The 44,921-nt window shown below is 66.6% G+C and carries 48 protein-coding genes and 1 pseudogene; 13 read left to right on the top strand and 36 right to left on the bottom strand.

Annotated elements, in window-relative coordinates; translation table 11 throughout:
- The 5 genes from ACYP5B_RS22225 to ACYP5B_RS22245 all read right to left on the bottom strand — a co-directional run.
- Positions 1-375, bottom strand: a 375-nt coding sequence (locus ACYP5B_RS22225; protein ID WP_459571118.1) for a biotin carboxylase N-terminal domain-containing protein, incomplete at its 3' end; no start/stop codon positions are given.
- Positions 376-457: 82 nt separating this feature from the next.
- Complete coding sequence (locus ACYP5B_RS22230; RefSeq protein ID WP_318234089.1) at positions 458-1,246, bottom strand: enoyl-CoA hydratase/isomerase family protein; 789 nt, start codon at positions 1,244-1,246, stop codon at positions 458-460.
- Positions 1,247-1,319: 73 nt separating this feature from the next.
- Positions 1,320-2,927, bottom strand: coding sequence for a carboxyl transferase domain-containing protein (locus ACYP5B_RS22235; RefSeq protein WP_318234090.1), 1,608 nt, complete (start codon positions 2,925-2,927; stop codon positions 1,320-1,322).
- Positions 2,928-2,994: 67 nt separating this feature from the next.
- Entirely contained in the window at positions 2,995-4,176 is a 1,182-nt protein-coding gene (locus ACYP5B_RS22240) for an isovaleryl-CoA dehydrogenase (RefSeq protein WP_459571119.1), read from the bottom strand.
- A 74-nt stretch (positions 4,177-4,250) separates the two neighbouring features.
- Positions 4,251-5,975 (bottom strand): AMP-binding protein, encoded by a 1,725-nt coding sequence (locus ACYP5B_RS22245; protein WP_459571120.1) that lies wholly within the window; start codon positions 5,973-5,975, stop codon positions 4,251-4,253.
- A 311-nt stretch (positions 5,976-6,286) separates the two neighbouring features.
- On the opposite strand from ACYP5B_RS22245, the gene ACYP5B_RS22250 reads away from it, so the two are divergent.
- From ACYP5B_RS22250 to ACYP5B_RS22260, 3 genes are all read left to right on the top strand, one after another.
- Positions 6,287-6,988: a TetR/AcrR family transcriptional regulator gene (locus ACYP5B_RS22250; protein WP_459571121.1), complete on the top strand. Its 702-nt coding sequence runs from the start codon at positions 6,287-6,289 to the stop codon at positions 6,986-6,988.
- 459 nt (positions 6,989-7,447) lie between these two features.
- Entirely contained in the window at positions 7,448-7,600 is a 153-nt protein-coding gene (locus ACYP5B_RS22255) for a hypothetical protein (RefSeq protein ID WP_318234094.1), read from the top strand.
- Positions 7,601-7,775: 175 nt separating this feature from the next.
- Positions 7,776-8,297: a hypothetical protein gene (locus ACYP5B_RS22260; RefSeq protein ID WP_459571122.1), complete on the top strand. Its 522-nt coding sequence runs from the start codon at positions 7,776-7,778 to the stop codon at positions 8,295-8,297.
- Positions 8,298-8,382: 85 nt separating this feature from the next.
- Here ACYP5B_RS22260 and ACYP5B_RS22265 read toward each other — a convergent pair whose 3' ends face one another.
- From ACYP5B_RS22265 to ACYP5B_RS22300, 8 genes are all read right to left on the bottom strand, one after another.
- Entirely contained in the window at positions 8,383-9,453 is a 1,071-nt protein-coding gene (locus ACYP5B_RS22265; RefSeq protein WP_459571146.1) for a phytoene/squalene synthase family protein, read from the bottom strand.
- 490 nt (positions 9,454-9,943) lie between these two features.
- Positions 9,944-10,603, bottom strand: coding sequence for a glutathione S-transferase family protein (locus ACYP5B_RS22270; RefSeq protein WP_459571123.1), 660 nt, complete (start codon positions 10,601-10,603; stop codon positions 9,944-9,946).
- 1 nt (position 10,604) lies between these two features.
- Entirely contained in the window at positions 10,605-11,591 is a 987-nt protein-coding gene (locus ACYP5B_RS22275; protein WP_459571124.1) for a Bug family tripartite tricarboxylate transporter substrate binding protein, read from the bottom strand.
- A 50-nt stretch (positions 11,592-11,641) separates the two neighbouring features.
- Positions 11,642-12,598, bottom strand: a complete 957-nt coding sequence (locus ACYP5B_RS22280; protein ID WP_459571125.1) for an SMP-30/gluconolactonase/LRE family protein — start codon at positions 12,596-12,598, stop codon at positions 11,642-11,644.
- Positions 12,599-12,642: 44 nt separating this feature from the next.
- Positions 12,643-13,500, bottom strand: a complete 858-nt coding sequence (locus ACYP5B_RS22285; protein WP_459571126.1) for an amidohydrolase family protein — start codon at positions 13,498-13,500, stop codon at positions 12,643-12,645.
- A gap of 25 nt (positions 13,501-13,525) precedes the next feature.
- Positions 13,526-14,509 carry a Bug family tripartite tricarboxylate transporter substrate binding protein gene (locus tag ACYP5B_RS22290; protein WP_459571127.1) on the bottom strand — a complete coding sequence of 328 codons (984 nt, stop codon included), beginning with the start codon at positions 14,507-14,509 and terminating at the stop codon, positions 13,526-13,528.
- 109 nt (positions 14,510-14,618) lie between these two features.
- Entirely contained in the window at positions 14,619-15,419 is an 801-nt protein-coding gene (locus ACYP5B_RS22295; RefSeq protein ID WP_400096081.1) for an SDR family NAD(P)-dependent oxidoreductase, read from the bottom strand.
- A gap of 59 nt (positions 15,420-15,478) precedes the next feature.
- Positions 15,479-16,030: a carboxymuconolactone decarboxylase family protein gene (locus tag ACYP5B_RS22300; RefSeq protein WP_459571128.1), complete on the bottom strand. Its 552-nt coding sequence runs from the start codon at positions 16,028-16,030 to the stop codon at positions 15,479-15,481.
- Positions 16,031-16,262: 232 nt separating this feature from the next.
- On the opposite strand from ACYP5B_RS22300, the gene ACYP5B_RS22305 reads away from it, so the two are divergent.
- Complete coding sequence (locus ACYP5B_RS22305; protein WP_318234111.1) at positions 16,263-17,153, top strand: LysR substrate-binding domain-containing protein; 891 nt, start codon at positions 16,263-16,265, stop codon at positions 17,151-17,153.
- Between the two features lie 14 nt (positions 17,154-17,167).
- On the opposite strand, the gene ACYP5B_RS22310 is transcribed toward ACYP5B_RS22305, so the two are convergent.
- The 3 genes from ACYP5B_RS22310 to ACYP5B_RS22320 all read right to left on the bottom strand — a co-directional run bounded on the left by ACYP5B_RS22310 (position 17,168) and on the right by ACYP5B_RS22320 (position 19,980).
- On the bottom strand, positions 17,168-18,532 hold the full coding sequence (locus ACYP5B_RS22310) for a TAXI family TRAP transporter solute-binding subunit (protein WP_459571129.1): 1,365 nt from the start codon (positions 18,530-18,532) through the stop codon (positions 17,168-17,170).
- A 396-nt stretch (positions 18,533-18,928) separates the two neighbouring features.
- Complete coding sequence (locus ACYP5B_RS22315; RefSeq protein ID WP_459571130.1) at positions 18,929-19,447, bottom strand: hypothetical protein; 519 nt, start codon at positions 19,445-19,447, stop codon at positions 18,929-18,931.
- A gap of 257 nt (positions 19,448-19,704) precedes the next feature.
- Positions 19,705-19,980, bottom strand: coding sequence for a hypothetical protein (locus ACYP5B_RS22320; RefSeq protein WP_400096077.1), 276 nt, complete (start codon positions 19,978-19,980; stop codon positions 19,705-19,707).
- 360 nt (positions 19,981-20,340) lie between these two features.
- Here ACYP5B_RS22320 and ACYP5B_RS22325 point away from each other — a divergent pair, with 360 nt between their 5' ends.
- On the top strand, positions 20,341-21,060 hold the full coding sequence (locus ACYP5B_RS22325; RefSeq protein WP_318234115.1) for a Crp/Fnr family transcriptional regulator: 720 nt from the start codon (positions 20,341-20,343) through the stop codon (positions 21,058-21,060).
- Positions 21,061-21,067: 7 nt separating this feature from the next.
- Here ACYP5B_RS22325 and ACYP5B_RS22330 read toward each other — a convergent pair whose 3' ends face one another.
- The 3 genes and pseudogenes from ACYP5B_RS22330 to ACYP5B_RS22340 all read right to left on the bottom strand — a co-directional run bounded on the left by ACYP5B_RS22330 (position 21,068) and on the right by ACYP5B_RS22340 (position 23,279).
- Positions 21,068-21,955, bottom strand: coding sequence for an NAD(P)-dependent oxidoreductase (locus ACYP5B_RS22330; protein WP_400096076.1), 888 nt, complete (start codon positions 21,953-21,955; stop codon positions 21,068-21,070).
- Between the two features lie 59 nt (positions 21,956-22,014).
- Positions 22,015-22,163, bottom strand: a pseudogene (locus tag ACYP5B_RS22335) (aldehyde dehydrogenase family protein); the annotation flags it as partial.
- Positions 22,164-22,298: 135 nt separating this feature from the next.
- Entirely contained in the window at positions 22,299-23,279 is a 981-nt protein-coding gene (locus ACYP5B_RS22340) for a 2-hydroxyacid dehydrogenase (protein WP_459571131.1), read from the bottom strand.
- Positions 23,280-23,498: 219 nt separating this feature from the next.
- Between ACYP5B_RS22340 and ACYP5B_RS22345 the strand changes: the two genes are divergently transcribed.
- Entirely contained in the window at positions 23,499-24,323 is an 825-nt protein-coding gene (locus tag ACYP5B_RS22345; RefSeq protein WP_459571132.1) for a FadR/GntR family transcriptional regulator, read from the top strand.
- Positions 24,324-24,349: 26 nt separating this feature from the next.
- On the opposite strand, the gene ACYP5B_RS22350 is transcribed toward ACYP5B_RS22345, so the two are convergent.
- Both ACYP5B_RS22350 and ACYP5B_RS22355 read right to left on the bottom strand, forming a co-directional pair.
- Complete coding sequence (locus ACYP5B_RS22350; RefSeq protein WP_318234119.1) at positions 24,350-24,817, bottom strand: ferritin-like domain-containing protein; 468 nt, start codon at positions 24,815-24,817, stop codon at positions 24,350-24,352.
- Between the two features lie 34 nt (positions 24,818-24,851).
- The gene (locus ACYP5B_RS22355) at positions 24,852-25,928 is read right to left on the bottom strand and encodes a methyltransferase (RefSeq protein WP_459571133.1); all 1,077 of its coding nucleotides are present in this window, start codon (positions 25,926-25,928) and stop codon (positions 24,852-24,854) included.
- 333 nt (positions 25,929-26,261) lie between these two features.
- Here ACYP5B_RS22355 and ACYP5B_RS22360 point away from each other — a divergent pair, with 333 nt between their 5' ends.
- A complete protein-coding gene (locus ACYP5B_RS22360) occupies positions 26,262-27,035 on the top strand; it encodes a BON domain-containing protein (RefSeq protein ID WP_400096072.1) in 774 nt (257 codons plus the stop codon).
- A 74-nt stretch (positions 27,036-27,109) separates the two neighbouring features.
- On the opposite strand, the gene ACYP5B_RS22365 is transcribed toward ACYP5B_RS22360, so the two are convergent.
- Complete coding sequence (locus ACYP5B_RS22365; RefSeq protein ID WP_459571134.1) at positions 27,110-28,582, bottom strand: MFS transporter; 1,473 nt, start codon at positions 28,580-28,582, stop codon at positions 27,110-27,112.
- Between the two features lie 25 nt (positions 28,583-28,607).
- Positions 28,608-29,516 (bottom strand): alpha/beta fold hydrolase, encoded by a 909-nt coding sequence (locus ACYP5B_RS22370; RefSeq protein WP_400096070.1) that lies wholly within the window; start codon positions 29,514-29,516, stop codon positions 28,608-28,610.
- 247 nt (positions 29,517-29,763) lie between these two features.
- Here ACYP5B_RS22370 and ACYP5B_RS22375 point away from each other — a divergent pair, with 247 nt between their 5' ends.
- Positions 29,764-30,228, top strand: a complete 465-nt coding sequence (locus ACYP5B_RS22375; protein ID WP_459571135.1) for an RcnB family protein — start codon at positions 29,764-29,766, stop codon at positions 30,226-30,228.
- Positions 30,229-30,324: 96 nt separating this feature from the next.
- On the opposite strand, the gene ACYP5B_RS22380 is transcribed toward ACYP5B_RS22375, so the two are convergent.
- From ACYP5B_RS22380 to ACYP5B_RS22400, 5 genes are all read right to left on the bottom strand, one after another.
- On the bottom strand, positions 30,325-30,537 hold the full coding sequence (locus ACYP5B_RS22380) for a hypothetical protein (protein WP_400096068.1): 213 nt from the start codon (positions 30,535-30,537) through the stop codon (positions 30,325-30,327).
- Positions 30,538-30,563: 26 nt separating this feature from the next.
- A complete protein-coding gene (locus ACYP5B_RS22385) occupies positions 30,564-30,890 on the bottom strand; it encodes a hypothetical protein (protein WP_459571136.1) in 327 nt (108 codons plus the stop codon).
- Between the two features lie 103 nt (positions 30,891-30,993).
- Positions 30,994-31,653 (bottom strand): hypothetical protein, encoded by a 660-nt coding sequence (locus ACYP5B_RS22390; protein ID WP_400096066.1) that lies wholly within the window; start codon positions 31,651-31,653, stop codon positions 30,994-30,996.
- 203 nt (positions 31,654-31,856) lie between these two features.
- On the bottom strand, positions 31,857-32,021 hold the full coding sequence (locus ACYP5B_RS22395; protein ID WP_318234126.1) for a hypothetical protein: 165 nt from the start codon (positions 32,019-32,021) through the stop codon (positions 31,857-31,859).
- A 259-nt stretch (positions 32,022-32,280) separates the two neighbouring features.
- Positions 32,281-32,655 (bottom strand): response regulator transcription factor, encoded by a 375-nt coding sequence (locus ACYP5B_RS22400; protein ID WP_400096065.1) that lies wholly within the window; start codon positions 32,653-32,655, stop codon positions 32,281-32,283.
- A gap of 228 nt (positions 32,656-32,883) precedes the next feature.
- On the opposite strand from ACYP5B_RS22400, the gene ACYP5B_RS22405 reads away from it, so the two are divergent.
- On the top strand, positions 32,884-34,305 hold the full coding sequence (locus ACYP5B_RS22405; RefSeq protein WP_459571137.1) for an MFS transporter: 1,422 nt from the start codon (positions 32,884-32,886) through the stop codon (positions 34,303-34,305).
- A 334-nt stretch (positions 34,306-34,639) separates the two neighbouring features.
- Positions 34,640-35,020, top strand: coding sequence for a hypothetical protein (locus ACYP5B_RS22410; RefSeq protein WP_459571138.1), 381 nt, complete (start codon positions 34,640-34,642; stop codon positions 35,018-35,020).
- A gap of 73 nt (positions 35,021-35,093) precedes the next feature.
- Here the strand turns inward: ACYP5B_RS22410 and ACYP5B_RS22415 are convergent, their stop codons facing one another.
- From ACYP5B_RS22415 to ACYP5B_RS22435, 5 genes are all read right to left on the bottom strand, one after another.
- On the bottom strand, positions 35,094-35,507 hold the full coding sequence (locus tag ACYP5B_RS22415) for a PaaI family thioesterase (protein ID WP_400096062.1): 414 nt from the start codon (positions 35,505-35,507) through the stop codon (positions 35,094-35,096).
- Between the two features lie 107 nt (positions 35,508-35,614).
- A complete protein-coding gene (locus ACYP5B_RS22420) occupies positions 35,615-35,977 on the bottom strand; it encodes a DUF3325 domain-containing protein (protein WP_400096061.1) in 363 nt (120 codons plus the stop codon).
- Positions 35,974-37,632, bottom strand: coding sequence for a PepSY-associated TM helix domain-containing protein (locus ACYP5B_RS22425; protein ID WP_459571139.1), 1,659 nt, complete (start codon positions 37,630-37,632; stop codon positions 35,974-35,976). Before ACYP5B_RS22425 ends, ACYP5B_RS22420 begins: the two co-directional genes overlap by 4 nt.
- Entirely contained in the window at positions 37,629-37,919 is a 291-nt protein-coding gene (locus tag ACYP5B_RS22430; protein ID WP_400096059.1) for an iron transporter, read from the bottom strand. Before ACYP5B_RS22430 ends, ACYP5B_RS22425 begins: the two co-directional genes overlap by 4 nt.
- 13 nt (positions 37,920-37,932) lie before the next feature.
- The gene (locus ACYP5B_RS22435; protein WP_459571141.1) at positions 37,933-38,655 is read right to left on the bottom strand and encodes a cobalt ABC transporter substrate-binding protein; all 723 of its coding nucleotides are present in this window, start codon (positions 38,653-38,655) and stop codon (positions 37,933-37,935) included.
- Between the two features lie 386 nt (positions 38,656-39,041).
- Between ACYP5B_RS22435 and ACYP5B_RS22440 the strand changes: the two genes are divergently transcribed.
- On the top strand, positions 39,042-39,791 hold the full coding sequence (locus ACYP5B_RS22440) for an H-NS family nucleoid-associated regulatory protein (RefSeq protein WP_459571142.1): 750 nt from the start codon (positions 39,042-39,044) through the stop codon (positions 39,789-39,791).
- A gap of 192 nt (positions 39,792-39,983) precedes the next feature.
- On the opposite strand, the gene serA is transcribed toward ACYP5B_RS22440, so the two are convergent.
- Positions 39,984-41,195: a phosphoglycerate dehydrogenase gene (serA, locus tag ACYP5B_RS22445; protein WP_400096056.1), complete on the bottom strand. Its 1,212-nt coding sequence runs from the start codon at positions 41,193-41,195 to the stop codon at positions 39,984-39,986.
- Positions 41,196-41,605: 410 nt separating this feature from the next.
- Here serA and ACYP5B_RS22450 point away from each other — a divergent pair, with 410 nt between their 5' ends.
- A complete protein-coding gene (locus ACYP5B_RS22450; protein WP_400096055.1) occupies positions 41,606-42,565 on the top strand; it encodes a Bug family tripartite tricarboxylate transporter substrate binding protein in 960 nt (319 codons plus the stop codon).
- 35 nt (positions 42,566-42,600) lie between these two features.
- On the top strand, positions 42,601-43,521 hold the full coding sequence (locus tag ACYP5B_RS22455) for an SMP-30/gluconolactonase/LRE family protein (protein ID WP_459571144.1): 921 nt from the start codon (positions 42,601-42,603) through the stop codon (positions 43,519-43,521).
- Between the two features lie 21 nt (positions 43,522-43,542).
- Here the strand turns inward: ACYP5B_RS22455 and ACYP5B_RS22460 are convergent, their stop codons facing one another.
- Together ACYP5B_RS22460 and ACYP5B_RS22465 are read right to left on the bottom strand one after the other, a co-directional pair.
- Positions 43,543-44,283, bottom strand: coding sequence for a hypothetical protein (locus ACYP5B_RS22460; RefSeq protein WP_400096053.1), 741 nt, complete (start codon positions 44,281-44,283; stop codon positions 43,543-43,545).
- 55 nt (positions 44,284-44,338) lie between these two features.
- Positions 44,339-44,803, bottom strand: a complete 465-nt coding sequence (locus ACYP5B_RS22465) for a hypothetical protein (RefSeq protein WP_459571145.1) — start codon at positions 44,801-44,803, stop codon at positions 44,339-44,341.
- Between the last annotated feature and the right edge of the window lie 118 nt (positions 44,804-44,921).

The raw sequence follows: 44,921 nt of genomic DNA on the forward strand, positions 1-44,921 counted from the left end.
TTGTTCCATCAGGCGCTTGGCGGCGCTCTTGCTGCCCATGGCGCGGATGCTCGATGCCGGCGGGCCAATGAAGACGAGGCCGGCTTCGGCGCAGGCATCGGCGAAGCCATCGTTTTCAGAAAGGAAGCCGTAGCCCGGATGGATGGCCTGCGCACCGGTGGCTTTGGCCATTTCGATGATGTGGTCGCCGCGCAGGTAGCTGTCGCGCGCGGCGGCGCCGCCGATATGCACGGCCTCGTCGCATAGCGCCACGTGGCGCGCGTTGGCGTCGGCGTCGGAGTAGACGGCCACCGTGCGGATGCCGAGGCGGCGGCAGGTGGCTGCCACGCGGCAGGCGATTTCGCCGCGATTGGCGATCAGGATCTTGTTGAACATGACTGTTCCTAGTTTTTTCGTTCAGGCGGCGCGGCTGCGGTGGCCGCGCGGCGGGTGCGCTCGATTGGCTGGGTGCATTGGCTCAGGCAGGCCGCCAGGACGGCGAGCGCTTCTCCAGGAAGGAGCGGACGCCTTCGCGGCCTTCTTCCGACGCGCGGATCGCGGCAATGCGGTCGGCGGTATCCGCCAGCAGCGCATCGTCGATGGCCCGGCCGGACACTTCCTGCACCAGCCGCTTGCTCTCGCGCACGGCGTTGGGGCTGTTGGCTACCAGCGCGGCGGCCAGCTCGTCCACCTTGGCGTCCAGCGTGTCGCCCGGCACCACCTCATGCACAAAGCCAAGCCGCAGCGCCTCGGCCGCGCCGAAGCGCTCGGCGGTGATGAAGTAGCGGCGCGCTGCCTGCTCGCCCATGGCACGGATCACGTAGGGGCTGATGGTGGCGGGCAGCAAGCCCAGGCGTGCTTCCGACAGGCAGAAATTCACCGTCTCCGCGGCCACGGCGATGTCGCAGGCGGCAACCAGGCCCACGCCGCCCGCATAGGTGTCACCGTGGATACGTGCGATCACCGGCTTGGGACAGGCCCAGATGGTGTGCAGCATCTGCGCCAGCGTGAGCGCATCCGACCGGTTCTCGTCATGCGAGTAGCCGGCCATCTTCTTCATCCAGTTCAGGTCGGCGCCCGCGCAGAAGGCCGGGCCACTGCCCGCCAGCACGATGGCGCGCACCGTGGGCTCGCTGCCGAGCGCGCGAAAGGCGCCGGTGAGCTCGGCGATCACGGTTTCGTTGAAGGCGTTGCGCACGTCCGGCCGGTTCAGCGTGACGGTGGCCACGTGCTGCGCGGCGGTGACGGTAAGGGTGGTGAATTCCATGGTGGTGTCCTGTACGGTTCGGTCCGGTCAGATTCGGTATCGGTGGCTCTTGCGTGTGTAATTGCGCAAGCAATTACATGCGGAACACGCCGAACTTCATCTCGCCGATGGGCGCGTTCAGGCTGGCCGACAGGCCCAGGCCCAGCACCGTGCGGGTTTGCGCGGGATCGATCACGCCGTCATCCCACAGCCGCGCGCTGGCGTAGTAGGGGTGGCCCTGGTGCTCGTACTGGTCGCGGATCGGTTGCTTGAACTTGTCCTCGTCTTCCGCGCTCCAGCTACCGCCCCTGGCCTCGATGCCGTCGCGGCGCACGGTAGCCAGCACGCTGGCCGCCTGCTCCCCGCCCATCACCGAGATCCGCGCGTTCGGCCACATCCACAGGAAGCGTGGCGAGTAAGCGCGCCCGCACATGCCGTAGTTGCCCGCGCCAAACGAGCCGCCGATGATCACCGTGAACTTCGGCACCTGCGCCGTCGCCACCGCCGTCACCATCTTGGCGCCATTGCGCGCAATGCCTTCGTTCTCGTACTTGCGCCCCACCATGAAGCCGGTGATGTTCTGCAGGAACACCAGCGGGATCTTGCGCTGGCAGCACAGCTCGATAAAGTGCGCGCCCTTGAGCGCGGACTCCGAGAACAGGATGCCGTTGTTGGCGATGATGCCAACCGGATAGCCCCAGATCCGCGCAAAGCCGCACACCAGCGTGGTGCCGTAGCGCGCCTTGAACTCGTCGAAGTCCGAGTCGTCCACGATGCGCGCAATCACCTCGCGCACGTCATAGGGCTTGCGCGTGTCGGTGGGGATCACGCCGTACAGCTCCTCCACCGGATAGCGCGGGGGCAGGGGCTCGTGCAGGCGGATCTGGTCCGGCTTGCGGCGGTTCAGGTGCTGCACGATATTGCGCGCCAGCGACAGCGCATGCGCGTCGTTCTGCGCAAAGTAATCGGCCACGCCAGACAGGCGCGTGTGCACATCGGCGCCGCCCAGGTCCTCGGCGGTGACTTCCTCGCCAGTGGCCGCCTTCACCAGCGGCGGGCCGCCCAGGAAGATGGTGCCCTGGTTCTTGACGATGATCGATTCATCGCTCATGGCCGGCACATAGGCGCCGCCGGCCGTGCACGAACCCATCACCACCGCGATCTGCGGGATGCCCGCCTTGGACAGATTGGCCTGGTTATAGAAGATGCGGCCAAAGTGGTCGCGGTCCGGGAACACGTCGTCCTGGTTGGGCAGGTTGGCGCCGCCCGAGTCCACCAGGTAGATGCAGGGCAGGTTGTTCTGCTCGGCGATTTCCTGCGCGCGCAGGTGCTTGCGCACGGTGAGCGGGTAGTAGGTGCCGCCCTTGACGGTCGCGTCGTTGCAGACGATCACGCATTCCTGCCCGGCCACGCTGCCGATACCGGTGATGATGCCCGCGCCCGGCGCGGCATTGTCGTACATGTCGTAAGCCGCGAGCTGCGACAGTTCCAGGAACGGCGTGCCCGGATCCAGCAGTTGCTGCACACGCTCGCGCGGCAGCAGCTTGCCGCGCCCGAGGTGCTTGGCGCGGGCTTCCTCGCCGCCGCCTTCCGCCAGATTGGCGATCTTCGCCTTGAGGTCGGCGACCAGCGCCTGCATGGCGTCGGCATTGGCGCGGAAGGATTCCGAGCGCGCATTGAGTTTGGTTTCGAGCGTGGGCATAAGGTATCGGTCTCGGGTCTTTGTGCTTGTGGCTGGTGCTGTGAGTGCGCAGGCGTCGGCTGGATGCTCAGGCCGTTTCGGCGTAGAGCTCGCGCCCGATCAGCATGCGGCGGATTTCCGAGGTGCCGGCGCCGATCTCGTACAGCTTGGCGTCGCGCCACAGGCGGCCCACCGGGTAGTCGTTGATATAGCCGTTGCCGCCCAGGATCTGCACGGATTCGCCGGCCATCCAGGTTGCCTTCTCGGCGGTGTACAGGATCACCGCGGCGCAGTCCTTGCGCACCTGGCGCACGTGTTCGGTGCCGAGCGAGTCGAGATTCTTGCCCACCGTGTACAGGTAGCTGCGTGCCGCCTGCAGCGTGGTGTACATGTCGGCCACCTTGCCCTGGATCAGCTGGAATTCGCCGATGCTCTGGCCGAACTGCTTGCGGTCGTGGATGTACGGCGTGATCACGTCCATGCACGCCTGCATGATGCCTACCGGGCCGCCGGAGAGCACCGCGCGCTCATAGTCCAGCCCGCTCATCAGCACCTTGGCGCCCAGGTTCTCGCCGCCAAGGATGTTCTCCACCGGCACTTCCACGTCCTGGAACACCAGCTCCCCCGTGTGCGAGCCGCGCATGCCGAGCTTGTCCAGCTTCTGCGCCACCGAGAAGCCCTTCATGCCCTTCTCGACGATAAAGGCGGTCATGCCGCGCGCGCCAAGGTCCGGCTCGGTCTTGGCGTAGACCACCAGCACGTCGCAGTCCGGGCCGTTGGTGATCCACATCTTGGTGCCGTTGAGCACGTAGTGGTCGCCCTTGAAGTCCGCGCGCAGCTTCATGCTCACCACGTCGGAGCCGGCATTGGGCTCGCTCATGGCCAGCGCGCCGATCCAGTCGCCGGAGACCAGCTTGGGCAGGTATTTCGCCTTCTGCGAAGCGGTGCCGTTGCGGTGGATCTGGTTCAAGCACAGGTTGGAGTGCGCGCCGTAGGACAGGCCGACCGAGGCCGAGGCGCGGCTGATCTCTTCCATGGCGATCATGTGGGCGAGGTAGCCCATATTGGCGCCGCCGTACTCCTCTGCCACCGTGATGCCGAGCACGCCGAGGTCGCCCATCTTCTTCCAGGCATCCATAGGGAACTGGTCGGTGCGGTCGATCTCTGCCGCGCGCGGGGCCAGTTCGGCTTGCGCCCAGTTGCGCACGGATTCGCGCAGCATGTCGATATCTTCGCCGAGATGGAAATTGAGGCCTGGGAGTTCGTTCATGGGAGTGCTCGTTATCGTGTTGAGTGGGGCTGCCGGGGAGCGCAGCCCGATGTCAAATGAAAGTGGGATTGGAATCAGGCGGTCTTGGTCTCGTCCAGCCCGAGTTCCAGCGTCATGCGCTCGCGCATCACGAACTTCTGCACCTTGCCGGTAATGGTCATGGGCATCTCGTCGACAAAGCGGATATAGCGCGGAATCTTGTAGTGCGCGATCTGGTCGCGGCAGAAAGCACGGATATCGTCCTCTGTCGCCGTCTCGCCCGGCTTGAGCACGATCCATGCGCAGACTTCCTCGCCGTACTTGGGATCGGGCACGCCAAACACCTGCACCGCCTGCACCTTGGGGTGGCGGAACAGGAATTCCTCGATCTCGCGTGGGTAGACGTTCTCGCCGCCACGGATCAGCATGTCCTTCACGCGGCCGACGATATTGCAGTAGCCTTCTGCGTCGATGGTGGCGAGGTCGCCCGTATGCATCCAGCCATCGCGGATCGCCTCGCGGGTGCGCGGCTCATCGTCCCAGTAACCCTGCATCACCGAATAGCCGCGCGTGCACAACTCGCCCTTTTCGCCAACGGGCACGATCTCGCCCATGCCGTCCACCAGTTTCACTTCAAGATGCGGCTGGATCAATCCCACCGTGGTCACGCGCTTGTCGAGCGGATCGGTGGTGGAACTCTGGAAGGACACCGGGCTGGTCTCGGTCATGCCATAGGCAATCGTCACTTCCGCCATATGCATCTGCGAGATCACGCGCTTCATCGTCTCGATGGGGCAGGGCGAGCCCGCCATGATCCCGGTGCGCAGCGTGGAGAAATCGTACTTGGCAAAATCCGGATGATCCAGCTGCGCGATGAACATGGTCGGCACGCCGTGCAAGGCCGTGCAGCGCTCCTCGCTGACCGCGGCCATGGTCGCCGCCGGCTCGAACGCCTCGCCGGGGAACACCATGCAGGCGCCGGTGGACACGCAGGCCAGCACGGCCAGCACCATGCCGAAGCAGTGATAGAACGGCACCGGGATGCACAGCTTGTCCTGCTCGGAGAAGCGCATCGCCATGGCGATGAAGCGCGCGTTATTGACGATGTTCCGGTGCGTCAGCGTGGCGCCCTTGGGCGCGCCTGTGGTGCCGCTGGTGAACTGGATATTGATCGGGTCGTAGCGGTCCAGCTGCTCGCTGATCGCGTCCAGCTCGCCGGTGAGGGCATGCGTGCCATGCGCAAGCAGCGCATCGTAGTTCAGCATGCCGGGCGTGCGCGCGCCGCCCATGCGGATCACCCAGCGCAGCGCGGGCAAGCGCGCCGCCTGCAGCGCGCCCGGCTCGCAGCTTTGCAGCTCCGGCGCCAGCGTCTGCAGCATCTCCAGGTAACGCGACGTCTTGAACGACTCCGCCGCCACGATGGCTTTGCAGCCCACCTTGTTCAGCGCATATTCCAGCTCCGCCAGGCGGTAAGCCGGATTGATGTTCACCAGCACCAGCCCGAGGCGCGCGGTTGCGAACTGCGTCACCAGCCACTCCACCCGGTTCGGGGACCAGATCCCGATGCGGTCCCCGCGCTCCAGGCCCAGCAGGCGCAAGCCCCCGGCCATGGCGTCCACCACCTGCGCAAACTCCCGCCAGCTCCAGCGGATGCCCTGCTCGCGGAACACCACCGCCTCGCGATCCGGGAAACGCTCCACGGTTTCGGCAAGCAATGCCGGCACCGTCAGCTCGGACAGGGGAATATCAGTCACGCCCCGTACATGGGAGAGCCCGCCAATGGGCAAGATCGTTGGGCTAGCGGCACCCTGCATCGTCATACTCGTCTCCAAAGCGCTGTCGCAATATTGTCTGTATCCCGGTTTCTTGAGGTTTAATCAACTTTGTTGAGTGGGACTCAAGTCGGGGAATGCGCATATATTCTGGCCTTCTTCCCGTCCTGTAGCGCATCGAGACGGTGGCGTTGACTGGAAAAGTACACGCAGACTCGAAAAATTGCAACCACGAATTGAGTAAAGATCAATTACAATCCGGTGACGGGGGCGAGCGGCCCCCAAGGCGTGCCCGGGCATCCGTTTTTTGCTGCGCCGCACTATAATCGCCGGCTTCCGGCAAGCGAGGTAACACGTCGATGGACGACATCATGGTGCGGCGCCGCGTCCCCGCGAGCGCCAAGGCGGAGCAACGCATCCGCGACATCCTGCGCGTGGCCCGCGAAGTCTTTGCCGAGATGGGCTACGAGCGCGCCACCACCACCGAGATCGCCCAGCGCCTGGGCATCTCCGAAGCCACGGTGTTTACCTACTTCCACGGCAAGCGCGAGTTATGCGTGCGGGTGATCGAGGACTGGTACGACGAAATCATCGCGGCGGTGGAAGACGGCATGCCGCGCGACCAGAGCACCAAGGCGCAGCTCGAGTTCTTCGTGCACACGCACCTGCGGCTGTTCCTGATCCAGGGCACCGGGTTATGTGCGCTGGTGCTCTCCGAAGGCCGCGCCAGGGGGCCGGGGCTGGGCGAAGTGTTCGTGCCGCTGCAACGGCGGTACACCGCGCCGCTGATGGATATGCTGGCGCGCGCGCGGGAAAGCGGGGAGATCCGGGCCGACCTGCCGCTGAGCTTGCTGCGCTCGGCTATCTTCGGGCCGATGGAACACATTCTTTGGGACGCAATCGCCAGGCAACGGCCGGTGGATATCGAGCGGACCGCCAAGGATATCGTGGCGCTGCTCTGGCCGGCGTTGCTGCCTCCTGACCTGGAGGTGGCAGCGCTGCGGGAGTTTTACGGAGAAGTGGGGGCGGCTTTGCGGCGGGTGGAGGGGGGCGCGAAATAGGGCTCCCGGTAGCTCCCGGTAGTGCTGCGGCGTTGGCGAGATCAGGTGGCCGTGCCCGCCCGACGGCCTCCATGTCGAGCGAGGATTGCGCAATCAACTCGCGCGCGACTAAGCCGTGCGCTGCGCCCGCGACAGGCCGGATGCGGACCAGAGTGGGACATTCCCGGACATTCTAGCGGGGCGCTGTCCGGCTAAGCGTTGCGCGTTGAGCGGCAGCATCGAGGTGTCCGCCCAGGGAGCAGTTCGGGAACCGCCAACCCCTGTGTGTGGCGCGGCCCAACAGCACTGACGGCGTGGCTTCCTTCCGAAGCACATTCGGGCGCTTTTTCGCCCTTCCGGCGCCGGCATGGGAAATGCGTAAAGGGGTATAAGCGCCGGCTTTGAGACTGGCGCCCGGGTTTCCCCATTCGCCGGATCATCGGTTCGGCGTCCGCTGCTTCGTTGAAGTCAAGGTTAGCCATGCAAAATCTGTCCATTCTGGCAATCTGCCTGCTTGTTGTCCTGGCCTGCATGACCGCGTTCATCTGCCTTTCAGGTGCATTCACGCTGCGCGACACCGAGTACGGGAGCGGCACGGCGGTGTTTTGCTTTATCGAGGGGTACGTTTGTTGAGGCCAGCTTCGTCACTGTCGACCGGACCGACCGGACCGGTGAAACCGGTGGAATAATTCGGCCGCCAGAAGCGTTTACCGTGATGGCAGGGTGCGTAGCGCATGCACGTGCTTGAGCTATGCTGGAAGGGTTCCTGGCCCGGGAACACAACCCGCGCTGACGATGGAGAATGGTCATGCAATATCGCTTAGCCAGGTGGATATGGACTACCGCCGCTGCGGTCGCGTTGTGCGCCTGCGCATCCCTGCAGCCGGTCGAGACCGCGCAAAAAATGATCGGCGGCCCGGAGAGCGCCGTGCGTGACACCTTTGGCAAGCCCACGGAGACCTACCAGCTCGCCGGCGGCACCAGCCGCTGGATCTACTCGAAGCAGCCGCTCGGCTTCGCCGTCTACGCGGCGGATTTCGATGCCAGCGGAAACCTCACCGGGTTCCGCCAGATGTTGACCGAAAAAGAGATCTATGAGGCGCGTCCAGGGACGTGGACCAAACAGGACGTGGCCCAACGTTTCGGGCTACCTCGCGAACCGGTCGAGTACTACCCGCTGATGAAGCGCGAGGCATGGTCGTACCGGATGTATATCGGCGCCTACCAGCCGGCCCACTTCAGCGCCTACTTTGACGATCGCGGGGTGCTGGATCGCACGATGATCATTGTCGATCCGCTTGGGGGCGACAGCCACACCAGCAGCAAGTGATTGCTGCCCGCCAAGGGACCCATCCCCTGCTGGCGTTGAATCGCCGCTCCTGTCCACTCGGATCGTCGGGGCGGGGTGACGGCGGCTATCGACCGCCGCTGGGCTCGCCTCCCAGCCGCGCCTCGATCCCTCCCATCAACCGCTCGACCCAAATCCGCAGCAGCCCATTGGACGGCGCTATCAACGCCGAATACCCCACAATCCGATACACCTCACCCCGCCGTATCTTGGGCACCTTCGCCGGATCCAGCCAATCGTCATTGTTGACCAACAGCAGCAGGGTCTCCAATCCGATAAGCACCGGCCACAAACAGGCCAGCCGCAATCGCACAGAGAACGCCGGAATGGCAAACGTGTAGTCAACCGCCTCGCGAAAATGCGCCAGCGTCTTGCGGATCAACTCGAACAAGAGCGGCTTCGCACGCGCGGAATTGCTCGGCACCAACAGGTCCTGCGGCGTCAGTCCATGCCGATCCAGCATCTGCCCAGGCAGGTAGCAGCGGCCGATACGCAGATCCTTGGCGCAGTCCCGCAGCACATTGGTCATTTGCAACGCCTTGCCAAAACGAACCCCTCGCAGCAGCATCGCCTCTGAATCCCCTTTGAGGGTTCCGGGCATATGTGCGTAGGTCATCTTGGTCCAGAACTCGCCCACGCATCCCGCGACCAGGTAGGTGTAGCGGTCCAGCTCCTGCCATTCGCGCAGCACGCCAATCTGCCCGGAGTTTTCATCAGGGAAGGTGCGCAGATCAAATTCCATGCCGGTCGTCAGGGTCGACACGATATCGCGTACCGCCGTGCGGTCGGCCTGGCTCAATTGAGACAGCACAGTGAGCGCCGGCCCCAACGATTCAAGCAGGACCTTCTCGTCCGATAGCGCTTGTTGCCCGGCAACCTCGGCCGCCAGGCGCGGCATGAGCGTGCCGTCGTCGGTGGCGCCGTTGACCTGGTCGCGCAGCGCCAGCAGCAGATCCAGCCGTTGCTGCGGCGGAATCAGCGAGGTGTCTGCAATGGTGTCGGCGGCGCGGGCCAGCAGATACGCCAGGCCGATCGGATCGCGCATGCCGGCGGGCAGCACGCGCAGGGTGAGGTAGAAAGAGCGTGAAACGCCTTTGAGCAGCGGGCCCAGAAGGAAGGCCCGGGTAGGGTTAGGCATGAATGGGGTCAGATCGGTATTGGACGTCTTGGACAGGTCAGGCGCTGCCGAATTGTATCCGGCAAGGATGTCGCGGGACAGCAACTCCGGGCCTGAGCCGACTCCGGCGCACGTCAGGGAAGCTGGTGGCCGAACAGAATCGCCTGGATGAAGCCTCCGCATCGTGGCGCAAGGGCTCCGTTTGTTAGCGTGCCATTAGTGGCGAATAATGCACTAATTCAAATCGACATATGCTGGCATATGTGTGGCACGCCGATCGGTGAGACCGATGCTGCCATCGCGGGACATGCAATCTCCGCTGGCGCTCTGCTGGTGACCAACAACGTGCGCGAATTCAAACGTGTGCCTGACCTTCTCTTCGAAGACTGGGCAAGACCTGCCGTCGAGTAGGCTCGCGATTCTCCGCCGACGAACTCGTTGGCAGGCCAGGAGGAAGAGGCCTGGATTGAACACTGTCGTCGCGCGCACAGATCGCGCTATATGGCCAGGCTCAAGCCAGCGCCGGCAGCGTCGCTTGCATCGAAGCCCGCTGGTTGAACCCATCGAACCATGCCCCCAGCACCGGCACGCTATCCCGCCACCGCATCTCCTCAAAGCGGAAATCCAGGTAGCCCAGCGCGCAAGCCACCGCAATCTGCCCGATAGAGAGGGGCGCTGCTTGCAACGCCGCAACCTCGGTCTGCAGGCGGCCCAGCGTAGCGCTCGCCTTGCTGCCCCAGGCGCGCATGACTTCGCCCGACTGCTTTGCCGGGGGCCGGTTGCGTTCGTTGCGCCACAGCACCAGCAGATCGGTCAGGCCATGCCCCAGTGCATGCCAGCGCATGGATTGCAGGCGCGCGGTGCGCGCTTGCGGGAACAGCGACGGCACCGCAGCCACGCTGTCCAGGTATTCGCAGATCAGCACCGTATCGAACAGCGCCGCGCCGTCCTCGGTGATCAGAGTGGGGATCTTGTTGAGCGGGTTGATCTGCATCAGCCCGGCGTGGCAGCCGGTCATGGCGACCACGGTGTCGATGCAGTGGAGGTCTTGCGCCAGCCCGAGTTCATGGGCTGCCACCATGACGCGGCGTACAAAGGGCGAACGGGGCGAGCAGAACAGGTTGAGGCGGCCGGGCAGGGGCGAGGGCGCCGGGGTGTCGGAGGGCATCATCTTATTCTCCATGGATGTTCTGGTCCTTGATGACGCGGGCCCATTTCGCGGAATCGGTGCGGATGATGCCGGCGAAGTCCGCGGCGCTGCCCACGGCGGGCACCAGGCCGAGCTGGTCGAGGCTCTTGCGCACTTCGGGCGTGGCCAGCGTGCGGCGCAGCGCTTCGTTGACGCGGGTGACCACGGCGCTCGGGGTGCCGGCCGGGGCCATCATGCCGTACCAGTTGCTGGCTTCGACATTCCTGATGCCGAGCTCCGTCAGCGTGGGCACGTCGGGCAGGAAGGACAGGCGCTTGGGCGCGGCTACGCCGATGGGCTTGAGGCGCTTGCTGGTGATAAAGGGCATCAGGCCGGAGGCGTCGCCGAAGAAGGCGTCCACCTGCCCGCCGAGGGTGTCGGTGATGGCTGGCGCGGCGCCTTTGTAGGCCACGTGCAGGAAGTTGACGCTGGTGGCGGCCTTGAACAGCTCGATGGCCATGTGCGGCATGCTGCCGACGCCGGTGGAGGCAAGGCTTGGCGGCTTACCGGCCCGCTGCGCTTGCTTGACGAAGGCCGCCGCGGTGGCGGCGGGCGCATCGGGCTTGACCACCAGCACCTCCGGCGTGTTCACCACCATGGAGATGGGCGCGAGATCCTTCTGCGGGTTGTAGGGCAGGTTGGCGTACAGCGCCGGGTTGATGACGATGGCGCCGGCGCTGGTGAGGAACAGGACCGAGCCATCCGCTGGCGATTTGGCGACAAAGCCGGCGGCGATGGCGCCATTGGCCCCGGGGCGGTTGTCGATCACCACGGTCTGCTTGAGCTCGGTCTCGAGCTGGCGCGAGATCGCGCGGGCGAGCGAGTCGGCCGGGCCGCCGGCGGGAAACGCCACCACCAGCCGGGTGATGGGGGCCGCCTGGGCGGCGCCGGGCATGGCAAGCAGCGGTGCAAACAGGCAGGCGAGCAGCGCCGTGGCAAAGGTGCCGCGGGGCGAGGCGCTAAAGGGCATGGGTGGTCTCCGGTTTCGGTGTTTTGTGGTCAACGTGCGGCGCGGCACGCTTAGCCGCCCAGCACGCCTTGCGTGTTGACGTAAAGCGAATAGATCGACGTGCACGAGGCCATGAAGAGCCGGTTGCGATGGCGCCCGCCAAAGCAGAGGTTGGCGCAGCGTTCGGGCAACGAGATATGGCCGATCGGCTCACCCTGGGGCGAGAACACGCGCACGCCGTCCAGCTCCGGCGCTCCCATGCCCCAGCCGCACCAGAGATTGCCGTCTACATCCACGCGGAACCCATCCGGCGTGCCGGGGCCGGCGTCCACCAGCACGCGGCTGGCGCCCAGGCCGGTGCCGCTGGCATCGACCTCGATCGCGCGAATGCGGCGCGGACGTGCGCGCGACTCGATCACGTACAGGGTGCGTTCGTCGGGCGAGAAGGCCAGGCCGTTGGGTCCGCTGATGTCGTCGGCCACCACGGCGGCTTTGCCGGTGGCAGGGTCCAGCCGGTAGACCCGCTCGGGCAATTCCTGCTCGGCGTGCTCGCCCTGGTAGTAGCCGGCAATGCCGAAGGGCGGGTCGGTGAACCAGATCGAGCCATCGGATTTCACCACCAGGTCATTGGGGGAGTTCAGGCGCTTGCCATCGAAGCTGTCCATCAGCACGGTGATGCTGCCGTCGTACTCGGTGCGCGTGATGCGCCGGCCGCCGTGCTCGCAGGTCACCAGGCGGCCCTGTCGGTCGCGGGTATTGCCGTTGGCGTTGCTGGACGGGGCGCGGAATTCACTGACCGCACCCGTTTCTTCTTCCCATTTGAGGATGCGGTTGTTGGGAATGTCGCTCCACAGCAGGTAGCGGCCGTCGCCGAACCAGACCGGGCCTTCGGCCCAGCGGCTGCCGCTGGCGATGCGCTCCACCGCGGCCAGCACCAGGTGGTACTTCTCGAAGGCGGGGCTGAGCACCTGGACGGCGGGGTCCGGGTAGCGGCACAGCGGCATCGGCGTATTCACGTTGTTGTGCATGATGTCTCCAGTTTCAGGCTTGCTTTTGGCTTGCTTGCGGCGTGTTATGCGTACAGGCGCGCCGGGTTGCGCACCAGCACCGAGGCGGCGGTGTCGGCGTCGCCGCACACAGCGCGTACCCAAGCGAGCAACTGCGCCTCGTCCGGGCGGGGGTAGGCAATGTTCGGATGGGGCCAGTCGCTGCCCCAGATGGCGCGGCCCGGCGCGATGTCCAGCATCCTGCGCGCTACCACCGCCGCGGCGTCGGACGGTGCGCCGCCGGTGATGCGGTCTCCGCCGGAGAGCTTGATCCACACGTTGGGCAAGGCAAGGAACCGCTCGAATGCCGCGAAGGCGGGATAGTCCACGCCATCCGCTGCCTTGACGCGGGCCATGTGGTCGATCACCAGCGTCACGCCATGCGGAGCAAGGGTCTCCAGCGCGCCGTTCACGTCCTTCAATTCGCCGTGCAGCAGCGCATGCCAGCCGTAGGGGCGGATGCGATCCAGGATAGCCAGCATGCGGCCGGGATCGATGCGCCCGCCCAGGTGAGACATCAGGCCGAGCCGGATGCCCCGCACGCCACGCGCATGCATGTCCGCCAGGCGGGCTTCCTCGATCTGCGGATCGATCAGCGCCACGCCGCGATAGGTGCCGGCGCTGCTATCCAGCGCCGTCAGCAGGGCACTGTGGTCGTCGCCGTAGCAGGCGCCTTGCACCAGCACGCCATGGGCGACGCCGAGGCCGGCGTGCAACGCGTGCAGCTCGGAGAACGGTGCCGGGGGCGGGCTGTAGATGGCGTGCGCCGGCAACGGGTGCTGCGCATAGGGGCCGAAGATATGCGTGTGGCAGTCCCAGATGCCGCCGGATGCGGCACCAGCGGCATGAGTGACACCAGTGGCAACAACGTCTTGATCGGTCATGGTGTGTCTGGTGTCCTTTGGAAGATCAGTCGGAGCTGGCGCCGGTTTCCTTGACCACGCGCGTCCACCGGGCGTACTCGGCCTTGATCAGTTCGCCGTACCTGGCGGGGCTGCCGCCGGTGGGCTCGGCGCCTTGCGCCTGCAGCGCGGCGACGGTCTCCGGGTCCTTGAGCACGGCGGCAATGTCGCGGTTCAGGTGGCTGACAATGTCGGCAGGCAGGCCGCGCGGCGCCACGATCCCTTGCCAGGTACCGGAGTCGAAGCCTGGCGTGATGGTCTCGGCCAGCGTCGGCGTATCCGGCAGCACGGAAACGCGGCGGCTGGTGGTGGCCGCGATGGCGCGCAGCTTGCCGTCCTTGATAAAGGGCATGACGGCGTTCAGGCTGCCGGACATCATGAAGTCGAGCCGGCCGGAGAGCAGGTCCGGCAGGGCGGCGGCGTTGCCCTTGTACGGAATGTGGTTGAACTCGGTGCCAGTCTTGGCGGCAAACAGCACGCTGGTCAGGTGGTCGATGGTGCCGTTGCCGGATGAGCCGAAATTGAGCTTGCCCGGCTTGGACTTGAGCAGGTTGAGGAATTCCTGCGGCGTCTTCACCGGCGTCGACGCATTGACGATTACCACCAGCGGCACCGTGGCGACATACGCCACCGGCGTGAAGATCTCGCCCGGGTTCAGGGCCGGCTTGTGAAACAGCGCGGGCGAGATGGCGATGGACGAGCTGTTGTAGAGCAGCGTGTAGCCGTCCGCAGGCGCTTTTGCGACCTGCTCGGCGGCGATATTGCCGCCGGCGCCGGGCCGGTTCTCCACCACCACCTGCTGGCCAAGCCGGTCCCCCAGCTTGCGCGCGATCACGCGCGCGATGATGTCGGTGGGCCCGCCGGGCGAGAACGCGACCAGCATGCGCAGGGGTTTGTCGGGGTAGCTACTTGCCTGCGCGGTGCCGGCGATGAGTGCGGTGCCTGGCACGGCTGTGGCCAGCATGGCTTGCAACAGCGTGCGCCGTTGCATGATTGGCGCTCTGGCAGCCATGACGATTGATTTGCGCGATGCCATCGTGAAACAGTCTCCTGTGGTGTTCTTATCGGTGATGACTTGCGGCGAACGCCGCCGCCTGGTCCTAGTCGCAGCGCACGCTCATGCCGCCATCGACCACGATCTCCGTGCCGGTGATGAAGCGCGCCTCGTCGGACGCCAGGAACAGCGCCGCATTGGCGGTGTCGCGGCCATCGCCCATGAAACCCAGGGGGATGCGCGCCACACGCTGTGCCAGCAGCGCTTCGACGTCACCCCCGGCGCGCTGGCCGGCCAGGCGGGCCTCCACCATGGGCGTATGCATCTGCCCGGGGATGACCGTATTGACGCGCACCTTCTTCTTGGCATATTCCACCGCCACCACGCGCGAGAACTGGATGACGGCCGCTTTCGCCGATGCATAGCCCACCTGCGCCGCGCCCGTCCAGCGGATGCCGGAGGTGGAGGCGGTGTTGACGATGGCGCCGCCGCCCTGGTTCTCCATCAGCGGCAGCACGTGCTTGCAAGCCAGGTAGACGCTCTTGAGGTTGAAATCCAGTTGCTTGTCCCAGTCCGCCTCGCTCAGGTCCACCGGGCCGCCGCGCGCCGAGCCACCCACGTTGTTGACGAGGATGTCCACGCGCCCGAAGCGCGCCACGCAGGCCTTGACCATGGCCTCTACCTCGGCGGCGCTGGTCATGTCGCAGGTGTAGGGCTCAACCTCGCCTTGTACCGCGCGGACCCGGGCCAGGGTTTCTTCCATGGCGTGGGCGCTCTTGTCCACGGCGAACACCTTGGCGCCTTCCTCGGCAAAGCGTACCGCTACCGCGCGGCCATTGCCCCAGCCGGGGCCGACGCAGCCCGCGCCGGTGACGATGACGACTTTTCCTTGCAGTCTTTGCGACATGATCTGACGTTCCTTGTGTGGCGATTGTTCGTGTGGGGGGCGGTGGATGCAGGCAGCGCTCAGGCGCCGAGTTCCGGCGGGGTGCCCTCGGGCGGCATGACCTCGAAGGCGTTGATCGTCATGGAGATCAAGGTGTAGTAGCCGGCCAGGCCGACCAGGTCGATCACGCTGTCCTGGCCCAGTAAGCTCACGGCTTGCTGGTAGAGCGGGGCGGGGATCTTGCGTTCCTGGTTGAGGGCGCGCATCACGGCGTAGACCACGGCCTCGTCGTCGTGCGCGAACTGCGGCGCCTGGCCTGTGCGGATGGCTTCCACCACCTCGGCGGTGATTCCGGCCTTGAGTGCCAGTGGCTTGTGGGCCCACCATTCGAACTCCGCGCCCCAGAACTCGCCCATGACCAGGATGGCGAGCTCGGACAGGCGCGTGGGCAGCGACGAGTCATAGCGGCAGTACTGGCCCAGTGCCTGCGCGGTGGCGGCCAGCTTGGGGCGATGCAGCCAGACCGCCAGCGGGCCGCGTACCTGACCGCGCGGGCCGGCCACAATGGTGTCGTGCACGGCGCGCTGCTCGGGCGTCATGTCGGCGGGGGCTAGAGGGGCAAGTCTTGTCATGGTGGCGCTCGTTGGGAGGTACGTGGACCGTCGTGTACGCACGTACGGACGACGAGCTGCCGGGCAGGCAGGACTTTGCCTCCGTATCATTGTTGTTGTACGTTCTGGTGCGGTGCATTGCGATGCTGCATGCATTGTGCGTAGCGCGGCATGGCATCGTCCAATATATTTTTTGGAACAGACTAATTCCAAATTAGAATTACTGGCCCCTTATCCCGACGCGAGACGTTTGATGGAATTGCGAGACCTGCGGATGTTCCTGGCCCTGGCCGAGGAACTGCACTTTGGCCGCGCTGCCGAGCGCCTGCGCATCTCCCAGCCGCCGCTGACCAAGCATATCCAGCAGCTCGAGGCCCAGCTCGGTGTGATGCTGTTCGATCGCAACAAGCGCAGCGTGCGGCTCACGCCGGCCGGCAGCGCGCTGGTCCAGGAAGCGCGGCGGATACTCAGCCAGGCCGAGGTGGCCATGCAGGTGGTGCGGCGCGCCGAGCACGGCGAGACCGGCACCTTGCGCATCGGCTTCGTGGCCGCGGTGATCTACATCGGCATCGAAAAACTCTTCGCGCGGCTGGAGCGCGACCTGGCCGGCGTGGAGACGGTGTGGGAGGAGATGGGCTCGTCCGAGCAGGTCGAGGCCTTGCGCCATGACCGCATCGACCTCGGCTTTGCCCAGGTGCAGACGGGCGCCGCCGAGATGAGCGCGCACCTGGTGGCGCGCACGCCGCTGGTTGCCGCGCTGCCGGCCACGCACCGGCTGGCGGGCAAGCGGCGGGTGGATCCCGCGGAGTTGGTGGAAGAGCCCTTCATCGTGATTCCGCGCGAGAGCGCGCCGGGCTACTTCGACCTGGTCGTCTCCACCTGCCTGCAGTCGGGCTTCAGCCCCAATATCCGGCACTACGCCAGGCACCTGCTGTCCGTGGTGAGCCTGGTGGCGCTGGGGCGGGGCGTATCGTTGGTGCCGCGCACGCTGGGGCGCGCGGCGTTGCCCGGCGTGGTGCTCAAGCCGCTGGCGGGGGCGCCGGCACAGGCGCAGGCGGAGTATTCGGTGATCTGGCATCCCGACAACCAGTCGCCTGTGCTGGCGCGGGCGCTGGGGCTGCTAGGCGTGCCGGCGGGGAAGTAGCGCCGCCCGCCAGCTCAGAGCGCGCCCGTCAGCCTGCGGCGCACAAAGACGATATGCTCGCGCAGCACATAGAACTGGTCGGCGTAGGCGAGCGGCATCTTCATCTTGTTGACCGCGTCTTCGATGTGGTCGAGGCGCTGGGCCAGGGCGGCCTTTTCTTCCTCCGAGGGGTTCACCAGCGCCACGCGCTCGATTTCGATCAAGGCGCCATACCAGCGATAGATGCGGGACTTGACCCGCCACCTGTAGAGCGAGGGCACCAGCCGGAAGGCCGGAATCAGGATCACGATAATCGGCACCAGCACCAGCGCACGGGAGAGCAGGCTCGCCAGCCAGAAGGGCAGGTGGCGGTAGAGGAAGCCCTTGCCCGATGCGTAGTAGCGCGTGGCGTCGTCGCTCAGCGGGAATTCATGCGCGCTGGCCGAGGGAAACTGCCCGGCGTTCTGCAGCAGCCCGGCCTTGCCGTGGACCTCGCGCGCGGCCTCGATCAGCAGGTCGGACAGGGCGGGATGCAGCGAGTCGCGCGCCACCAGTTCCACCGTCGGGCCGATCAGGCGGATCGGGTGCACGGGGAGATTCTTACCCAGATCGAATACGCCGGCGGGCAACACCAGCTCCTGCAGATAGAGGAAGCGCCGCGTATAAGCATCGGCCTGCGCGAAATCCAGCAGGCGGATGCCCGGCATGCGAAACAGCTTGCGCATGATCGGGCCGGTGGCGGAATCGCCGGTCAGCATGGCCACGTCGATCTTGCCGTCGACCAGCGCCTGCGCGGCGTCGTCGCCGTCAAACGCGATGAGCTCGGCGCTGCCGCCGGGCTCGATGCCGTTTTCCTTGAGCAGCGTCAGCGCCAGCGCGCGGGCACCGCTGCCTTCACGGCCGATCGCGATGCGCGACTTGCGGAAGTCGGATAGTTTGTGCTGTTCCTTGCCGCGGTACAGCACCGTGATGGGCGCGTAGAACATGCTGCCCAGCGAGACCAGGCCCTCGGTGTCCACATCGCTGGAGACACCGCCTTGCACCAGCGCCAGGCCAACGTCCTGCTTGCGATCGGCCAGCCGCTGCACGTTCTGGCGGGAGCCTTCCGAGGCCAGCACATTCAGCGTGATGCCATTGCGCGCAAGGATCTTCGCGTACTTCTCGGCGGCGTTGTAGAAGGAGCTGCCCTTGGGGCCCGCGCTGATGGAGATGGTGCTCGGCGGCGCCGGCTGCACCAGCCAGACGGCGAGCCAGATGGCTGCCAGGGCAAAGACCAGCACGGGGCCGAAGGACACGGCCAGGTCGCGCCAGGAAATGGCGACAAAGCGGGCGCGCAGGCGGCGGATATCAGGGAGCGCGTTGGCGGGAGTGGGCTTGTCTGGTGTGGGGTCCGGCGTCATCGGCGCGATTGCGGGGGGATAGGGCCGTTGGATGATAGCACCCGCGGTGTGCCGCATTTTCCACGCGTGCTATCCGGCAATGTCATTGCATCCAGCCGTTTCTCGGAGAGTAGTCGCGCCCCCGGCTATCGCCGGTGCGCTCCGCGCCGTTCATCTGCCCGCGATCGCCAGAGCGATGGTCGTTGTTCCATTCGTTGTACGGACGGCTGTCATGCCGGTCTGCACCGCGATACCCACCGTCCCCACCGGACCGGCCTTCGCCACCGGGTACCCACAAGCACCCCGTTTGGGTGAGCGCGAGCGCAGCAGCGCAAATAATGAGACGAGTTCGCATGACATGCTCCTATCGATACCACGCCGCAGGCGTGATGCGCTGCAACGGTCATTCGCAGTGTTTCATGCCCACCGGAAACCCGGCATGACGTCACTGTGTTCCTCAACGCTCACGCCGCCCAGCTCATTGATCATGAGTTTGACGGAATCCCTCGCGTCCTTGGCGCAGCTTGCGACCAGCAGCATTTCGCCTTGCGCAAGCCGCGCGCGTTCCCGGGCGACCTTGCCTCGCCGGATGTGTGCGCCAAGCCGGCCCGCGAGCCACCCGCCGAACAAGCCGCCGAGGGACCCGCTGGCCACGCAGGCCAGCACACTGGCAAAGGTGCCGGCTGAGGTGCCAAGATGCAAAGTTGCAATGACGGCCAGCGCGGCTCCGCATAAAACGCCCGCTATCGTCCATTCCTCGCGATACGTTGTTTGGCTGGCCGCGGCACGGGGCAACCCTTCCATGGGCTGGTCGTCGCGCTGGATAAACCAGGGGCCGCCGATATGCACTGGGGCAACAGGCAACGCAAGCAATGTCGATTGAATGCTTCTAGCGGCAGCGATGCCGCTAAGCCGGAAAACCAGAACGCTGCGCATGATGTCACCTCGGTAGCCGTAGCGTTGCCCTGGCCACGCGGCGAGGGCCCGCGATGCGGGGCCGCTACGAGTCGAGAGTGGCACGGATTCGCAGGCAAGTCGGTACGATGGCGGACGCGGAAGCTGGCGGGTCGCGCCATGAAAAAAAAGCCCTCGGCCCGAAGGCCGAGGGCATGAAAGGAATTGCGTTCAGCGTTGGCTTGCGTTTGCCGCCATCGCCGGTCGGCTGCACGACCTCTGCCCGGTCGCAGCCGCGTCTACTGCCTGGCAGTCTCCTGCTCTTCTGTGACTTGTGATACCCGTTCCCCATTGCCCAGGATCATCAGGGCGCTGTCATCCATTTCTGGAGACGGCTCTACCAGCTCAAGAACCGGGATCTTCGGGAACAACACCACGACCAGCTCTCTGACGAACTTGTGCGATTCGAACGGCCCGAAGCGGTAGACGGCTTTCCCGTTGACTTCCGCGAAGTACCATCCACCGATCATGTCGGGATAGACGATCACACTGTGACCATTACCTTGGACTTGCATGTGCCCTCCAAATCGTTTCCCCTGCCAAGTGGGTTGAGCGCCACTAATTACCGCATGCCCCAAGGGGAGGGAGAGGCATACATTGGCTGTGATGCGGCCTTGCGACCCTATGGCATCTGGCCGATCGACATCTGAGGGCATCTTAGGCGGGCGCCTACGGCAAGTCGGTACGCTAGCGTGCAAGCAGGGTTCTCTTTTTATGGGGCGGGGCAAGGGGCGAGCGCTCGCTACCCGGGTTTGGTGGCTTCGATAAGCGCGTCATGCGGCTGGTTTACACTGTGGCTCAGATAGCGGTCCTGACCCTCATTTGCCATGGCAGCTGCCGGCAAGAGGCAGGTCCTGAACCTACGAGGCACACCCATGCAGACGCAGGAAGACGCGAGAGCCAACCATCTGTTGGCGGTGTTGCCGGAAGAGGAATGGGCGCGCCTGGCGCCGCTGCTGGTGCTGGTGGATTTGCCGCTGGGGCAGGTGATCTACGAGTCTGGCGACCGGCTCAATCATGTGTATTTTCCAACCACGTCGATCATATCGTTGCTCTACGTGATGGAAAACGGTGCATCGGCCGAGATCGCCATCGTCGGCAACGAAGGCATGGTCGGGATTGCGCTGTTCATGGGGGGCGAAACCACGCCGAGCCGCGCCATCGTGCAAAGCGCCGGCACCGCCTATCGGCTTGACAGCGCCGCGATGAAGGCGGAATTCAATCGCGCCGGCCCCATGCAGCGGCTATTGCTGCGCTATACGCAGGCGCTGATCACGCAAATGGCGCAGACCGCTGTGTGCAACCGGCATCATTCCATCGAACAGCAGCTTTGCCGCTGGCTGTTGCTCAGCATGGACCGCTTGCCAAGCAACAAATTGAAGATGACGCAGGAGCTGATCGCCAACATGCTCGGCGTACGACGATCGGGCGTGACGGAGGCGGCGCTGAAACTGCAGAATGCCAGCCTGATTCGCTACCACCACGGTCATATCGAAGTGCTCGACCGGCCAGGGCTGGAGCAGCGCGTGTGCGAATGCTATGCCGTGGTGAAGCGCGAGTGCGATCGCCTGCTGCCCGACCTGCGGGCGATCTGAGCGAGGATCAGCCCGCCTTGCCGGCTTCGTCTGCCAGGATCGAAATCAGCTCCGGCACCGTCGGCTGCGGCCGCGGGGTGTGGCTGGCGCGCTCGTAGGTATCCCGCACCGCCTCCGCCGTGGCCCGCGCGGCGCCGAGCTCCTGCGCCATCGTGGTGTAGTAGCCCATGTCCTTGAGCGCGTTGGCAATCGAGAAGCGGAAGCCGGACTTGTCCTGCGACTCGATGTAGGGGCGCAGGCGGTTGAGGATCACGCCGTCTCCGCCGCCCTTGGCCAGCACCTCCACCAGCACGGCCGGGTCTACGTCGGAGCGTTCGGCGCAGGCGGCGGCCTCCGCCAGCACGGCTGAGAAGCCCAGCGAGACAAAATTGTGCAGCAGCTTGAGCCTGTGGCCCGAGCCGGCGGGCCCGGCGTGCACGATGTTTTCCGCGAAGCAGGCCAGCAATGGCCGGCATTGCTCGAACAAGGCGCGGTCGCCGCCGACGATCAGGTTGAGGCGGCCTTCCGCGGCTTCCTTGGGCGTGCGCGTCATGGGCGCGTCGAGGAAGCGTCCGCCGGCCTTGGCCACCGCCGCGGCGATGCGCTCCGTGGAGGAGGGGATGGCGGTGGAGCAGTCGATCACCACGGCGCCCTGGCGCAAGCCGGCAAGCACGCCGTCCGGGCGGAACAGCACATCCTCCACTTCCGGCGTGCCTGTGACGCACAGGATCACGATATCGACCGCGCGCGCTAGCTCGGCCGGCGTGGCGGCCGTGGTGGCGCCGGCGGCCAGCAGGTTGTCGACCGGCTGGTTGCCGGGATGGTCGAGCAGCACCAGCGGGTGGCCGTGCTTGGCGATGTTGGTGGCGATGCCATGGCCCATCATGCCAATGCCGATCATGCCGATTGTTTTCATGTCGTCTCCGTTCTTGTGTTTTTTTCCGCGGTGCGATTATCTGAGCGCGGGTGCGTGGCTCAGCCGCGCTTGCCGCCAAGGCCGCCGGCGCAGATGTACTTGATTTCCAGGTAGTCCTCGATGCCGTACTTGGAGCCCTCGCGGCCAACGCCGGATTCCTTTACGCCGCCAAACGGGCCACCTCGGTGGAGATGATGCCTTCGTTCAGGGGTTTCGCCGTTGGCGGCGTCCACCCACTGGCCGTTGAGGTGGCATTGCTGGCGCAACAGCGAGGTGCGTGTGATCTTCATCAGGTGGAACTCCCGGCGGGCGCGCGCCGTATCGAAGGGGAAAGAACGGCCAGTCAGGCCAGCAGGTTGGTTGGCACCTCGCCACGGCCCAGCGCTTCCAGGCCGTCGATCAGCAGCCAGCCCATGGCGTCGCGGGTCTCGAACGTGGCGCTGCCGATGTGCGGGGTGAGGAAGACGTTGTCGAGCGTGCGGTAGCGGGGATCGAGCTTGGGCTCGTTGGCAAAGACGTCGAGCCCGGCGGCGAATACCTGGCCGCTTTGCAGCGCTTCGATCAGCGCGCCATCGTCTACCAGGTCGCCGCGCGAGATGTTGATGACCACGGCCCGGGCCGGCAGCAGGGCCAGGCGGCGGCGATCGAACACGCCCTTGAGCTGGGGCGTGCCGGGCGCGGCGATCATCAGGATATCGGCGTTGCCCAGCAGGCTTTCCAGGGTGTCATGGTAGACGGCGCCGTCTTCCAGTTCCGGCGCCAGGCGGCTGCGGTTGTGATAATGGATCCTCAGGCCGAAGCCGCGCGCGCGGGTGGCGATGGCGCGGCCGATCCGGCCCATGCCGAAGATGCCGAGGCGGCGCCCGACCAGGCCCTTGCCCAGCAGTTGCGTGGGCGCCCAGCCCGGCCACTGGCCGCTGCGCACCATGCGGTCGGCCTCGAAGCCACGGCGGCAGGCGTTGAGCAGCAGCAGGAGCGCGATCTCGGCGCAGGCGTCGCTGAGCACGTCGGGCGTGTGCAGCACGCGGATGCCGAGCTTGCGGGCCGCGGCCAGGTCGATGTGGTCATGCCCGACCGAGAGCGTGGCGATGGTATGCAGGGTGGGGCGCAGCGCGCGCATCAGGCTGGCGTCGACGATCTCGGTGGCCGTCACGAAGACCACGTTGGCCCCTTCGGCCTGCTCCGCGATTTGCGCTGGCGCCAGGATCGCGTCATCGGCGTTCAGGCACAGCGCGTAGCGCCTGCCGAGTTCAGCCTCCACCGCCGGGGTGAAACGCCGGCACAGGTAAGCCTGTTCGGTGAGGATGGCGGAGGTTGTACTCATTGCTGCTGGCAGCATGCTCTTTGCGTCTCCTTTGGCCTCGACTGGCAGACCTTGCCGGCTTGCTACGGCGCTTGCAGGGCCCGTTCCGTGGGCGTTAAGTTGTATTACAAATTTATACTATGAGTTTGTCAAGCAAATTTGTTCGCAGTGCTATGATCGCCATCAGACGAGTCTCATCACCAACTTCAGAACATCCTGCATCCCAAGTATGGAGCCCGAATGCGCACAGACACCGTGAAGAACGCGGCAGCGCCGAAAAAGCCGGCTGGCGAGCTGACCCTGGCGGATCGCATCACCGAGCTGCTGGCGGGGCAGATTCGCAAAGGCACCTATCCGGTCAATGCACGCCTGCCCACCGAGAAGTTCATGACCGAAGCATACGGCGTGAGCCGTACCGTGGTGCGTGAAGCAATCTCCCGGCTGAAATCCGAAGGCCTGGTTGAAACCCGGCAGGGCAGCGGCACCGTGGTGCTGGACCCCAAGACCAGCGAAGCCTTCCGGCTCGGGCCCAGCGATGACAACCCCGCGCGGGGCGTGCTCCGCATCATCGAGTTGCGCCGCGGCATCGAGGCCGAGATGGCCGCGCTGGCGGCGGAGCGCCGCAGCGGGGCCGAGATGACGCAGATCCGCCGCGCGCTGAAGGCGATCGACCGGGCCGTTGCCGCGGGCGGCGACGGCGTGGAGGAGGACCTGGAATTCCATATGGCCGTGTCCCGCGCCACCGGCAATCCGCATTACACCGAGTTGCTCGGCCTGCTCACGCGCGCGCTGCAGGATGCCATCCGCGTCACGCGTGGCAACGAGGCGCGGCGCACCGACCTGGCCGCGCAGGTACGCGCTGAGCACGAAGCCATGTGCGCGGCCATCCAGGCGCGCGACCCGGAGGCGGCGCGCAAGGCCGCCTTCTTGCACATGAAGAATACAGCGGACCGCATCGGCGAAGCCGACCAGAGCTTCTGGACCGGCAACAGCCGCGAAGCCGCGCAGCGCCTGGCGCGCGCGGGCCTGGGCGAAGTGCTGCGCCGGCCTTCCGCACGGCGTTGACGCAAGCCGGCCGCGCACCACGCGCGTCAGGCTTTTGGCGGCGGCGCAAAGGCGGCAGTCTGCCCCGGCTTGCGCAGCATCTTGTCGACCTCCCCGGCATGCAGTTCCTCGATCTGGATCATCTGGCGCGCGAACTCCTCCAGTGCCACGGAGCGGTCCTCCACCAGCGTCAGCAACTGGCGATACAGTGCGAGGGCAGCGTTTTCCGCTTCCAGCGATTCACGCAGCATGGCGGCGGTATCGAAAGTGTGGCTGTCGAGCAGCTTGCCGATGGCCAGCGACGGATACGCGCCTAGCGTGGTAATCCATTCCCCCGCCTGCTGGGCATGCAGCAGTGATTCATTGGCCTGCTCGCGCAGCCAGGAAACGATCGGGATGCGGCCGAAGCCGAACACGAGCAACGAGTAATGGGTATAGCGGACCACCCCCGCAAGCTCGGCTTCGAGGATCCGGTTCAGCACGCTAACCACTTGTTCCTTTTCGATCTCAGCCATGGCACGTTCCCTCCGATGGGTTGGCGTTGCTACGTCATTGGCGGGTCGCAATCATCATGGAGTCCGGCCCGGTGAGCGGTTCCACCCGCGCCTGCGCAAAGCCCACTTGCCTGGCCCACGCGCAACACTGCGCCCCGGTGTAATCAAAGCCGCCCGGGGTTTCGATCAGCATGTTCAGGCTCATCAGCAAGCCAAACACGTTCTGCCTGCGCGCGTCGTCGATCATCGCGTCGTAGACGATCAGGCGTCCGCCGGCGGGCAGCGCCGCGTGGCACTTTTCCAGCAGGTAGAGCTTCTGCTCGAGATCCCAGTCGTGCAGGATATGGCCCATCACAAGCACGTCTGCCTGCGGGCAGGGGTCGCTGAAGAAATCGCCGGCATAAAAGCGCAACCGATCCTGCAGGCCGTGCGAGGCAATGTATTCCTCGAAGACCGGGCCAACCGCCGGCAGGTCGAAGCCGCCACCGCGCAGGTGCGGGTGGGCCAGCGCGATCTGTACCGGCAGGGCGCCTTGCGCTGTGCCGATGTCGACAAAGGTCTGGCACTCCGCCCAAGGGAATTTGCGCGCCATCGCCTGGGCGGCGGCCAGGCTGACGCCGGTCATGGCCTGCAGGAAGCCGCGCAGGCCTTGTTCGTCCCGATAGATCGCGGCAAAGAGGTCGCCGTGCTCGTCGGCCCCGCTCTGGGGCAGCCCGGAGCACAGCGAGTCGGTCAGCCGTCCCCAGCTTGGGTACAGGCGCGCATTGGCCATCTCCAGCAGGCCGCCTACGTAGCTGGGCTTTGCCTTGTCCAGGAAGAGGTCAGTGTCGGGCGTGTTGCTGTACCGGCTGGGCGTCTCGGCGTCTTCGCGCTCGAGCAGGTGCAGGGCCACCAGCGCATCGAGGAAATCTACCGCGCCGCGTGGATGCAGGCCAAGGTCTGCGGCCAGGGCACCAGCTGGTTGCGGCGCTTTCGCCAGATGCGTGAACACACCAAGCTCGACCGCGCTGAGCAGGGTCTTGGCGGCCCAGAAGCCCATCCCGAGCTGCAACACCCGCTCTGGCGTCAGGTCCGGCACCTGCCACGGGCTGGCGGGTGTGGCGTCGCGGGCGATGTCTTTTCCGTTCTGCATAAGTCACCTCGTCGCCGCCGCCGGCGCGTACCTCGATACCCGGGCGCCGGGGCATAGGGAAGGATGCTGGTAACTCTAGATGCCGGAAGAGGCGAAATCCAGCCGATTCTGGCGGCATTGCGCCAATTTACAAGGCCCGGTAAGGCGCACACGCGGCGCGCGGCGCCAATCCCCTATGCCCTGGCCCGTGGTCTCCGTGCGCAGTCCCGCCAGGCGTTGCTCCACCGTGCTTTCGGCAATTGTCGCCGGTATCCGGTACGGAATTTGCGCCCGTCTTCCCATACGCTTGAAGGGTGCTCCCGCATCCTTCGTGGAACCAGCATGGAGACGGCAATGGGCAATTGGACAGACGAATACGGCCGGGAACGGTACGTGCGCGGCAACCGCGATGAACTCGGCGATGACGACCCCGCGTACGTTGCAAGCAACACATACGGCACCCGCAACGAGCACCGGGCCGGCGCCATGCGCGAGCGGCAGCTCGCAGGCGAGCGCAGCCGGCCCGCCTGGTTCTCGGGCGATCGCGGCGACGATAGCTGGCGCCGCGGCGAAGAAGAGATCGCGCGCTATGAGTCGCGCTATCCGCAAGCCCGGTTCCGGGGGCCCGGCGCAGCCGCCGGATCGCGACGGCCTTGGGGGCAGGAGAGTGGCAACGAGCGAGCCGGCGAAGGCTACGGCGTGGCCGGCGCATCTGCCTCCAACGAGGCAGACGGCGCGCCCGGCGGGCGCGGCTATGTCAGCGGCTATTCCAGCGGCTATGCGGATGGATACCGCGCGGCCCAGCAGGGGCTGGCTCGCGGCAATCCCGGACTCCCGAACGCGGAGCGCGGCGACTACGCTCGCGGCCGTCGCACGGGTCCCAAGGGCTACATGCGCTCCGATGAACGCATTCGCGAGGATGTCTGCGACCGCCTTGCCACGGATCACGAACTGGATGTCAGCGAAGTGAGCGTGTCGGTGAGCAGCGGCGTGGTCACCCTGGAAGGCACGGTGACCCAGCGGCACGTGAAATACGCGATCGAGGATGTCGCCGATGACGTGTATGGCGTCTCGGAGGTGATCAACCAGATCCGCGTGCGCCCCTACGGCGTGCTGGCGTCGGAGTAACCGCACCGAGCAGTCCCATGTCCCCGCCAGCGATGGCAGTCAGCGGCGCCCCAAGCGAGCGCCGCTGGTGCGGCCTACGGGGCCGCGGCCAGCCGCCGCCCGCGACACAGGTGGGTGACAAGCAGCGCAAGGCCCAGCAGGCATCCCAGGCACGAGGCAAAGGCGCTGCCGTAGCCATGCGCTGCGCCGGCGCCTTCCAGCCGCGCGTAGAACAGGTTCCCGACCAGCGCTACGCCAACCGAATTGCCTACCTGCTGCACCGTGGCGAGCACGCCGGCGGCCACGCCTGCATGGTGTTGCGCCGTCCCCGCCAGCACGGCGCAGGCCAGCGGCGCCATCACCATGCCGATGCCCGCGCCCTCTACCAACAGCAGGATCAGCAACACTGCCAGCGAGCCGGTGCTTTGCGCCTGCCATGGCAGCAGCGTGTTCGCCAGTTGCAGCCAGTGGCCCGCCGCCAGCAGCATGGCGCCATAAGCGATGGATGAGCGCCCCAGGCGGGCGGTGATGCGCGGCGCGGCCAGTGAAGTGGCAAAGAAGCCCAGCGCCAGCATCGTGAACGCGCCGCCGCCTTGCAGCGGGCTCAGGCCAAGGCCGTCTTGCAGGTAGAGGGCCAGCACGAAGTAGAACGAGGCATTGCCGGCGTAGAAGGCTACCGTCACGGCCAGGCCGCGCGCAAAGCCCGGTGCGGCGAACAGCGCCGGGCTGACCAGCGGCTGCCCGCCGCGCGCATGCAGCCGGCGCTGATGCCAGGCGAACATGGCGATCAACACGGGCGCCATGGCCAGCGTAAGCAGTGCGGCCGGCGGCCAGCCTTGCTGCCTGCCTTCCACCAGTGGCCACACCAGCGCGCCCAGTGCCGCCGCCAACAGCGCCATGCCGGGCACGTCCGGCTTGCTGCCCCTGGTGGCCGGCGACGCGCGCAACACGCGTGGCGCCAGCGGCAGGGCAATCAATGCCACCGGCACGTTGATCAGGAAGCAAGTGCGCCAGCCCAGCCCGCCCAGATCGGCCCGGATCAGCCCGCCGCCCACCAGCTGGCCCAGCAGCGCTGCCAGGCCCAGCGTGAGACCGTACGCGGCGAAGGCCCGCGCGCGCGCCGGGCCGGTGTAGGTGAGCGAGAGCATGGCCAGCACCTGCGGCTGGAGCAGCGCGCCCGCCAGGCCCTGCGCCACGCGCGCCGCTACCAGCACGGGCGCGGACGGGGCAAGCCCGCAAGCGGCGGAAGCAAGCGCGAACAGCAACAGGCCCAGCATGAACATGCGGCGCCGCCCAAGCATGTCGCCCAGCCGCCCGCCGGTGATCAGCCCGGCGGCATTGGCCAGGCCATAGCCCGCCACCACGAACTGCAGCGCGCCGGCGCTGGCGTGCAACTCGCGCTGGATGGCCGGCAGAGCCACGTTCACGATAAAGAAGTCCATCACCACCATGAAGGTGCCGCTCAGCATCACCAGCAGGGCCAGGCGGTCCATGGCGGTCGGGGACGATGCGGCGACGTGGTGCGGGACAGGAGCGCTCTCGGCGCGGTCCAGGCTCGAGGAGGTCATGGCAGGAGTCCTTGGCAAAGGGGCTTTAGCCGAGTTCGCGCACGAACGCCAGGATGTCCGCGCCAAGCCGCTGCGCATGCGTGAACGGCAGGCCGTGCGGCGCGCCAGCGTAGACGGTGAGGCGGGCGTCGGGCAGCAGGGCCGCCGTGCGCTCGGCGGTCAGCGCAATCGGGCAGGAGGCATCGTTGTCGCCGTGGACCAGCAGGGCGGGTACCTTGATCGCCGGCAGCTCCGCGCGGAAATCCGCGTGGGTGTTGGCGTGGTTGCAGCCCAGCAGCGCCTGCAGCGAAGTCTGCAGCGCCATGGCGCGCACCCACTCAAGCCGCGGCGCCGAGCACAGCCCGCCGCCGAACGGCGCGAGGTTGTTCTCCACCCAGAGCGGGAAGTCGTCCGCCAGCTCGGCCGCCACTTGCGCCAGCAACGCGGGATCGATGCCGTCCGGGTTGTCCTCGCTGCACGGCACGCACGGCGTGGTGCAGCCCACCAGCACGATGCCGGCGACGCGGGTCGCGCCGTGGCGCGACAGGTAGCGCACGATCTCTCCCGCAGCCATCGAATGGCCGACCAGCGTCACGCGCCGCAGGCCAAGCGCGTCGATGACGTCCGCGAGATCGTCGGCCAGCGTATCGAAGTCATAGCCGCGCCCCGGATCGCTGGAACGGCCATGCCCCCGGCGATCGTAGGCGATGCAGCGCATGCCGGCAGCATGCAGCGCCCGCATCTGCCCGCTCCAGGCGTCCGATGGCAGCGCCCAGCTGGCCGCGAACAGCACCACCTGCGCCGCCGCATTGCCGTCGTGCCAGTCGCGCACAAACAGGGACACACCGTCACGGGTCAGCACATGGCCGGGCTGCGCGGGATGGCGCTCAGCGGGGTTTGCCGCGCCGGGATGGCGCAGGGACGGGGCGGAAAGTGTAACGGTGGCGGCAGGCATGACGGGCAGCTCCGGTGGCGGTTACCTGGCGACTCCAGGCAAGCTCAGTGTCGGAGCTGGGAGGCTGCGAGCCAATTACCAGGTAGGTAATCAAGACGCTTTTGACGCTGTTCTGCCGCGCGCGGATCGGGTCATCGCACGGCCTTCGCACGATGTAACCGCATTAAGATTTCGTAACCCCTTGGCTCGCAGGGCTTCGCTAGACTCGATCGCATGACCTCAACCATGAGGGCTTCAGGAGCTTTGAATGCAGAAGAACAAGTTGATCACGAGCTTGTTGCTGGCGGCGTGTACGCTCACGTCGATTGCGGGTTACGCACAGGACAGGGGGCCCGGTGGCGACTATCGCGGCGGGCCTCCCATGGAGCGGGATCACGGATATGGCCCTGACAGGGACCGCGGGCCTGGCGGCCCCGGCCATGACGACCGGGGCAGAGGCCAGGGGGATCATCGCCATGACGACCGGGGCAGGGGCGAGGGGGATCGCGGCCCCGACTACGACCGGCGCGCCGATCGCCCCGGTCCTGGCCGCTGGCAGAAGGGCGAAAGGGTGCCACCGGAATACCGTCAGCGCCAGTATGTCGTCGATAACTGGCGGGACTACAGGCTGTCGCCTCCGCCGCGCGGCTACAACTGGGTTGGCGTGGGTGGAGACTATCTGCTGGTCGCCATCGGCACGGGCCTGGTTTTCAATGTGATTACCGCCCGGTGATCTAGAACCTGGTGCGGGGCAACGCCGCTTGATTCGGTAGCGTTACCCGCACCGGCGCTTTGCCAGATTCCCCCGCTTATCTCCCGTTACCTTCCGTTACCGCCGGCGATGCCCCACCGCCCGCGGCGTCCCGCTTCGTATCGCTTCCTCGAGCAAGTCCGCGAGCGCCCGCGTCCGGTGTTCCGCGATCTGCTGCGCCGTGGCCCGTGCGCCAGGCATCCCCGCATCCGCGAGCGCATCGGCACTCAACTCCTTCGTGACTTCGCCGCGACGGACCGGATCGACCTGTGGTTTCGAGTTCTGGAGCATGGGGTTCGAGGCCTGCGGTTGCTGTTTCAGGCCGGATTGTGCACCACATCTGACATGTTGGGATCCCCGCTTGGTGGGGTAATCGTGAAGGATGATTGACGGCGGAAAAGCGCCTGCGCCGGCGCCCGGCGATCCACCATCGGGATGACATGAATGAGGGCCACGAGCTTTTCTGGCGGGGCCGTTCCGCACAAGGCCCAGGTTTCGGCGTATGCCGCTGTCTTGAACGCTATTGCATGCGCCCGGCAAGGCAAAAAAATGCCCGCCGTGAAAACGGAGGGCATGAAGAAGTGACATTGGGCGAGACGCTTTTTCCCGCCCGCACGCAGTGTCTCACCGTGGGAGGCGGGCATCTGCCCCAAGAGCGAGGGGATTATGCTCCATCACTCACTTGACATGGATCAACATGCAAAGCTAGGAAATGTGATTCATGCTCCCTGCGTGGCAGCGGCCTGCCTACTGCTCGCGCGGGACAAACCGCCAGCCGCCGGCTTCGAGCGCAAAGGCAATGCCGGAGACGCGCTGGTCGGGCTTGCTGGCGGTGGCGACAACGGCGGCGCAGCGTACGTTGCCGCTATCGCGGCTCAGGTGGCACTCGTCGAGTTGCTTGACCGCCAGCGACGTGGCCATTGCCGTCAGTTCCGCGACTTCTTCCGCGCCAGTCTGGGTCTTCAATTGCCCACGGGCAAATTCGCGCATCGAGGCGGTGGCCTGCTCGGCATCCGGGCCGGTGATGGCGGGTTCTTCGCGCCGCGCCAGCACCCAGGGCTCAGGGTTGCCGCCGAAGGCCAGTGCGCGATAACCGTCGCGGCGGCCGGCCTTGACCCCGACGATGCAGACGATCTCGCCGCCGCTGGCGGGCAGGCAACCCTTGACCGTGTGCGCCTTGATAGACGCCATGATCCCTGCCACATACGGCGAGCGCGCACGCTCGGCCGCGGCCGGGTCGGTCTGCTCCAGTTGCTTCAGGCGCTCGGCCTCCGACTGTTGGATGGCAGCGGTGACCTGCTCGGGCGAGGGGGAGGGCGGGGCCGTGGCTGCGATGACGCCGGCGCTGGCGGCAGCCAGGCAGACACAGAGGATTGCAGCTTGGTTAGGGAAGCGGGAAATGTGCATGGATAGGGAGCAACGGCCGGACAAGAAGGGCGGGCAGTTTAGCATCCAGGCCGGCATTCATGAGCAGCAAAGGCCTCTTGGGCAGGGCGCTCGCTTTCCCTTTTCCGTTGCGGTGATCGCGCCCAGCCCCAGCCACCGGCATGAAAAAGCCCGCCGATCGGCGGGTTGGGCGGCCTCACCAGGCCTTGCGGGGTCCAAGCGACTTAGCTAGCTTTTTCTTTCTTCTGGTGATGGACGATCCGGTCCCACCAGTAATGGAAGGGATGGGCGTGTTCCGGATAGAGCACCGACTTATGAAAAAAGCCTGCGCGAATGATGAAGGCATAAAGCAGGACGATTACCCCGAGGAAGATCATGGAGGCGATCATGGCGGTTCCCTTTCATGGTGGCCATGATTCATTGTAGGCGTCGCGCGCCACGAGTGCTGCGCGCGAGCGTGCTAGCGTGCACGTCAGGGGCATGGGATTGGCATCAACCTGCCGGAAACCGCCTTCCCGGCGTTCCCCTCGCGCTGCCAGCTACATTGCCGGCCAGGTCGTGCATATCAACGGCGGAGAAATCGTGAATGGCTGAGGGCGCACGCGCCTTGCAGGCGGGGATGGCAGGGCCAGCAGGGCGGTAAGAATGTCAAGGACGCGGCGCGTCGTACGCGCGAGCGGGGGATGGGTTGCGCAGCAGATCATGCACGATCCGCACCACGTCATCGGGATGACAGGGTTTGGCACAGTAGCGGACTGTGGCGTTGGGAATCGTCGGCTCCGGCTTGCTGCTGGTCGAAATCACGATGGGCGTATCGCTAAGGGAGCGTTCGCGCAGCAGCAGCGTGCACAGCATCGCGCCATCGGCATGCGGCATGATCCAGTCCGTCACCACCACGCTCGGATGCACGCGCTGGGCGAGCGCAAACGCGCTGAATCCGTCCAACGCCCTCTCCACGGCATAGCCTTCGCGCTCCAGCGCATAGGCCAGCGCATCCGCCACGCCCGGTTCGTCGTCAACCACGAGAATTGTATGTACGCGACTCTGCACGGGATCTGCCTATGATGGAAACGGCTCCGGCATGGAAACTCGCCTTGATGGCTTTACCGCACGCAAGGGCCGGGCCAGAGGTGGAAAACCCGCGGCATGGCCGCACGCTGGCGTTGTGCCCGCATCGGCATCGTTCTTGCGGACTGCAGCGCATGCCTGCCGCATGCCTGCCAATCGCCGCACCGAGACGGAAAACCGCCCATGCCAGTCATTCAGAGCGATATCCCCGCCCGCCTGGACCGCCTGCCGTGGTCGCGCTGGCACTGGCGGGTGGTGATCGCGCTGGGGGTGGCGTGGGTGCTCGACGGGCTGGAGGTGACGCTGGTGGGCTCGCTGGGTGGCGTGCTCGAGCGCCCGGATGGCTTGGGGCTCAATGCGGCGCAGGTAGGGTGGCTAGGGTCGCTGTACGTGGCTGGCGCGGTATTGGGCGCGCTGGTGTTCGGCCGCCTTGCGGACCGCCTTGGGCGCAAGACCTTGTTCCTGGTGACGCTGGCGGTGTACATGGCGGCCACATTGGCCACCGCATTTTCCACGGGCTTTGTCTTCTTCGCGTTGTGCCGCTTCCTGACGGGCCTTGGCATCGGCGGCGAGTACGCGGCCATCAACTCGGCCATCGATGAGCTGATCCCGGCGCGCGTGCGCGGGCGCGTCAACCTGGCCATCAACGGCAGCTTCTGGTTGGGCGCCGCGCTTGGCGCGGGCCTGAGCCTGGTGCTGCTGGATCCGCGCGTGCTGGGCCCGGCCCTGGGCTGGCGCGCGGCGTTCCTGCTCGGCGCGCTGCTGGCGGTAGCCATTTTGCTGGTGCGCCGGGACGTGCCCGAGAGCCCGCGCTGGCTGCTGACGCATGGGCGTGGCGAGCAAGCCGGGCGCATCGTCGCCGCCATCGAGGCGCAGGTGGTGGCCCAGTACGGAGCACTGCCGCCGGCCACGGGCACGATCCTGCTTTCGAGGCGCGCGGCGCCCACGCTTGGCGAGGTCGCGCATGTGCTGTTCAAGCGCTACCGGCTGCGCAGCGCGGTGGCCCTGGCGCTGATGGTCTCGCAAGCGTTTTTCTATAACGCGATCTTCTTTACCTATGCGCTGGTGCTCACGCGCTTTCACGGCGTGCCCGACAACCGCGTGGGGCTGTACATCTTCCCCTTTGCGCTGGGCAATGTGCTGGGGCCGTTGCTGCTGGGGCCACTGTTCGACCACGTGGGGCGCCGCCGCATGATCGGGCTTACCTATGTGCTCTCCGGCGTGGGCCTGGCCCTGACCGGGTGGGCCTTCGAGCAGGGCTGGCTTGACGCGCGCAGCCAGGCGCTGTGTTGGTCGGCGGTGTTTTTCCTGGCCTCCGCGGCGGCCAGTTCCGCTTACCTGACGGTCAGCGAGGTCTTTCCCATCGAGACGCGCGCCCTCGCCATTTCCGTGTTCTATGCAGTGGGGACGGGTACCGGGGGCTTTATCGGGCCGCTGTTGTTCGGCGCGCTGATCGAGAGCGGCAGCCGCACCGCGGTGGCTGGCGGCTACGGCATTGGCGCGGCGCTGGTGATCGCCGCGGGCTTGTTTGCCCTGCGCTATGCGGTCAATGCGGAAAAGCGCCCGCTCGAAGAGATTGCGCCGCCGCTGTCGGTGCGCGACTAGCGTGGCTTGCGTGCCACGCCTGCGCTGCCGTATGCGCGGCTCTGGACTGGTAACGATTACCACCGTGCGTGTCATTGCTGCAAAGCGTCATCGAGATGGCGCCTACCGCCGCAGCCCCGGGCGAGTGGCCAGATGCGGCTCAAACCGGCGCCACGCGCAGCCTGTCAATGTTTGCCTGCGCTGCCCCGGGACCCGCATGGCAGTGTGATCTTGCGGCTTTGTCGGGCGTCGTCCGACTGGCACGTGTCTCGCTTGAACCCGTCAAGCGTTCAGCTTCGGGCAACGCGCTGTGCTGTGTTCAATCCAGCGCCTTCGGGCGTCCAAGGAGGTATCCATGAAACATCATCTCGCCAAGACCTTGCTGCTGGTCGGCGCTGCGGCCGTGTCCTTCGCCACGCTGGCGCAGACCGCGCCGGGCGCGCGCGACCCGTACACGCAAGGCGCGGATGCGCCCGGCGCGCGGGACCCCTACACGCAGGGTGCCGCCACCAACACTGGCCCAGGCGTCACGGACCCGAATGCGGGTGGGGCGCGCGCGCCGGACAAGTTCGACCCCTACACGCAGGGCGCCAATCAGTCGACCCGCCAGGACCTCGCGCCGGCGCAACCGGAGCCCATGCCGGGTTCGCCCGCGTACATGGACAGGTCGCGCTGGCTTGGCCCGAGCCTGGGCACGCGTACCGGCATGCGCAACCCGTTCCTGGACGGCGCTTGAGCGCCGGCTGCGGCTGGCGTGACTGCCCTGCCCGGGCCGGCGCGCCGGCAACACGGGCGAGGGTCCAGGCTGCTCAGACCGGATCCTTCCTGCGGAATGCGGCCTGCGCGGTGGCGATGAGACGGCCTTGGCTGTCGGTGATCTCGGCGTTGGAGAAAAACACCCGGCGCCCACCACCCACGCGCCGGCCCACCACAAGCAGCCGCTCCACATGCGCGGACGAGACATAGTTGACGTTCAGCGAGATGGTCGTGGCGGCGCGGCGCACGCCATTCTCCGGAAACAGGCCGGCGTAGCCGCCCGCCGCGTCCAGGAGCGTGGCCAGGATGCCGCCTTGCACCACGCCCGTGTTGTTGACGTGCGCAGCCTGCGGCATCAGCGACATGCGCACCAGGTCCGGCTGCCAGTCCACGATGGTGACATTCAGCGATTCGAGAAAGGGGTTCTCCAGCGCATAAGGCTGGCTTGCGGGGGTGTTGTCAGGCATGGCTGGCGAAGGACGGTGCCGGCGAGTTGGAATGGCCGTCATGATAGCCGCTAGCAGGCCCCCGGCAATCCGGATCTCGCAAGGGGGGCATCCAGCCACGGAGATGGCTAGGCGGGCATCGCGCGCATCATCAGCAGCCCGCATCCGCCCAGCATCCCCGCCCAGCGGGCGGCACGTACCGCAATGGCCGGCGCATAGGCGAGCAGCAGCACCAGCACGAGCGCACCGAGCGTCAGCGTGCCGATCCACGAGACGCTGCCCATCGGCCAGCCCTCCTGCTGCACGCAAGCCGCCAGGGCAAGGGCCAGCGCAGCACAGCCCAGTCCCTGCAAGCGCAGCCGCTCGGCGGGCGAAGGTGCGGCGCCACGGCCGTGGCGATCGGCATAGTGGCGGTCCAGCGTCTGGCTTAGCGCGGTGAAGCCGCTATAGGTGAAGGCCAGCGCGGTGAGAAAACCCAGGCTTGTGCTCATGCGGCTCCCTTCGCGTCGCCTGGTGGCATGCCCGCGTTTTTTGCCGGAAGCACGCGCCGCGCGGGTGCGCCTGCCGGCGCGCGCGCCTTGGTGCGCCGCCCCAGGACATGCGCCGCCGCGCCCAGCGCAATGCCCAGCCCCAGCACCGTCAAGTCGAATCCCGCCACGGCAGCGGGCCCCTGGCCCTGCAACAGGGTCACGCCAAGGTGGGTTTGCGTGGCGAAGGCGTTGAGCACGGGAATGGCAGCGAGCATCAGCGCGCCGGCCCACAGCTGCACGCGCCACATGCCGCGCGTCGGCCGCACCTGCGCCAGCACGGCTGCCGCGGCCCAGGCGATGAAGAAGGCATGGATCTCCGCGTCGGGCCGGTGGGCCATGCCCACCGGCAGCAAGCGATTGGCCCAGAAGTACGTGGCGAACGCGATCGGCAGCCCGGCAATGGCGCCGATGTCGAGCGCGTCCACCAGCCGCAAGCCAAAGCTCGGGCGCGCGCCGGCCGCCAGCGCCTTGGCCTGGCCCAGGCGCGTCTTCACGCCCCACAGCAGCGCGCCGGTGGCCACCATGACGCACCCCGCCAGCCCGCTCACAAAAAACAGCGCGCGCAGCAAGGGGCCGGCGAAATGCGCTTCGTGCAGGCCCACCATCACGCCGCGCGTCTGGTTGGCCGCGGCGGGCGCGTCGCCCGTCGTCGCGACCAGCGCGCCGGTGACGCCGTTAAAGCGCATCGACGGCGCATTGGCGGACAGCGAGCCTTCGGTGCCGCGCGACACCGTGATGGTGGCGTTGGCATCGCCCGCCAGCGTGATGGCGACGCGGCTCGGCTGGGCGCCATCCCAATGGCGCATGGCTTGTTCCACCAGCGGCGCGAGCGGCGTCAGCGGGGCCGCCTGCCCACTTGGCTTGCCTTGCGGCGCGCGGCCGAACGCCTCGTTGTTGAAGGCCTGCTGGTTGCCCTGGTACGCGGTCTGGATGCCCCACGGCATGTACATGAACATCAGCGTAACCAGCCCGGTGTAGGTGATCATCAGGTGGAAGGGCAGGGCCAGCACGGCGGTGGCGTTGTGCGCATCGAGCCAGGAGCGCTGGCCCTTGCGTGGCCGGAAGGTGAAGAAGTCCTGGAAGATGCGCCGGTGCGTGATGACGCCGCTGAGAATGGCCACCAGCATGAACATCGCGCAAAAGCCGATGATCCAGCGCGCCCAGATTGCCTGCATGAAGTACAGGTCGAAGTGCAGGCGGTAGAGGAACTCGCCGCCGCGCGTGTCGCGCACGCTTTGCAGGAAGGTGCCGGTGGCGGGATCCAGCGTGCGGCTCTCGAAGCGGCCGCGGCCGCCCCCGATGCCCGAGGCCGGCGCGCCGGGCAGGCGCATCCACAGCACGTTCACGACGGGGTTGCGTTCGTCCGGCAAGTCAATGAACCAGCGGGGCGAATCCGCCGCGTTGCGCTGCAGGAACGCCACCGCGCGGCTGGCCGCTTCGGCGCTGGCCACTTGCGTGGCGGCCGAGCGGTGCAGCTCGGGTTTCATCCACAGCGTGATCTCATCCTTGAAGTAGCTGGCGGTGCCGGCACAGAACACCAGCACCAGCACCCAGCACACCAGCAGCCCGGACCAGCTATGCAGCCAGGCCATGGACTGACGCAGCCCGGCCTTCATGGCGCACTCCGCAAAGCAGCCAGCAAGACGCCGAGGACGATGGCAGGCGCCGCCACGCCGGCCCAGGCGCGCAACGCGCTGCCGGCGGCGAACACCCACAGCACCGCGCACGCGTAGAGCGAGAACGACAGGAGCGTGGCTGTCATCACCGCCTCGGCTGGCGGCATCGGCAGCACCACGGCCAGCAGCCCGGTGGCCACGGCCGCGAGTACATAGCCGCCCACGATGGCAGCCACCACGCGCGAGGCAACGCCAAGGCGATAGCGGCCGGTCTGGCTCAACCCCATGGCAAGCTCTCCCTTACTTGTTGGGCGCGGCAGCCGGCACTGCGGGTACCGCGGCCAGGCCATCGGCCTGCGTCAGCGACAGGGTGGTGACATAGCTGGCGATGTCGTACGGCTTGCCATTGCGCTCGCCGGCGGTCTTGTCGACGTGGCGCACCTCCAGCACGTAGGTGCCTTGCCACGGTTGCGTCAGGTGCACCATGCCTTGCTCGTCGGTGCGCAGCTCGCGGCCCCAGCCGGACTGCACGGCCACGCCTACCTTGGTCTTGGGCAGCGGGCGGCCCGCATAGACCACCTGGTACTCGCCGGCGCGGCCGGTCGGCACGATGTCGAGCGCCAGCTTGGGCGTCACCGCGGCCGTGCCGCCGGCACCCAGCAGCCGGGCCGCCGGCGTCCAGGCGGTGCGGATCACCTTGTCGCCGTCCTTGCGCTCCAGCAGGGGATAGCCCGCGTCCTGTGCGACGATGGTCTCGCCCGCGCCTGCGCGCCCCGACAAAATGAAGCCGTTGGCGGTCTTGTCGGCCTTGAGGGGTTGCTCACCCTTGGCCGTGACCAGCACGGCGGTGGGCTGCACGAACCGGTCCAGCAATCCCGGCGAAACTTCGCGCAGGTTCTCGTTGAATTCGCCAAAATACAGTTGGGCGGCCGCCGGCGTTTGTTCCAGCCAGACCTGGTGGGCCTGGGCGGTGCCGCTCAGTGCGGCGCCGCAAAGCAGGGCGGAGGTAATGAGGCGATTCATGGGCTATGCATCCTTTCAAGACGGGGGGCCTGGCAGTGCCGTGTTGCGCACAGGCCGTGGCTGGGACGGCCGGGAAATCGTGACCGGGAAGCTGTATATGATAATCGTTCTCATTTATCCTGTGTGGATTTTGCGTGATGGCGGAGCGTGGCGACAGGGCGTGGACGCGGGGCAGCCGACGCCCTCGGGAAGCGGATCTGCGGCCCTTGAGGGGGTGTGGGAGAGCGGCTTTTGGTCCGGCTTTTGCATCCGGATTCAAGGCTTGGCGCGGACTGGTCCCGCGCTCGGCTATCATGTGCGATCCTCAGGATCTCCAGTGTGCGGCCAGCGCCGCATCCGCGACCGTTCCCCCGCCCCTTCTACCTGCATTCATTGTGTCTTTTGCCATGCCTTCTTCTGATCCCGCCGACGTCAAGAAAGTCGCCGCCATTATCTGGATTCGCGTTCAGATCGAGCGGCTCGGCATCTCCATGGATGAACTGGAGGCGGCAGGTTGTTTTGACTGGGTGGCGGCGCCGGCCAGGCAGCCGATCGTGGAGCCGGTAGCAGAGGAAGCTGAGCTGGATGCAGTACCGGCGTTGTTGCCCGCAGGACCGATCACGGCGCCGCCCGCGCTGTTGCCTGCCGGGCCAATCACCGCGCCGCCCGTGGTGGCACCTGCGCCATTGCGCAAGGCCGAAGCGCGCAAACGTGCTCCTGCTCCTGTCAGGCAATCAGCGCCGCCCGTTGTGCCGGTCGCAGCGCCGGTAGCCGCGCCTGTTGTAGCTGCCGCAGTAGCTGCTGAAGCCGTGCCCGCGGAAAAACCGGCAGCAGCATCGGTTGCCGAACCGGTGGCCACTCCGGCAGTGGTTCCCGCGCCTGCACGGGCGACCATGTCCGTGCCCGCACAGAAAGCGGGAGCGGTGAGACCGGCGGCACCTGCAGTGGCACCTGCAGCGGCGCCGGCACAGGTAGCCGAGGCCGTCGCAGCGCCGGCAGCGGCAGCAGCTGCGCCAGCACCGTCACAGGCGAGCGCGCCCGCACGCCGCTACCGCAATGCAGAGGGACAGGTCTGGGATGGCGTGGGCCCCATGCCGGCATGGCTGCTGCGCGCAGTCAACGCGGGCCAGTCGGTGGAGCATTTCCGGGTGAATTGAAGACAGCGGCCGATGGCCGCTGGCTCAGACCGCTGACAAACCTGAAGCATTAGCCGAAGCCGCCGGACAGGCCAAAGCCGCGCGCCATGACGACGGCTGTTCTCCCTCTCCCCCAGCCCCTCTCCCGCGCGCGGGAGAGGGGAGCACGACAACGCAGATCCGGCTTTGTCCGCTATGGCGCCGCGCTGCCGTTCAGGCCAGCGGGTTGAGGATGGTGCGGCAGCGGATAAACGTCGTTTCCGCATCCAGCGCGGCGGCCAGCGTCGGCGAGGGGACCTTGTCGAGGTCGGTCACCACGTAGCCCATCTGGCCATGCGTCTGCAGGTGCTGGGCCACGATGTTGACCCCGTCGCGCGCCAGCAGCGTGTTGAGCGCGGCGAGCGCGCCCGGCGCGTTGCCGTGCACGTTGAGCAGCCGCGCCGGCGACGTCAGCGGGCCCGGGCTCACCTCGGGGAAATTCACCGCGCCAATCGTGTCGCCCGTCCTGAGGAAGGCAATCAGCTTGGTGGCGACTTCCGTGCCGATATTTTCCTGCGCCTCTTCCGTGCTGCCGCCGATATGCGGCGTCAGGATCGCGTTGGGCACCCCCTGCAGCGGGCTGGTGAACAGATCGGCGTTGGTCTTGGGCTCTTCGGGGAAGACGTCGATCGCCAGCCCGGCGATGTGGTTGTCATCGCACGCTGCGCGCAGCGCTTCGATATCCACCACCGTGCCGCGCGACGCATTGATCAGTATCGCGCCGCGCCGGAACTGCCGGAGCACGTCGGCATCGATCATCTTCCTGGTCTGCGCGGTGGCCGGCACGTGCAGCGTCACGATGTCGGCCTGCGACACCGCATCCGCCAGCGAGCGCGCCGCGCGCGCCGAGCCGAGCGACAGCTTGGCCTGCACATCGTAGTACACCACGCGCATGCCCATGGCTTCTGCCAGCACGCCAACCTGCGAGCCGATATTGCCATAGCCGATGATGGCGATGGTCTTGCCGCGCGCCTCGAATGACCCGCTTGCTCCCTTCGCCCATTTGCCGGCATGCGCCAGCGTGTTCTTCTCGGGAACGCGGCGCAGCAGCAGGATCGCCTCCGCGATGACCAGCTCGGCCACGGAACGCGTATTGGAAAACGGCGCGTTGAACACCGGCATGCCGGCACGGGCCGCGGCGTCGAGGTCTACCTGCGAGGTGCCGATGCAGAAGCAGCCGATGGCCACGAGGTGCTTGGCGGCTTCGATTTCAGCCGCGCCAAGGTGCGTGGCGGAGCGAATGCCGAGAATCTGGTGGGCCGCGGGAGCGCGATGCAGTTCGTCGCCCGCGAGCGCGCCAGTGCGGCGCTCTACGGTGACGTGCGCTTCCTTGAAGCGCTCGACGGCGGTGTCATGGATGTTTTCAAGCAGCAGTGCTGAGGTCATGGCGATTGGGTGATGGCGGCGAAGGCGCGAGGTGGGTGCGGCAGCGCGAGGGCATGCGCAATGTGAAGCGTACGCTGCCATGGTAACGCAGGCAGCGCTGCCCGTCCGAACACCCACATTGCCGCCAATGGCAAATCCGTCCCGCCCGGGGCGAGGCCCGCTAGGGAAAGCCCCCGGATTGACCGGAGAATCAACGGCTCATACAATTAATTGGAATATCGTTCTGACTAATAGAACAAAATGTGCGGGGCGAGGATGAGCTGGCCTGGCAGAACAACCTGGAGATTGCCGGTCTGCTCCAGCAATGGATGCTGGCCAATATTCGCTGAAGGGCCGCTCTTGCTGGACCTGAACCATAGACAACGGCCTGTCGCCAACGACGGGCCTTGACTTCATAGAAGGAGACAACCATGCATTTCCGCCTTTGCGCCAGCCTTGCCCTGGCCACCGTCAGCCTGGCAGCCCATGCCGACACCTGGCCCGACAAGCCGGTGCGCATCGTCGTGCCATACACCGCCGGCGGCACCACCGATTTCGTGGCCCGCCAGGTGGCGCAGAAGCTCACCGAAAGCACCGGCAAGTCATTCTTCGTGGAGAACAAGCCCGGTGCCAGCGGCACCATCGGCACGCTGCAGGTGGCACGTTCCGCGCCCGACGGCTACACGCTGCTGGCTAATGACACCACGTACACCATGCTGCCGTCGCTGTTCAAGACGCTGCCCTGGGATTACAACAACGACCTGGTGCCGGTGACCACGATCGCGCAGACGCCGGTGATCCTGATCGTGCCGGCGAGCTCGAAGTTCAAGACGCTGCAGGAACTGATCGACTTCGCCAGGCAAAACCCGGGCAAGCTGAATTTCGGCTCGGGCGGTGCCGGCAGTTCCACGCACTTGTCCGCCGAGGTGTTCAAGAAGGACGCCAAGGTGTCGATCACGCATATCCCGTACAAGGGCGCGGGCGATGCGCTGATGGGGCTGATCGGCAACAACGTGGATATCCTGATCACCGCCACGCCGACCGCGGTGCCGCAGATCAAGGGCGGCAAGGCCCGCGCGCTGGCGGTCACGGGAGCCGCGCGCGTGCCCGCGCTGCCGGACGTGCCGACCTTTGCCGAGGCCGGCCTGAAGGACTACAAGGTGATCAACTGGTTCGGCTTGGCGGCGCCCAAGGGCACGCCCCCTGCGCTGGTAGCAAAACTGCAGGCGGAGGTGCAAAAGAGTGTGAACAGCCCTGAGGTCAAGGAGCGCCTGGCCAGCATGGGCGCCCAGCCGGGCGGCATTGCACCGGCGGACTTCGCCAGGCGCATCAAGGACGACACCGCGCTGTGGAGCCAGGTGGCAAAATCCGCCGATGTGAAGGCCGAGTGAATGGGTAAGCGCCGCGAGGACAACAAGGAACGAACATGTACTTCAGAACCGTGCCCCGGGAGATTTGCCTCCAGGTCTTCTCGGCCATGCCCGCGCATTTGCGCAAGACCGGCGTGCGCTCCGAGTGGGCTGACGCCAACAAGGGCGGGGCCTGCATCGACAGCTTCCTGGAGGGCCCGGTATTCGACCCCGCGGGCAACCTGTACGTGACGGACATCCCGTTCGGGCGCATCTTCCGCATCTCGCCCGCCGGAGATTGGTCGCTGGTCGCCGAGTACAAGGGCGAGCCCAACGGCATGAAGTTCCTGAACGAGCGCGAACTGGTGGTGGCCGACTATCGCAACGGCCTGTTGCGCGTCAACGTGGATACGGGCGAGGTGGCAACCTTGCTGGGACGGCGCAACGCGGAGCAGTTCAAGGGCGTGAACGACCTGGTGATCGCGCGCAACGGCGACCTGTACTTCACCGACCAGGGCCAGACCGGCCTGCACGATCCCACGGGCCGCGTCTACCGCCTGCGCGCCGGCGGGCAGCTGGACTTGCTGCTGGGCAATGTGCCCAGCCCCAACGGCCTGGCACTGTCCCGCGACGAGAAGGTGCTGTTCGTGGCGGCAACGCGCGGCAATTGCGTGTGGCGCGTGCCGCTGCAGGCCGACGGCAGCGTGTCGAAGGTGGGGCAGTTCTTTACCTTCTATGGCACCAGCGGCCCCGACGGCATGGCCATCGACAGCCGCGACCGGCTGTTCGTGGCGCATGCCAGCCTGGGCTGCGTGTGGGTGCTAAGCAAGCGTGGCGAGCCGGAAGCGATCCTCGCCAGCCCGGTGGGCGCGACCACGACCAACCTCGCGTTTCAGCCCACCGTTGAGGCCGGGCGGCCGCGCAAGGTGTTCGTCACCGAATCGGAGACGGGCACGATCCTGTTCGCGGACCTGGACGAGGCCGGGCTGGGCGCTTGATGCCGTTCAGGCCCGCGATTGTCACTTCGGTGGCAGCAGGTCTTGCAGGTCCCGCAGTGTTGCCGCGGTCGCGGGACCCGCAGGTGCGGCAACGGGCGGCACCGGACGGGTCGCGCTGGTCGTACTCCTCGCGCCAGTCGCGCCAACCTGGCCGGTGCTGATGCCGGCGGCGACGTGCGGCACGGCAGCCGGGTCGAGCCGGCCATTCTGGCCCAGCGCGATCTGCGCGCAGCCGGTGAGCAAGCCGTCTTTCTTCAGGCTGTTGGTGATATCGATCGCCAGGACTGCCGCGCGCTCCTCGATGGGAATGATGGTGCCGCCGCGGCTGAACGTGTATTTGCCTTTCCACACCGCGCGGTTCTGCCTGACATCCGTCAGCGTCGTGCCATAGTTGATCGACAGCCGGCCGCCGGCCGTGTTGACCACGCCCCCGCCATTGGCGATGGTCAGCACCGTATCGGCGCCGAATGCCCGCATCCTGCCGGTCAGCGCGGACGAATCGAGCTCCAGCCCGGTGATTTCGTCATACGCCGATTCCACGCCGCATTGCCGGGTCACCTCCCGGAACTTGGCCGAGAACGCCGCGGAAAAATCGCTGTTCCAGCCCATGCCGGTGGTGCCCAGCACATACATGCGGGTGGGCTTGTTGGTGTAGTCGCTGGCGCGGCTGGTCACGCCGACGGTGGTCGGCGCGCAGCCGCCCAGCAGCAGCAAGGCTGCGGCCACTACGGCCGGGGCGCCGTTTCGATAGAGGTTTCCCATGTCTTGTGCCCTGAGGGAGATAGCGAGGCGACCGGCTGTGGCCGGCGCTCGCTTGCTACTTCGTGTATGAAAAGTAATAGGGACTGGTGGCGGAGCGCATGACAAAGCGCCCGTCGGCCTCGGTCAGCCGATAGCAGGTCTGCATCGCGCTGAACGTCGGGTTGGCCATCTCGAAGCAGATCTGGTTCGCTTCCGGCTCGATCCGATAGCTGCCGGGCGAATAGCCCCGGGTAACTGAGTTGGTCACATCCAGGCCGCCGCTTTCCCGGACCTGCATCCAGAGCGTGATGCCGGAGGGCGCGATAGCGTTGATCCTGCCAAGATGCGTGAAATGGCTGGCCAGCTCGGCCCCGGTCAGTTGCCGGCCTTGTGGTCCGGCCGCGGGCCGGGCCGGGGCGTAGGCCGCGGCGCCTTGGGCCGGTTGGCCTGGCTGCCCGGATGGGACGGCCATGGCAGGCGGGGCGACGGATGCGGCCTCGCTGCGGAATTTCTGCAGCGCCAGCGCGGACCGGGCGGGCACCTCGCTGATCCATTGCGCAGGAATGCCGACTATGTACCCAACGACATAGAGCAGAGGGTTTTTTGATTAGCGGTCGCGGCCGCAGGCGCGTGAGCCGGGACCCGGCGAGGTCAGCCCG

The organism is Cupriavidus sp. 8B, from assembly GCF_054589115.1.

Excerpts from the sequence above, each read along its gene's own strand:
- ACYP5B_RS22345 (WP_459571132.1), top strand. The coding sequence starts at position 23,499 with ATGCGCACAGACACCGTGAAGAACGCGGCAGCGCCGAAAAAGCCGGCT.
- ACYP5B_RS22245 (WP_459571120.1), bottom strand. The coding sequence starts at position 5,975 with ATGACGATGCAGGGTGCCGCTAGCCCAACGATCTTGCCCATTGGCGGG.
- ACYP5B_RS22230 (WP_318234089.1), bottom strand. The coding sequence starts at position 1,246 with ATGGAATTCACCACCCTTACCGTCACCGCCGCGCAGCACGTGGCCACC.
- ACYP5B_RS22325 (WP_318234115.1), top strand. The coding sequence starts at position 20,341 with ATGCAGACGCAGGAAGACGCGAGAGCCAACCATCTGTTGGCGGTGTTG.
- ACYP5B_RS22405 (WP_459571137.1), top strand. The coding sequence starts at position 32,884 with ATGCCAGTCATTCAGAGCGATATCCCCGCCCGCCTGGACCGCCTGCCG.
- ACYP5B_RS22390 (WP_400096066.1), bottom strand. The coding sequence starts at position 31,653 with ATGCACATTTCCCGCTTCCCTAACCAAGCTGCAATCCTCTGTGTCTGC.
- ACYP5B_RS22385 (WP_459571136.1), bottom strand. The coding sequence starts at position 30,890 with ATGCCCGCCTCCCACGGTGAGACACTGCGTGCGGGCGGGAAAAAGCGT.
- ACYP5B_RS22360 (WP_400096072.1), top strand. The coding sequence starts at position 26,262 with ATGGGCAATTGGACAGACGAATACGGCCGGGAACGGTACGTGCGCGGC.
- ACYP5B_RS22250 (WP_459571121.1), top strand. The coding sequence starts at position 6,287 with ATGGACGACATCATGGTGCGGCGCCGCGTCCCCGCGAGCGCCAAGGCG.
- ACYP5B_RS22320 (WP_400096077.1), bottom strand. The coding sequence starts at position 19,980 with ATGCAAGTCCAAGGTAATGGTCACAGTGTGATCGTCTATCCCGACATG.
- ACYP5B_RS22355 (WP_459571133.1), bottom strand. The coding sequence starts at position 25,928 with ATGCAGAACGGAAAAGACATCGCCCGCGACGCCACACCCGCCAGCCCG.
- ACYP5B_RS22460 (WP_400096053.1), bottom strand. The coding sequence starts at position 44,283 with ATGGGAAACCTCTATCGAAACGGCGCCCCGGCCGTAGTGGCCGCAGCC.
- ACYP5B_RS22255 (WP_318234094.1), top strand. The coding sequence starts at position 7,448 with ATGCAAAATCTGTCCATTCTGGCAATCTGCCTGCTTGTTGTCCTGGCC.
- ACYP5B_RS22395 (WP_318234126.1), bottom strand. The coding sequence starts at position 32,021 with ATGATCGCCTCCATGATCTTCCTCGGGGTAATCGTCCTGCTTTATGCC.
- ACYP5B_RS22450 (WP_400096055.1), top strand. The coding sequence starts at position 41,606 with ATGCATTTCCGCCTTTGCGCCAGCCTTGCCCTGGCCACCGTCAGCCTG.
- ACYP5B_RS22375 (WP_459571135.1), top strand. The coding sequence starts at position 29,764 with ATGCAGAAGAACAAGTTGATCACGAGCTTGTTGCTGGCGGCGTGTACG.
- ACYP5B_RS22235 (WP_318234090.1), bottom strand. The coding sequence starts at position 2,927 with ATGCCCACGCTCGAAACCAAACTCAATGCGCGCTCGGAATCCTTCCGC.
- ACYP5B_RS22315 (WP_459571130.1), bottom strand. The coding sequence starts at position 19,447 with ATGCGCAGCGTTCTGGTTTTCCGGCTTAGCGGCATCGCTGCCGCTAGA.
- ACYP5B_RS22295 (WP_400096081.1), bottom strand. The coding sequence starts at position 15,419 with ATGTCGCAAAGACTGCAAGGAAAAGTCGTCATCGTCACCGGCGCGGGC.
- ACYP5B_RS22410 (WP_459571138.1), top strand. The coding sequence starts at position 34,640 with ATGAAACATCATCTCGCCAAGACCTTGCTGCTGGTCGGCGCTGCGGCC.
- ACYP5B_RS22275 (WP_459571124.1), bottom strand. The coding sequence starts at position 11,591 with ATGCCCTTTAGCGCCTCGCCCCGCGGCACCTTTGCCACGGCGCTGCTC.
- ACYP5B_RS22300 (WP_459571128.1), bottom strand. The coding sequence starts at position 16,030 with ATGACAAGACTTGCCCCTCTAGCCCCCGCCGACATGACGCCCGAGCAG.
- ACYP5B_RS22430 (WP_400096059.1), bottom strand. The coding sequence starts at position 37,919 with ATGGGGTTGAGCCAGACCGGCCGCTATCGCCTTGGCGTTGCCTCGCGC.
- ACYP5B_RS22240 (WP_459571119.1), bottom strand. The coding sequence starts at position 4,176 with ATGAACGAACTCCCAGGCCTCAATTTCCATCTCGGCGAAGATATCGAC.
- ACYP5B_RS22420 (WP_400096061.1), bottom strand. The coding sequence starts at position 35,977 with ATGAGCACAAGCCTGGGTTTTCTCACCGCGCTGGCCTTCACCTATAGC.
- ACYP5B_RS22415 (WP_400096062.1), bottom strand. The coding sequence starts at position 35,507 with ATGCCTGACAACACCCCCGCAAGCCAGCCTTATGCGCTGGAGAACCCC.
- serA (WP_400096056.1), bottom strand. The coding sequence starts at position 41,195 with ATGACCTCAGCACTGCTGCTTGAAAACATCCATGACACCGCCGTCGAG.
- ACYP5B_RS22285 (WP_459571126.1), bottom strand. The coding sequence starts at position 13,500 with ATGACCGATCAAGACGTTGTTGCCACTGGTGTCACTCATGCCGCTGGT.
- ACYP5B_RS22290 (WP_459571127.1), bottom strand. The coding sequence starts at position 14,509 with ATGCAACGGCGCACGCTGTTGCAAGCCATGCTGGCCACAGCCGTGCCA.
- ACYP5B_RS22310 (WP_459571129.1), bottom strand. The coding sequence starts at position 18,532 with ATGACGCCGGACCCCACACCAGACAAGCCCACTCCCGCCAACGCGCTC.
- ACYP5B_RS22305 (WP_318234111.1), top strand. The coding sequence starts at position 16,263 with ATGGAATTGCGAGACCTGCGGATGTTCCTGGCCCTGGCCGAGGAACTG.
- ACYP5B_RS22330 (WP_400096076.1), bottom strand. The coding sequence starts at position 21,955 with ATGAAAACAATCGGCATGATCGGCATTGGCATGATGGGCCATGGCATC.
- ACYP5B_RS22455 (WP_459571144.1), top strand. The coding sequence starts at position 42,601 with ATGTACTTCAGAACCGTGCCCCGGGAGATTTGCCTCCAGGTCTTCTCG.
- ACYP5B_RS22380 (WP_400096068.1), bottom strand. The coding sequence starts at position 30,537 with ATGCTCCAGAACTCGAAACCACAGGTCGATCCGGTCCGTCGCGGCGAA.
- ACYP5B_RS22350 (WP_318234119.1), bottom strand. The coding sequence starts at position 24,817 with ATGGCTGAGATCGAAAAGGAACAAGTGGTTAGCGTGCTGAACCGGATC.
- ACYP5B_RS22370 (WP_400096070.1), bottom strand. The coding sequence starts at position 29,516 with ATGCCTGCCGCCACCGTTACACTTTCCGCCCCGTCCCTGCGCCATCCC.
- ACYP5B_RS22340 (WP_459571131.1), bottom strand. The coding sequence starts at position 23,279 with ATGAGTACAACCTCCGCCATCCTCACCGAACAGGCTTACCTGTGCCGG.
- ACYP5B_RS22260 (WP_459571122.1), top strand. The coding sequence starts at position 7,776 with ATGCAATATCGCTTAGCCAGGTGGATATGGACTACCGCCGCTGCGGTC.
- ACYP5B_RS22435 (WP_459571141.1), bottom strand. The coding sequence starts at position 38,655 with ATGAATCGCCTCATTACCTCCGCCCTGCTTTGCGGCGCCGCACTGAGC.
- ACYP5B_RS22440 (WP_459571142.1), top strand. The coding sequence starts at position 39,042 with ATGCCTTCTTCTGATCCCGCCGACGTCAAGAAAGTCGCCGCCATTATC.
- ACYP5B_RS22425 (WP_459571139.1), bottom strand. The coding sequence starts at position 37,632 with ATGAAGGCCGGGCTGCGTCAGTCCATGGCCTGGCTGCATAGCTGGTCC.
- ACYP5B_RS22265 (WP_459571146.1), bottom strand. The coding sequence starts at position 9,453 with ATGCCTAACCCTACCCGGGCCTTCCTTCTGGGCCCGCTGCTCAAAGGC.
- ACYP5B_RS22365 (WP_459571134.1), bottom strand. The coding sequence starts at position 28,582 with ATGACCTCCTCGAGCCTGGACCGCGCCGAGAGCGCTCCTGTCCCGCAC.
- ACYP5B_RS22280 (WP_459571125.1), bottom strand. The coding sequence starts at position 12,598 with ATGCACAACAACGTGAATACGCCGATGCCGCTGTGCCGCTACCCGGAC.
- ACYP5B_RS22270 (WP_459571123.1), bottom strand. The coding sequence starts at position 10,603 with ATGATGCCCTCCGACACCCCGGCGCCCTCGCCCCTGCCCGGCCGCCTC.